The following is a 57,671-nucleotide window of genomic DNA, read 5'->3' as shown; positions in this document are numbered from 1 at the left end:
GCGCACGTTCAAGGCCAACTGATAGACACCCCAAACAGGACAAGGTAATGGAAGTTAAACGCATCCGCGCGCTGCGCGGCCCTAATCTTTGGAGCCACCACACGGCAATCGAAGCCATCGTTTCCTGCTCGCCGCAGGAAGAGAACATCGATTTGCTGCCGGGGTTCGAAGTCCGCCTGCGTGCGCGCTTCCCGGGCATCGCTGCGCTGCAGCCGATCGGCCATAACGATGCGGTGCCGATGGCGCATGTGCTGGAACTGACGATGCTGGCGCTGCAAGCCGAAGCAGGCTGCCCTGTGACCTTCAGCCGCACCAGCCCGACACTGGAGCCGGGCATCTACCAGATGGTGGTGGAATACACGGAAGAAGAAGTGGGCCGTCTGGCCGTGGAACTGGCCGAACAGTTGATCAAGTCTGCGCTGGACGACACGCCGTTCGACCTGGCCGACGCGCTGCACCGCTTGCGCGACCTGGATGAAGATGAGCGCCTGGGTCCAAGTACGGGCGCCATCGTGCACGCTGCCGTGGTGCGCAATATCCCGTTCAAGCGCATGACCAAAGGGTCGATGGTGATGTTTGGCTGGGGTTCGCGCCAGCGCCGCATCCAGGCTGCCGAGATGGATTCCACCGGCGCCATTGCCGAGACCATCGCGCAAGACAAGGAATTGACGAAAAAACTGCTGGACGCGGCCGGCGTGCCGGTGCCGCATGGCCGTTCCGTCGAGGATGCAGACGATGCGTGGAAAGCCGCCGTGGAAATCGGCGTGCCAGACGTGCCGGTCGTGGTCAAGCCGAAAGATGGCAACCAGGGCAAGGGTGTCACGGTCAACGTCACCACGCGCGAACAGATCGACAAGGCGTTTGCCGCCGCCCGCGAATTCCGCGATGACATTCTCGTCGAGCGCTTCCTGCCGGGCCATGATTTCCGCTTGCTCGTCATCGGCAACAAGCTGGTGGCCGCCGCACGCCGCGATCCGCCGCACGTGGTGGGCGATGGCGTGCACTCGGTGCGCCAGCTGGTGGAAACCGTCAATGCCGACCCGCGCCGCGGTTCCGGCCATGCCACGTCCCTCACCAAGATCCGTTTCGATGACATCGCGCTGGAACGCCTGGCGCTGCAAGGCTTGAATGCGGATTCGGTTCCGCCGCACGGCCAGCGCGTGATCCTGCGTAACAACGCCAACCTGTCGACCGGCGGTTCCGCCACCGACGTGACGGATGACGTGCATCCGGAAGTGGCGGCGCGCGCCGTCGAAGCGGCGCAAATGATCGGCCTCGATATTTGCGGCGTGGACGTCGTGTGCGACAGCGTGCTGCAGCCGATCGAAGCGCAAGGCGGCGGCGTGGTGGAAGTCAACGCGGCGCCTGGCCTGCGCATGCACTTGTCGCCATCGTACGGCAAAGGCCGGCCGGTGGGCGAAGCCATCATTTCCGCCATGTTCCCAGAGGGCGACGATGGCCGTATTCCTGTCGTGGCGGTCACTGGCACCAACGGCAAGACCACTACCGTGCGGCTGACGGCGCACCTGATGGCGGCGTCCGGCCTGCGCGTGGGCATGACCAATACCGACGGCGTCTACATCAATGGCCGCCGCACCGACAGCGGCGACTGTTCGGGCCCGCGCAGCGCGCGCAATGTGCTGCAGCATCCGGATGTCGATGCGGCTGTGTTTGAAACGGCGCGTGGCGGTATCTTGCGTGAAGGGTTGGCGTTCGACCGCTGCAAAGTGGCAGTCGTGACCAACATTGGCGCGGGCGACCACCTGGGCCTGAACTACATCACGACCGTGGAAGACCTGGCGGTATTGAAGCGCGTGATCGTACAAAACGTGGACAAGAACGGCGTCGCCGTATTGAACGCGATCGATCCGATCGTGGCAGGCATGGCGGCTTCGTGCCGTGGCAAGGTCACGTTCTTTGGCGCCGACCGCGAGCACCCGGTTATCGCGACGCACATTGCGCAGGGCCGCCGTACCGTGTACGTGGACGATGGCTGCGTCGTATGCGTGGAAGGCAAGGCGGAAGAACGCATCCCGCTGTCGGAAGTCCCGATCACGAAAAACGGCGCGATCGGCTTCCAGGTTGAAAACGTCATGGCGTCCGTGGCGGCTGCCTGGGGCGCCGGCATTGACTGGGCATCGATCCGCAAGGGCCTGGCCACGTTCGACAACGATTCGGCCAATGCGCCGGGCCGTTTCAACATGTTCGACTTCAAGGGCGCGACCGTGATTGCCGACTATGGCCATAACCCGGACGCGATGCTGGCGCTGGTGCAGGCAGTCGATGCGCTGCCGGCGAAACGCCGCGCGGTGGTGATTTCCGGCGCCGGCGACCGCCGCGACGAAGACATCCGCCAGCAAACGGAAATCCTGGGCCGCGCCTTTGACGACGTGGTGCTGTACCAGGACGCGTGCCAGCGCGGCCGTGAAGACGGCGAAGTGGTGCGCCTGCTGCGCGAAGGCTTGAACGGTGCGCCGCGCACCACGCACATCGATGAAATCAATGGCGAATTTATCGCGATTGACACGGCGCTGAACCGTTTGCAGCCGGGCGACCTGTGCCTGGTGCTGGTCGATCAGGTGGAAGAGTCGCTGGCGCATATTGCCAAGCGGGTAGCGGAAGGCTGACCGCTTTGGCGTTGCAATGAAAGGCACCCTGACCGGTGCCTTTTTTTATACCGCTATGAACATTGAAGAATTGAAGCAGTGGCTGCGGGGCTTTCCGGAAGCGCTTGAAACGCTGCACAGCGAGCCCACTAACATTCTCACCTACAAGGTCGGAGGCAAGACCTTTGCCTACTTTAAAACCAGCGAACCGGAACGCTGGCGCTTCAGTTTTCGGACCACGCCGGACCGGTTTCTTGAGCTGACGGGCATGCCCGGCGTGAAGCCTGCGCGATATATGGGCCGCTATCACTGGGTGACCATCGTGCGTGTCGCGCAGTTCCAGGAAGATTATTTGCGGGAACTGGTGCAGTGGTCTTATGACAAGGCGCTTTCGCAGCTCAGCAAGGCAAAGCAGCGTGCAATCGGCGCGGACAGCGAAGCGGGCCAGCAATGACGTCACATACCTGCAGATGGCCTACGGCTGATAGCCGCTGGCCTTCAAAATAGCGGCAGGACTTTCCAGTTCCAGCAATTTGCGTATGGCCGCGTGTTTATCCGGTGCGCGCGCCACGTAGCTTTCCGCAATGCGCATACCGACCCAATAACCCGCTTCGCATGGCCAGCCGTCCAGCGCGTCGCCGCAATTGTTAAACCAGCGTTTGAAGCGAGAACTCGCGGCAGGGTCGGCCAGGCTGGCGGGATCCGCGTTGAGGGCCTGGCGGTCACGGCTGAATTCCTGCCATAGCCACGCTTCGCGCTGGCGCGCCCACCTGTCACGCTCCGGTTTCGGCACTTCTGCCATGACGAGGCTAGCAAGATAATCAGCAACCCCTTCCAGCAGCGCCTGCGACAGCAAGGGGTCCGTTTTCCATTCGTCCGGATCCTGCTGCCACGTGTGGACGGTTTCATGCGCAAAGTACATGCGCATATTGGTCCGGAATTGTTCGAACGTCGCGCCCAGCGGGCAAGCCACTTCCAGGCCGATCACTTGCGCTTCCGTGCTGGCGGTGCCGCCGGAATTCATACGGCCAAATACGGTTTCAATCCGGGGCAGCGGCCGCTCAGGCAGCAGGCCCGTGTAGCCCAGGTAGATCTGCTTCAAATCTGCTTGCAGTTGCGGCAGCCGTGGCAGGCATTCTTTAATCGTGTACCGGTACGTTTCCGGATCCTTGGCGACCTGGCGCGCCAGTTGCTGCGCGCCGGCAATGCGCATCGGTGTGAAAATCTGTACGCCGAGACCCCCGCCATCCAGATAGCCGCTCTGTAAGGCTTCTGCCGTCGGCAGCGTCTTGCCCTTCATCAGTTCGGCAAAACGCTGTGCGTCGCGCATGCCGATTTCTGCTGTGAGCGGATCAACCCCGGCAGCAGCGAATACTGCGCTACTGCACAGCGCGATGACAGGCATCAGGATATTTCTAATTTTCATCGTTTTAGCTCACTTGATTTTGAAAATGACATCGACTGACTGCGCCATCTTCATTGCACCCACCATTAACAAGTCCGACCTGTCCTGCTGCGGCCGTTTATTGTTAGCGCTGTTGAAATAGATATCGCTTGGCGCCAGGCCGACTGAACGGCTGATGTTTTTCACTTCACCCGACGAAATCCCTGCGACAGCGCCCACTTTTTTGCCGAAACCGGACGCCATGGCCTGCGCCTTGTCCTGTGCCTCGTGGACCGCCTGTGCGATGAGTTCCTGTTCGATTTTTTTGCGCTCCGTGGTGCCGTGCGTGGTGGCAAACGCATCGAGGTCAGGCTTGGCGATCAATGGTTCCATGATGGCGCGCCATTTACCGAGGTCGCGCACGTTAATGTGAACCGTGCACTTGACGTCGTATTCGGGCGCGGCAGGATCGGCGCCTTTGCGGAGTTCACGGCGCACGTCGCTGAACGTGATGTCGCTATCGGCGACGCCGTTGTCCGACATCAGTTGCTGGATTTCCGCCACGTGCTGCTGAATCAGCGCAACCGCCGCGTCGGGCGAGGCGCGAGAGGCGGAAATTTCAAAATCTATTTCACCCACATTCGGCTGCACAAAAACAAAAGCCTGGCCGCTGGCGTGGATAAACGGGTAGTCGGGGAGGGCGGATGCAGCGGTGGCGGATGGTGCACCAGCCGCAAGCGCGGCAGCCAGCAGCGGCGCCGCCAAGACAGACTTCAGCAAGATGTTCTCCAGTTATCGTTGCTTTTTTCATAAAAGCAAACTTTAACTAAAGACAATATTTCTGTCAAACAATCAGGCAGCCAGCGACACGTCAGGCAGCGCCGTCAGCCGCGCCGTCGTCCCTTCAATGAATTGCGAAGCAAACATGCGCTTCTCGACTTCGCCTTCACCCAGTTCAATCAGGTTATGCAGCAATTCCGCCGCCGCCGCCGCCATTTTCTGGATCGGCTGGCGCAAGGTCGTCAGGTTATAGCTGAGCCAGTTCGATGGTTCGACCGCGTCGAAGCCGGCTACCGACAATTGCGCCGGCACCGATAAGCCCAGTTCATGGCGCGCGTAATCAAGACAGCCGATGGCCATCACGTCGCTGCCGCAAATGACGGCGTCCGGCACGTGGCCCAGGCGCGAAATAATGTCGCGCAAGCCGCGCGCGCCGCTGGCGTAATCAAAATGGCCGCGCACAATGACGGGCGCGGGCAAGCCCAGTTCCGCAAGTTTGTCCGATGCGCCACGGCGGCGTTCGCTGCCGACTATGTTGTCCTCGGGGCCATCGACAATGGCAATAATGCGGTGGCCGGCGGACGCCAGGCGCGCCACCAGCATGTGGCCCGCTTCGTAATGGTCGCAAGCAACCGTATTGACGGCCTGGCCGCGCAAGCCGCGGTTGAATACCACCAGCGGCACGCGGCGGCGTTCAAATTCTGCAATTTGTTCATCGGTCAGTGTGGCGGCGGCAATCACGCCATCGACCTGGTATTGCCACACATCGTTCAGCACGGCGCCAATATCGGTTTCGCGCTGCAACGTGAACAGCAGCACGCGCTTGCCGCGGCGGCCGATTTGCTGGCTCAGTTCAGACAGGGCTTCCGGATAAGCCAGGTTGGCCATATTGGAAATGATCACGGCCACCATGTTGGTACGGCGCGTAATCAGGCTGCGCGCAGCCGCGTTGGGGATATAGTCCAGCGCTGCGGCGGCTTTCATCACGCGGGCATAGGTGGCCTTCGACACACTGGCGCCCGGCTTGAAACAGCGCGATACGGCGGATTGCGACACGCCGGCCACCAGCGCCACATCGTAGGACGTGACACGGCGGTTTTCTTTCTGGATTGCTGCTTTGTGCTCGGCAAGGCTCAGCGCAGGCGTGGATTGCTTTGTTCTCATCGTCTCGGAAGGGCCATGCCAACAAGCATGATTATAGTTGTGCTAAGAATATCTTACGGTCTTACCCGAAGGCAATAGTTTGCACGTAAATGAAACAAAATTCCAGCAAATTGACGCGTGGAAACTACTAAGCAGCAACTAGCGTTAAATTGCGCCAATTCTGTTATAATTCCGCCCCTTTTTAACGGAGGTAGGCATGGCCACAGCTTGCGGCGTTGATTTCGGCACGTCCAATTCCACAGTCGGCTGGGTGCGTCCAGGCCAGCCCACGATGCTGCCGCTGGAAGACGGCAAGGTCACGCTGCCTTCCGTCGTCTTCTTCAACGCTGACGACGATACTACCAGCTACGGCCGGGCCGCGCTGACGGAGTACCTGGCCGGCTACGAAGGGCGCCTGATGCGCTCGATGAAAAGCTTGCTGGGGACGTCGCTGATCGATGGCCAGACCGAAGTGGCGGGGCGCGCACTGCCATTCCGCACATTGCTGCAGCAATTCATCGGCGAATTGAAACGCCGGGCCGAACGTGAGGCTGGCCGCCCGCTGGCTTCCGCCGTGTTTGGCCGCCCTGTGTACTTCATTGACGACAATGCGGAAAACGACAAGCTTGCGGAACAGACGCTGGCCGACGTGGCCCGCGCCGTCGGCTTCAAGGACATCGCGTTCCAGTATGAACCGATTGCCGCCGCATTTGACTATGAATCCCAGATCAGCCGGGAAGAACTGGTGCTGATTGCCGACATTGGCGGCGGTACGTCGGACTTTTCGCTGGTGCGCCTGGCGCCGGAGCGCATGGCCAAACCTGACCGCCGCGACGACATCCTTGCCACGGGCGGCGTGCACATAGGCGGCACCGACTTCGATAAATATCTGAGCCTGTCGGCCGTCATGCCGCTGCTGGGTCTCGGCACGCAATTGAACGGCGGCGCGGAAGTGCCGTCGAGCTATTACTTCAATCTGGCCACGTGGCACACCATTAACCAGGCATACACGAAGAAAATGCACGCGCAGCTGGTGGAATTGCTGCGCGATGCGCGCGAACCGGAAAAGCTGGGCCGCCTGCAAAACCTGATTGAAGAACGGGCCGGCCACTGGCTGGCCATGCAAGTGGAAGAAGGAAAGATCGCATTGTCCGGCGCCGCCGGCGTGCAATTGCACCTGGATCGCCTGATTCCGCCGGTGCACGTGGACCTGACGCGCGAGGGCTTCAACGGCGCCATCAGCCACCTGGTGGGTTCCGTTGAACAGACCGTGCAAGCCATGCTGCGCGATGCGGGCGTGGCCGCTGATGCGGTCGATACCGTATTCTTCACGGGCGGCTCGTCCGGCGTGCATGCACTGCGCGAGCGCATTGCCGCCGTGGTGCCGAATGCGCGCCGGGTGGAAGGCGATTTGTTCGGCAGCATTGGCGCCGGGCTGGCGCTGGACGCCGTGCGCAAGTTCGGGGGCGCATGATGGCGGTGTACAGCAAACCCATTGTTATGCTGGACTTCGAGACCACGGGTCTGTCGCCGGACCATGGCGACCGCATTACCGAAGTGGCAGCGCTGCGGATCGAAGCAGGACGCATCACAGACCGCTATGTTTCGCTGGTCAATTGCGGCGTGCGGATACCGCCGTTCATTACCGGCTTGACGGGCATTACGCAGAAAATGGTCGACAGCGCGCCGCCGGCCAGTGAAGTGGTGCCGCAACTGGTGGAATTCATCGGCGGCGATATGCTGTCCGCCCATAACGCCAGCTTCGATGAAAAATTCCTCAACGCGGAAAGCGCGCGCGCCGGACTGGCGCCGCGCCACCTGGGACCGGTCTGTTCGCTGAAACTGGCGCGCCGCGTGTTTCCTGAACTGGGCAGCTACAAGCTGGGCACGCTGTGCGGCAGCCTGGGCATCCGCTTTAAAGGCACGGCCCACCGGGCCGAGGCCGATGCGGAAGTGGCGGCCGAAGTGCTGCTGCACATTGCGCGCCACCTGGGCCAGCGTTACGGCTATGCGGAAGTGGCGCCGGAGCTGCTGATGTCCGTGAATAAACTGGCGGCGGCCAAAGTGCACGCGTTTCTCAGCAAAGCTGGCGCTTAGTTGGCAAGTACGATACAGCCCGATACAGTGCGTTACGCGTTCCGTTAAAAAATGCTTGGAAAAATTGACGGACTGATTACAATACGCCCATTCATCTATACAAGCCATTCAAGCGTCGTACCGTGATCGTCAAACGCCATATCGCTTATGCCTTGCTGTCGCTGCTGCTGGTGCTATCCCAGCAGCTGGGGATTACGCACGCGATATCGCACCTGTCGGATCTCAGCCAGCGGCCGCAAGTGGCCGAGCGGGACGCCGTTGAGCAAAATTTCAGTGCGTCGAAAAACCTGGCGCTGGACCAGAATTGCGACCAGTGCCTGGCCTTTGCGCACATCGCCAATGCGCTTGATACACCGTCTTATACCTTCCCGGTCGTCGAACATTCGGCGCCATTCGTCCTGGTCGCTGACACGCCGCTAGCGTGCAAGCGCACCGTCTGCGTTTTCCATTCCCGCGCTCCGCCTTTCTTCGCCTGATTTCGTATTGCTTTCCGGGCCGCTGCGCTGCATTGCCAATACGCGCGCCGGCTCGCCTATACCTATACCAGACAGGAATCAAGATGTTGAAGAAAAGTGTCATCGTTGCGGCGCTGGCCGCTGTATTTGCCATGCCTGCGGCTTCCGCGAAGGAAACCAGGGAACTGGCGGAAATCCGCGAACAAATCCGCCAGATGAAAGAGGCGTATGAAGCACGCCTGGCGGCGCTGGAATCGCGCCTGGCCCAGGCGCAGGCGCAGGCTGCCGCCGCCCAGACGGAGGCGAAAGCCGCCAGCGCCACGGCCCAGCAGGCTGATACCAATGCCGCCGCCGCGCAAAATGCGGCCACCCAGCCGGCGGCTCCTGCAGTTGCCGCGGCACCGGCGCAATCGAACAGCAATGCGTTCAATCCGGATATTTCCGCCATTCTCGGCGGCTCGTTCCAGCGCCTGAAACAAGACCCGGAACAATACAGGGTGCAGGGCATGCTGCCACCTGGCGGTGAAACCGGACCGGGCGCCAAAGGCTTTAATTTGGGCGAATCGGAAATCACGCTGCGCGCGAATATCGACCCGATGTTTTCCGGCCAGCTGACGTTTGCGCTGACGCCGGAAAATGAAGCGGAAGTGGAAGAAGCGTTTATCCAGACGCGCGATCTCGGTGGCGGTTTCAATGTGAAGGCGGGCCGCTTCCTGTCCGCCATTGGCTACCTGAACAGCCAGCATAGCCACACGTGGGATTTCGCCGATGCGCCGCTGGCGTACCAGGTCTTCCTCGGAGGCCAGTTCAAATCCGATGGCGTGCAAGCCAAGTGGCTGGCGCCGCTGGACCAGTTCGTGGAGCTGGGTGTGGAACTGGGCAATGGCGCCAATTTCCCCGGCACGCCGCGCAACCGCAACGGCGCCAACTCGGCCGCCGCCTTTGCCCGCATCGGCGACGATATCGGCGAGTCGGCCAGCTACCGCGTCGGCGTCTCGCTGCTGCGCACGCATGCGGAGCAGCGGGGCTGGGAAGAAGATGGCCTGGCCCATGCATTCAGCGGCAAGACCAATACGTTGATTGCCGACGCGATTTATAAATGGGCGCCCAACGGCAATCCGACAGCGACGAATTTCAAATTGCAGGGCGAGTACTTCCGCAGCAAGGACAGCGGCAATCTTGAATATGACACGGCGCGTCCGGGCGGTCCGCTGGGCCGTGCATACAGCAGCGCTTACACGGGCATACAGTCCGGCTGGTATGCGCAAGGCGTCTACCAGTTCATGCCGAACTGGCGTACCGGCTTGCGCTATGACCGCCTGACGGCCGGCGCGCGCCATATCGGGCTGGTGGACGATGGCACGCTGACGGCGGACAGCTTCGCGGTGTTGCAGCCTTATTCGCCGCGCAAGACCAGCATCATGTTTGATTACAGCCCGTCTGAATTCTCGCGCCTGCGCCTGCAATTCGCGCAAGAAAAGTCCCGTCCTGGCGTCACCGACAACCAGGTCATCCTGCAATACATCATGAGCCTCGGCACGCACGCGGCCCACGCCTTCTGAGGAGCACCATCATGAAACTGCCTGCACCGATTACCGCCGCACTGGTTTCCTCCGCCTTCTTGTGGGCGGCGCCGGCCAGCGCCGCATTGAATGTCCTTGCCTGCGAACCGGAATGGGAAGCGCTGGTCAAGGAACTGGGCGGCGATAAAGTCAAAGTGTCGTCCGCCACCACGGCGCTGCAAGATCCGCACCGCGTGGAAGCCCGCCCCAGCCTGATTGCCCGTACGCGCAACGCCAATCTGCTCGTATGCACAGGTCTGGAGCTGGAAGTGGGCTGGCTGCCCGTGTTGATCCAGCAATCCGGCAACAGTAAAATCGCCGATGGACAGCCGGGTCAATTCCTGGCCGGGCCGCTGGTGCCGCGTCTGGACGTGCCTTCGAAACTGGACCGTGCGGAGGGCGACGTGCATGCCGCCGGCAACCCGCATATCCAGCAAAATCCCCGCAATATCGCGCTGGTGGCGACGGCGCTGGCCAAGCGCATGGGCGAACTCGATGCCGCCAACGCTGCCTATTACGATGCCCGCTACAAGGATTTCGCCGCACGCTGGACGGCAGCCACCACGAAATGGGAACAGCAGGCGGCGCCGCTGAAAGGTGTGCCGCTGGTGGAGCACCATAAAAACATGGAATACCTGATGGGGTGGCTGGGCATGCGCCAGGTCGGCACGCTGGAGCCGAAACCCGGCGTCGAACCATCGGCAGCGCACTTGAACGGTTTGCTGGCGCAGCTGCAAAAACAGCCGGCCAAGATGGTGGTGCGGGCTGCGTATCAGGATGGCCGCGCGTCGCAGTGGCTGTCCGAGCACGCAAAGATTCCTGCCGTCGTGCTGCCATTTACTGTTGGCGGCGATGACAAGAGCCGCGACTTGTTCTCGTTCTTTGACAGCACCGTGCAAAAACTGTTGGAGGCAAATAAATAATGGAAGGCGGTCTCGACCTGACCATCATCGTACCGGCGCTGGCTGCCGGTCTGCTGGTGTTGCTGACCCACGTACCGCTAGGCTCGCAAGTGCTGAAGCGGGGGATCGTGTTCATCGACCTCGCCATCGCGCAGATTGCCGCGCTGGGTGTCATTATTGCCGGCGTCGGTGACCTTGATCCGCAAGGATGGGCAGTGCAGGGCGCGGCCGCCTGCGCCGCCGTGCTGGGCGCATTGCTGCTGACGTGGACGGAAAAACAGTGGCCCGACGTACAGGAAGCGCAAATCGGCGTCCTGTTTATCCTGGCTGCCACGGCAGGCTTGCTGCTGGTCGCGCACGACCCGCACGGCGGCGAACACTTGCAGGATTTATTGGCCGGTCAAATCCTGTGGGTGCGTTATAGCCAATTGGTATTGCCGGCCATCGTCACGGGCGTGATTGGCCTGGCGCTGTATTTGCTGCACGGGCAGCTGGGACGCTTGCCGTTTTATCTGCTGTTCGCGCTGGCAGTAACGGCGTCGGTACAGCTGGTCGGCGTCTATCTCGTGTTCACCAGCCTGATCGTTCCGGCGCTGGCCGTGCGGCATTATGCCAAGCATCAGTTGCTGCTGGCGTATGCAATTGGCGCCGCGGGGTATGCCGCGGGGCTGGTGTTGTCCACGCTGTATGACTTGCCTTCCGGGGCGCTGATTGTTTGGTGCCTGACGGTGATTGCCGTTGGCGTGTATGCGGTGGGCCCCAAGCCGCTGACGCCGGCGCGGTCGCCGCATTGATGCTGGGCCGCCGGCGGGTCTCAAGCTTGCCGGCGATCGACAAACAAGCTGTTGCCGTGGATTTTCTTGGCCTGCTTTTTCGCGTCCGACGCCAGCGCTGCGATCTGGTGATGCGAATAAAACTGCTGCGGCTCCACGCGGATCGCCCCCAGCGATAAGCTCATCAGCGAATAAAACACTTTCTTCCCTTGCCGGTCTTCGCTGATGTAGCCGCCCTGTTCGCGGTCTTCCAGGCTGTAAAAATCCAGCACGCAGTGCTGAAAATCGGCCAGGATGCCGCGGCAGCGGCTTTCCCAGTCTTCGCTCTGGAACAGGATCATAAAGTCGTCGCCGCCGATATGGCCGACGAAATCGCGGTGCGGGTCGCAGTGCGCTGACAGGATGCGTCCCGTCATCTGGATCACGTCGTCGCCCCGGCGGTAGCCATACACGTCGTTGAAGGGTTTGAAGTGGTCCAGGTCGCAATAGCACACCCAGAAGCGCGTGCTGCTTTCCAGCAGGCGGTCGATATGTTCATTGATCGGCACATTGCCCGGCAATTGCGTCAGCGGGTTGGCATAGCGCGCCGCGTTGATTTGCATTTGCGTGATTTCACGCATCAAGTCGTGGCCTGTGCCCATGCCAACGTAGCGCCCCTGGTCTGTAATGATGAAACCATTGAACAAGTGGTGCGCATCGGATTCAACCATGCGGTACGACAGTTCCTGCAAACTGGTGCCCTTGTCGGCCACCAGCGGTTTGCCATCCATGAACTGGCGGCACGATTTACGGCCATACAATTCCCGCTGATATGGCCGCGCAAAGTGGTCGATCATGGCAAAACGCGTAATCAAGCCCAGTGGCATGCCGTCATCGACGACAGGGATGATCATCAGCTTCGGGTCTTGCATGAAGATGTCATACACGTCGTTGTTGTTCATGCCGGGCGGTACCGCCGCCACTTCCGTCAGCAATTTTTCTATCGTCGCCGGCTCGGTGATGCGCTGTGGGTAGACTGCCACGCCGTTGCGCGACAAGGCTTTGGCGACTTCGGCCGGCAGTGCGCGGGCGGGATTGGCGTGCGGGCGGCCCAGGTGGTAGCCCTGGCCGTACACGACATTCAAATCGCGCAGCACCAGCAATTCCGCCTGGGCTTCTATGCCTTCGGCGATCACCAGCGTGTCTGACTTGTCGGCAATTTCCTGGATCGACCGGACAAATTGCAGCTTCACGGGATCCTGGTGGATGCCCTGGATGAAGTGCATGTCGATCTTCACATATTCGGGGCGCAATTCCGACCACAGCCGCAGGCTGGAAAAGCCTTCGCCCAGGTCATCGATGGCGATCTGGAAGCCGAGGTTGCGGTAGTGCAGTACCGCGTCGCGCATCAATTCATAGTTGTACGTTGGCTGGTTTTCCGTCAACTCGATAATCACGCGGTCCGGATTGATGCCGATTTGCTCGATGTATTGCAGCGTTTCGCCGCGCGCTTCATCGCGCTGCAGCAGCAGGCATTCCGGGCTGACATTGAGGAACAGTTTGCCCGGCAGCTTCAACTCCGCGAAGCGTTCCAGCACGACGCGGCGGCACAGGTGTTCCACTTCCAGCGCCAGGTTGCAGGCGCGGGCGGCTTTGAACAGGTTCAGCGGGGAGTGCAGCGGACTGTCGGACGGGCCCCGGATCAAGCCTTCGTAGGCCATGATGGCGCCGCCCTGCAAATGGGCGATCGGCTGGAACAGGGCGGTTAATTGGCGGCGTTCGATAATATCGAGCAACTGTGCGCGCAGCATGGAGTCGGCTTCCGGCGTGGCGTCGGGTTGAAGGGCCGGCGATGCCGGGCGGCGCAGGTAGGCCACGTTGTTCACGATATGAAACTTATTAATGAAAAGACCAAAACATATTAGTGCGTCAATATGACAGGATGATGAATCGAAGAAACAGTTGCGCGGCAAGAATGGCGCAAAGGACTAGGGCGAATTTTGCTCTAGGGCTACAATAGAATGTCTCAATGACTGCCATTACCTGCCTGCCCATGGTTTACATCCGCCGCGCTGCTGTTTTCTTGTTGCTGGCCGCTGCCAGTTGTGCCGCCAGTGCGTCCGGGGTGGCGGTGCAAGTATCGGACAGTGCCGGCAATCCGCTGCCGGACACGGTGGTGTATGTGGAAGCTGAAAGCGGTGCGGCGTTGCCGAAGCCGTTGAAGAGTGCGGAGATCGAGCAAAAAGGCTTGAAATTCATTCCGCTGGTAACCGTGGTGCAAGTGGGCAGCCGGATCGACTTTCCCAATAACGACCGGGTGCGCCACCATATTTATTCGTTTTCCCCGGCGCACAAATTCGACCAGAAACTGTACTCTGGCACCAGCGCGTCGCCGCAAATCTTCGACAAGGCGGGTGTCGTTGTCCTCGGCTGCAATATCCACGACAAAATGGTGGCGTATATCCGCGTGGTTGAAACGCCGTATTACGGCAAGACCGATGCTGCCGGCGTGGTGCGCATCGACGTGCCCGCCAGCGGCAAATATGTGCTGAAAGTGTGGCACTACAACATGGCGGGCGGCCAGCCGCAAGAACAGCCGCTGGCGCTGAAAGCCGGCGATGCGCTAGCCACCGCCACGTTCAGGCTGGCCTTGAAGCCGCCGGCGGCGGAAGCGGCGCTGTAGGAACCGCCATGCGTGCACGCCTGCATTTCCGCAGCCTGGAAAGCCGCATCCTGACCCTGTTCATGCTGCTGATCGTGGCGGTTCAAGTGATCGGCTTGCTGGTGATCCAGCGCGGGATTGAATCCAACGCGCGCGCCGCGATTGCACAGGAACTCACGAACGGCAGCAAGGTGTTCCGCCGCCTGCTGGACCAGAATGCGCAAAGCCTGCGTTTTGGCGCGCGGCTGCTGGCGCGCGACACGGCATTCGTGGCCGCCATCGGCAATAACGATGAGACGGACCGGGCCACCATTGAATCCGCACTGGCCAACCACGGCCGCCGCATCAAGGCGTCGGCGTCGATGCTGGTCAGCGCCGAGCGCACCATCAGCGCCACCACCAGCGAAGTGCAGGCGGCGGGGTTGAAAAAACTCGTGCTGGGCATGCTGGACCAGGCGGAAGCGTCCGACGGCGCCAATGGCATCGGCATCGTTGACCGCTATCCCTACCAGGTGGTCGTCATGCCGGTCAAAGCGCCGATCGTGATTGGCTGGATTGTCATGACATTCCCCATCGACCGGCAGATTGCTGATGAAATGCGCAACATCAGCGCCTTGCATACGTCGATAGTGACGCGCGACAGCAAGGGCCAGTGGCTGCCGGTCGGCTCGACTTTCCCTGTGCCGGTGGCGACCGAGCTGGTGCAGCACATGGAATCGGCCAAACCCGGGCCGGATGGTGCATTTGAAGTGGAGCTGGCCGATGGCCTGTATAGCGCGCGGCGGCTGGCCATCGGCGAAGACGCGGGGCAGGGCGTGTCAGTCGTGCTGGCCCGCTCATTTGATGAAGCCATTGCAGAATATTCGCGGCTCGAGCGTTGGCTGCTGGGACTGACGGTGGCGGGCATCGTGATTTCAGCCAGCGTCAGTGTGGTGACGGCCAAACGCATTGCGCAGCCGATCCGTGAACTGGTCAGCGTGGCCAAACGCCTGGAAAAGGGCGACTACAAGGGCCAGATCGAGTTCGTAAGGGAAGATGAAATCGGCACACTGGCGCACGCTTTCGACAGCATGCGGGAGGGCATCGCCCGCCGCGAACAGGAAATCCGCCGCCTGGCATATTGGGATACGCTGACCAACTTGCCGAATCGCGCACAATTCGTGGTGCATTTGGAAACCTCCATTGCCGACGCCCGCAAGCGCGAATCATCCGTGTTTGTGCTGATGATGGACCTGGACCGCTTCAAGCATGTCAATGACGTCATGGGCCATACGTTTGGCGACGCGCTGTTGCGGCAAGTGGCCGAACGCTTGCAGCTGACATTGACCAGCCGCCGCAACACGTCGGCGCAGGTGGCCCGCCTCGGCGGCGATGAATTTGCCGTGCTGTTGCCGAACTGCGATTTACAGCTGGCGCAACTGGTGGCGCGTGAACTGCTGGCATCGCTGGAAACGCCGCTGTCGCTGGACGACCAGATGGTAGACATTGGGGCCGGTGTCGGCATCGCCGGGTATCCGCTGCATGGCGATGGCGCGGAACAGTTAATGAGCCTGGCCGAAGTGGCCATGTACACAGCCAAGCAGCGCACCGAAGGCGCGGTCGTGTATGACGCAGTGTTTGACCAGTCCAGTGCGCAAAGCCTGTCGCTGTTGACGGAATTGCGCAATGCGATCGAGCGCAATGAATTCCGGCTGTTTGTGCAGCCCAAGATTTCACTGGCCACGGGCAAGGCGGTGGGGGCGGAAGCGCTGGTGCGCTGGGTGCATCCGGAACGGGGCAATGTATTCCCGGACCAGTTCATTCCCTTTGCAGAGCAGACTGGCTTTATCCGCGTGCTGACGCGGTGGATGATGGAGCAGTCGGCCATCCTGTCGCACGAACTGGCCAGCCAGGGTATCCATCTAAAGCTGTCCGTGAATTTGTCCACACGGGATTTGATGGACCAGGATTTGCCGGCCAAGTTTGCCGATGTGCTGGCGCGGCATCAACTGGGGCCATCCGCGTTTTGCCTGGAAATCACGGAAAGCGCCATCATGGATGACCCGGTGCGCGCGCAGCAGACGCTGGAACGCCTGCACTTGATGGGCATGGATTTGTCGATTGACGATTTTGGCACGGGCTATTCATCGCTGGCGTATCTGAAGCGCTTGCCCGTCAATGAATTAAAAATTGATAAATCGTTTGTGCTGAACATGGAGCACGATACGGGTGACGCCAAGATCGTCCGCTCCACCATCGACCTGGGCCACAACATGGGCTTGCGGGTCGTGGCCGAGGGCATCGAAAGCGAAGCCGTGTGGCGCCTGCTGGTGCTGATGGGTTGCGACCAGGCGCAGGGCTACTTCATGAGCCGGCCGATTCCTGCCAGCGGGCTGGCCCAATGGATCCGCCAATGGCAGCCGCCGGACGGACTGGCGGAAGATCCTGTGGCTTCTGCCGCCAAATAATCCTTGTTCCAAACCCGTTGAGAGCGTAACTTATTTGTCACAGTTACGGATATCATCATACGCAGTGCGGTGATCCCGCCACAATTCCAAAACATTGACGAGAACGAGACTATTCCCCATGCGACTGAAACGCGCTTCCTTGATTTTCGCCCTGGCTGCTGCCTTTGGCGGTTCCGCCATCGCGCAAACCTGCCCGGCAACCGGCCCTGCCGTCAGCTATCCGGTGACGAAAAAAGTTGACCAGCAAGACAATTACCACGGCACGACGGTCGCCGACCCTTACCGCTGGCTGGAAGACGCCAACAGCGCGGAAACCAAGGAGTGGGTCGATGCGCAAAACAAGGTGACGCAGGCGTACCTGGCGCAAATCCCGAACCGCGAAGCCATCAAGCAGCGCCTGACCAAGCTGTGGAATTACGAGCGTTTCAGCGTCACGTACAAGGAAGGCGGCCGCTATTTCTATAGCCGCAATGATGGCCTGCAAAACCAGTCCGTGCTGTACACGATGAAGTCGCTGAACGACAAGCCGCGCGTGCTGCTGGACCCGAATACGCTGGCTGCCGATGGCACCGTGGCGCTGGCCGGCACGGCCGTCAGCCCGAATGGCAAATACCTCGCATACAGCACGGCCGCATCCGGCTCGGACTGGAATGAAATCCGCGTGCGCCACATCGATAGCGGCAAGGATACGGAAGACCACATCAAGTGGGTGAAATTCTCCAGCACGGCGTGGGCCCATGACGGTTCCGGCTTCTATTACAGCCGCTACGACGAACCGACGGAAGCGACCAAACTGGCCGGCGTCAACTACTTCCAAAAGCTGTATTTCCACAAGCTGGGCACACCGCAAAGCGCCGATACGCTGGTCTACGACCGTCCAGACCAGAAAGAGTGGGGTTTTGGCGGCGCCGTCACCGATGATGGCCGCTACCTGATCATTACGTCGTCGCAAGGCACGGAACGCAAGGCCCGTATCTTTTACAAGGACTTGAAACAGAAAGATGCGAAAGTCACGGGCTTGATGGAAGCGTTCGACGCGGCCTATGACTTCATCGATAACGATGGCCCGGTGTTCTACTTCCGCACGGATAAAAATGCACCGCGTTCGCGCATCATTGCAGTCGACGTGCGCAATCCGGATCCGGCCAACTGGAAAGAAATCGTGGCGGAAGCGCCGCAAACGCTGGTGTCGGCCACCATCGTCAATCACCAGCTGGTGGCCGATTACCTGGCCGATGCGCACAGCGCCGTCAAAGTGTTTGATTTGAATGGCAAGTTCGTGCGCGACGTGGAATTGCCAGGCATCGGTTCCGTATCCGGTTTCGGCGGCAAGCGCAGCGACAAGGAAACCTTTTACTCATACACCAGCTTCACCACCCCGGCGACGATTTACCGCTATGACATGAAGACGGGCAAGAGCACCGTGTACCGCCAGCCAAAAGTCGACTTCGACCCGTCGCAATTTGAAACGCGCCAGGTGTTCTACACCAGTAAAGATGGCACCAAAGTGCCGATGTTCATCGTGTCGAAAAAGGGCATCAAGCTCGATGGTTCGAACCCGACTTACCTGTACGGCTATGGCGGCTTCAATATCCCGCTGACGCCATCGTTCTCGGTGGCGAACCTGGCGTGGGTGGAAATGGGCGGCGTGTATGCGATGGCCAACCTGCGCGGCGGCGGTGAATACGGCGAAGCGTGGCACAAGGCCGGCACCAAGCTGCAAAAGCAAAACGTGTTCGATGACTTCATCGGCGCGGCGGAATGGCTGGTGGCCAACAAGGTGTCGTCGCCAGCGAAACTGTCGATTGGCGGCGGCAGCAATGGCGGCTTGCTGGTGGGCGCTACCATGACGCAGCGTCCGGATTTGTTCGCCGCGGCGATTCCTGCCGTGGGCGTGCTCGATATGCTGCGCTTCCAGAAATTCACCATCGGCTGGGCGTGGACGTCGGACTACGGTTCGTCGGACAATGCGGAAGAATTCCAGGCCCTGTATAAATACTCGCCGCTGCACAACCTGAAGCAGGGTTCGTGCTACCCGGCGACGATGGTGGTCACGGCGGACCACGACGACCGCGTGGTGCCGGCGCACAGTTTCAAGTTTGCAGCGGCGGCACAGGCGGCGCAAGGCGGCGCCAATCCCATCCTGATCCGCATTGACACCAAGGCTGGCCACGGCGCAGGCAAGCCGACCAGCAAACAAATTGAAGAAGTCACGGACCGCTGGGGCTTCCTGTCGAAAGCGCTGCATATGCCTGTGCAGGACGCTGCCGCCGCCAGCGGCGCGCAGTAAGCTTTTGCCTATCCCCGCCCAGCGCGGGGATCCATGCTGTGCGGGCCAACCGGTCTTGCACAGCGCAGGTCCCCGCGCCGGCCATGGTCCGAATTGACTTCATCCACTATGCTCCCGACCCGACCTGTTTCGTATTTACTGGCCACACTGCTGTTGACGGCCGTTCCCGCTTTCGCTGCCACCCCGGCGGCGCCCACCAAAACCCTGCAAGAACAGACGCAAGGGCTGGCAGCACAAGCCGGCTTTATTGACCTGTGGCGCGATACGGCGCAAGGCCGCGTGCTGCTGGGCGTCTCTGCGCTGGACCAGCCATTCCTGCTGATGAGCTCATTGCCCTATGCACTGGGTTCGAACGACGTGGGCCTGGACCGCCGCCAGTCCGGCGACGTCAAAATGGTGCGCTTCCAAAAGCACGGCGCCCGCCTGTTCCTGGTACAAGACAACACCCGCTTCATGGCGAATTCGACGGATGCGGACGAGCGGGCGGCCGTGCAAGAATCGTTTGCCGGCGCCGTGCTGTGGGCCGGCGATATCCTTGCCAGTGAAGGCAACCGCCATCTGGTGGACTTCTCGTCATTCCTGCTGGCGGACCAGCATGGCGTGTCGGCCCGGCTGGCGGAAACCAAGCAGGGCGCCTATGCCGTCGATGCCAGGCGCAGCGCCGTGCTGGCTGCCGACGCCAAAGCCTATCCGGACAACATTGAGCTGGAAGCGTTGCTGACATTCCAGGGCCCGGGCCAGGGCGAATGGGTCAGGCAGGTAGCGGCGGATCCGAACAGCCTGACCATGCGCCAGCACATCAGCATGGTGCGCTTGCCGGACAGCGGCTACCATCCGCGCGCCTACCACCCGCAATCGGGTGGCTTCGATACCGGCTACTATGATTACGCGACGCCGCTGGCGTCCAGCCTGGACGTGCGCTGGCAGGTGCGGCACCGGCTGGAAAAGACGGACCCGAACGCCGCCGTCAGCACGGTGAAAAAGCCGATCGTGTATTACGTGGACCGCGGCGCGCCGGAACCTGTGCGGTCGGCGCTGCTGGAAGGCGCGCGCTGGTGGGCTACGGCCTTTGAAAAGGCAGGCTTCAAGGATGCGTACAAGGTTGAACTGCTGCCGGAAGGCGCCGACCCGATGGACGTGCGCTACAACATCATCACGTGGACGCACCGCGCCACCCGTGGCTGGTCATACGGCAATGCGCTGTCCAACCCGCTGACGGGGGAAATCATCCGCGGCGCCGTCACGCTGGGCTCGCAGCGCGTGCGGCAGGATATCCTGATTGCGGAAAGCTTGCTGGCGCCCTATGGTAAGGAGGGTAGCAAGGAAAAGCTGGCCGAACAGATGGCGCTGGCCCGCCTGCGCCAGCTTTCCGCCCATGAAGTGGGGCACACGCTGGGCTTCGCACACAACTTCGCCGCCAGCCGCCATGGCAATGGTTCGGTCATGGATTACCCGCATCCGGTATTAAAGCTGACGGCGCAGGGGGACGTGGACCTGGCTGACGCGTATGGCGCGGGCGTGGGTCCGTGGGACGATTACATTGTCAAGCACGTGTATGGCCAGTTTGCCGGCGATGAACAGGCGGCGCTGGCGCAATTACGGCGCGAAGCGCAGGCGGCCGGCATGACTTACGTCAGCGACGCTGACGCGCGTTCGCCCAGTGCGTCGCATCCGCATGGCTTGCTGTGGGACTTCGGCCCCGACATCGTGAAAACGTGGGACAGCCTGGCCGCCGTGCGCAAGCGCGCGCTGGAAAACTTCAGCTTCAACGTCTTGCCCGATGCGCGCCAGGCCGGCGAAATCGAAGCGCGGCTGGTGCCGGTCTACCTGCTGCAGCGCTATCAGGCCGAAGGGCTGGCGCGCCTGCTGGCCGGCGGTGAATTCGACTATGCGTCGGTATCGGATATCCGTACCGGTATCGCTCATGGCGGCGTGCGCCCCGTGCCTGCCGCCACGCAGCGCGCCGCGCTGAACAAACTGGCATCGACGTTGCAGGCCGAATACCTGGCGCTGCCGCCCAAGGTGCTGGACGTGCTGACGCCGCCGTCGCAAGGGTATGAACGCAACAAGGAATACTTCGATACCCGCATGGGCGGCGTGTTTGATGCCTTGTCGGCAGCGGAGGCGGCTGCGGCGCACAGCGCGTCATTCCTGCTCGATGCGGGCCGCTTGAACCGCATTGCGTGGCAGCATGCGCGCGACGCCGCGCAACCGGGCGTGGCCGAAGTGCTGGACGTGCTGGTGCAGCGCACGTGGCGGCGCGACGCCGTGCCTGCGTCGCTGGCCGGCGGCGAAGCCGTGCAACTGGCCGCCAACTGGGTGGTGCTCGATACCATGCTGCAAACGCTGCAGGGAGGCAAGCTGCACGCGGGTGTCGACGCGGAAGTGCGCACGGCATTGGCCGGCTTGTCAGGCTGGCTGGTGAAAAACGGCGGCAAAGGCGTGACCGCATCCAGCCGCAAGGAAGCGTCGGCGCTGATCAACGCTTACTTGCAAGATCCGCGCAGCGTGAAATTGCGCAATCTGCCGACCGTGCCGCCGGGCGCTCCGATTTGATGCGCCAGCCTGGTGCGCCTCGCATGCCGTGCTGATGCGGTGCGCACCAATATGGCGCTGAATAAATGCCCGTTATTGGTGCAAGGTGCTTGACGCACCAACAATGTGTGAAACATAAAATTCAGTCGAATCATGCACTTAAGCATGCGCACCAAATTGGTACGAATATTGCTTGATTGCACACTCCTAGATCAACTTTGCATTATTTTGGGGAGTGGTTTGAATGGCTGGTAATAATTTTGGTGCGGATGCGTTGTTTATCCTGCTGGGCGCCATCATGATTTTGGCAATGCACGCGGGATTTGCATTCCTGGAACTGGGCACCGTGCGCAAAAAGAACCAGGTCAATGCGCTGGTGAAAATCCTCGTGGACTTTTGCGTGTCAGCCATCGCGTACTTCTTTGTCGGCTACAGCATTGCCTATGGCGTCAACTTCTTTTCCGGCGCGGACGTGCTGTCGGCAAAGAATGGCGTTGAACTGGTGAAATTCTTTTTCCTGCTGACCTTTGCTGCCGCCATCCCGGCCATTATTTCCGGCGGCATTGCCGAGCGGGCCCGCTTCCATCCGCAGACTGCCGCCACGTTCGTGCTGGTCGGTGTCGTATACCCGCTGTTTGAAGGCATGGTGTGGAACCAGCGCTTCGGTTTCCAGGCTTGGCTGCTGTCGGCCTTTGGCGCGGAATTCCACGATTTCGCCGGTTCCGTCGTTGTGCATGCGATGGGCGGCTGGATCGCCTTGCCTGCCGTGCTGCTGCTGGGCGCGCGCCGTGGCCGTTATACGAAAAACGGCGGCATTTCTGCGCACCCGCCTTCGTCGATTCCCTTCCTGGCGCTGGGCGCGTGGATTCTGATCGTCGGCTGGTTTGGCTTTAACGTCATGAGCGCGCAGTCGCTGGACAAGATGAGCGGCCTGGTGGCGGTGAATTCGCTGATGGCGATGGTGGGCGGCACCCTGGTGGCCGTGCTGATGGGCCGCAATGACCCGGGCTTCGTGCACAATGGGCCGCTGGCCGGCCTGGTGGCCGTGTGCGCGGGTTCCGATTTGATGCATCCGCTGGGCGCGCTGGTCACGGGCGGTATCGCCGGCGCCATCTTTGTGTGGATGTTCACGCTGGCGCAAAACAAGTGGAAAATTGATGACGTGCTGGGCGTGTGGCCGCTGCACGGCCTGTGCGGCGCGTGGGGCGGCATTGCTGCCGGCATCTTTGGCGCCAAGGCGCTCGGCGGCGTTGGCGGCGTGGCGCTGGCGCCGCAACTGATCGGCACGGCAGCCGGCGTGGCGATTGCCAGCGCGGGCGGCTACATCGTGTATGGTGCGCTGAAGGCTACGGTGGGATTGCGCCTGGACCCGGAACAGGAATTCCAGGGCGCCGACTTGTCTATCCACAAAATTTCGTCGACGCCCGAACGCGAAGCGAACTGGTGATCCGCTCAGGCGGCAGCGCGGATGATGGCGCTGAAGCTGTCTGCCTGCAGCGATGCGCCGCCTATCAGGCCGCCATCGATATCCGGCATGGCCATCAATGCTGGCGCGTTGTCCGGTTTCATGCTGCCGCCATACAAGATGCGGACTGTGGCGGCAGCGTCCGGGCTGAATGCGTGCAATTGCCGGCGCAGCGTGGCGTGCACTTCCTGCGCCATGTCCGGTGTGGCGGTACGGCCGGTGCCGATGGCCCATACGGGTTCATATGCCACCACCAGTTGCGCGGCTTGGCGCGGCGTCAGCATTTCCAGTACAGCCCCCAGCTGCCGCATCACAACGGCATTGGTCAGGCCCGCGTCGCGCTCCGCCAGCGTTTCACCCACGCAGAGGATGGGCGCCAGGCTTGATTCCAGCGCGCGCAGGCACTTTTGCGCAATCAGCGCATCACTGTGGCCGTGGTAGCTGCGCGGTTCCGAGTGGCCCACAATCACGTGGCTGCAGCCCACGTCGGCCAGCATTGCCGCGGCCACTTCGCCCGTGTAGGCGCCCGCCGTGTGCGCCGATACATCCTGTGCACCCCAGCCGATCCCCGTGCCCGCCAGCTCGGCGCGGCATTGCGCCAGGTAGACAGCCGGCGCGCAGACCAGCACGTCGCACGGCAGCGTGGGCCACTGCTCCTTTAGCGCCCGCAGCAGCGCGCCGTTGGACTCGAAGCTGCCGTTCATTTTCCAGTTACCTGCAATCAGTTTGGTGCGCACTATGGTCTCCTGTTGGCCGGGCGCCTTATGGCGACGCGATAATCACTTCCACGCCGGCCTTCTCGAAGGCGTCCGCCGCTTCCGGCGGCAGCGGCAAATCGGTAAAGAATTTATTGACCTGCGCGATGCTGCCCAGCCGCACCATCGCATGGCGGCCGAATTTCGTGTGGTCCGCCACCAGCCATACTTCGCGCGACTGTTCCATGATGGCTTGCGTGACCCGCACTTCGCGGTAGTCATAGTCCAGCAGGGTGCCATCGCTTTCAATGCCTGACACGCCGATGATGCCGATGTCGACCTTAAACTGGCGCATGAAGTCGATCGTGGCTTCGCCGATCACACCGCGGTCGCGGTTGCGTACCAGGCCGCCGGCAATGATGACTTCCGTGTCCTCGTTATTGGACAGGATGGACGCCACGTTGAGGTTGTTGGTAATGACACGCAAGCCCTTGTGCCGCAGCAACGCCTTCGACACTTCTTCGTTGGTGGTGCCGATGTTGATGATCAGCGAGCGGCCATTTTCCACCTGGGAGGCGGCCAGCTGCGCAATGCGGCATTTGGCTTCCATGTCCATTTCGCGGCGCTGGTCGTAATCAATGTTTTCCACGGTGGACGGGATGCCGACGCCGCCATGGTAGCGGGCCAGCAGCCGCGCATCTTCCAGTTCGCGGATATCGCGCCGGATGGTTTGCGTGGTCACACCCAGGATACGGGCCAGTTCATCTACGGAAGTGTCGCCATGCTGGCGGATATGGTCGAGCAGGCGGCGGTGGCGTGGAGTCATGTGTCTGTCAAATGAACAAAAACGAACATTCTGCAGTGGGCGGATTGCAAAGCCATCCGGGTTCAAAGCTGGTCATTATAGTTCACATCCTAAGCGAACACTCGTGCTATTTGTGTACGTTATGGCAGCTGCGCCACATCTTCCCGGTAGACCGCTCTGCCGTGCAAGCGAACATAAAACGAACATAAACGAACACAAACGCAAAAAATGTTGTTGTCTCAAATTAAAAAATGCGTACAATGGCTGCAGACAGTGCGACATGACCGGTCAACAAGCTTGTCGAAAACGAAAATGAAACGCCAAGCGGTGCAGCGTTTGGCCGCAAGCTGCCGCCGTGTGCGGTGAAAAGAACCGATGAGAGACTGGATATGAACACAAACAAACATTTTGCCGAACGGAAGGGGCAGTGATGGCGGTACCATCCACTCCTTCCCGCCGTATTGAATGCGATGTGCTGGTGGTCGGCGGCGGCATTAACGGCGTTGGCATTGCACGTGACGCTGTGGGGCGCGGCCTGCGTGTCGTGCTGTGCGAACAGCACGACCTGGCGCAGCACACATCGTCCGCCAGTACCAAGCTGATCCACGGCGGCCTGCGCTATCTCGAATATTACGAATTCAAGCTGGTGCGCAAAGCACTGCAGGAACGCGAAGTGCTGTTGCGCGCCGCGCCGCACATCATGTGGCCGCTGCGCTTCGTGATGCCGCATGATGCCGCGCAGCGTCCCGCGTGGATGATCCGCGCCGGCCTGTTCCTGTATGACCATTTAGCCAAACGCGAATTCCTGCCCGGTTCCGAAGGGGTGGCGCTGGACCGCCATCCGGCCGGCGCGCCATTGCAGGGCAGCTACCGCAAGGGCTTCGTGTATTCGGATGGCTGGGTCGACGACGCGCGGCTGGTGGTGTTGAATGCGCTCGACGCCCATGAGCGCGGCGCCACCATCCTGACGCGCACGCCGTGCACCAGCGTGGTACAGGACGGCCGCGGATGGCGAGCGACGCTCGACAGCACGGAGCAGGGCCGCATCGACGTGCAGGCGCGCGCCATCGTCAACGCCGCCGGACCGTGGACGGGCCAGTTCGCAGCCGGTGCGCTGGGCGGCAACAACAGCTATGGCCTGCGCCTGATTAAAGGCAGCCACATTATCGTGCCGCGCCTGTTCGAGCATGACTATGCGTACATTTTCCAGAATCCGGACAAGCGCATCATCTTTGCCATCCCGTACCAGGAAGACTTTACGCTGATCGGCACCACCGACCTGGAATACACGGGCGAACCGGGCCGCGTCGCCATCAGCAGCGAAGAAGTCGGTTACCTGTGCGACATGGCCAACCGTTATTTCAGCACGCGCATTGCCCCGGCTGACGTGGTCAGCACGTATTCCGGCGTGCGCCCGCTGCTGGACGACAGCGCCAGCCAGGCGTCCGCCATCACCCGCGATTATGTGCTGGAGTGCAGTGACGACCGTCCGCCATTTTTGAATATCTGGGGCGGCAAGATCACCACGTACCGCAAGCTGGCCGAAGAAGCGCTGGACATCTTGCAGCAGCGGCTGGGCGGGAATGCTCCGGGCTGGACCGACCGCGTACCGCTGCCGGGCGGTGATTTGCAAAAGACGGGCGAGCTGGTGGACGGCTACGACTTCGCCGCCTTCCTGTACCGCTTCCGTAACAGCTATCCGTGGCTGCCGCAAAAGCTGGCGCTGCGCTATGCGCGCCAGTACGGCAGCCGCGCCGCGCGCATGCTGGGCAACGCGGCGGCATTGAACGATTTAGGCCAGGAATTGGCGCCGGGATTGTATGAGCGCGAAGCGCGCTACCTGATGCAGGTGGAATGGGCGCGCAGCGCGGAAGACATCCTGTGGCGGCGCACCAAATGCGGCTTGCACAGCCGCCAGCAGGATACCGACCGGCTGCAGTCGTGGATGCGGCAGGACGGTTTGCAGCAGCGGGCCTAGGCGGGGACGCCGGGTCCGACAATAAGCCGGTAGGAGAGCCGGTGGCAGTACCCAAAAGGAGGAGAAAGCAGTGAACCTGGAGCTGAAGGATATAAGTATGCGGGTCGGGGCGGAAACGCACCTGTACCCGCTGGACGTGAAGCTGGTCCCCGGGACCATCAACGTCTTGCTGGGCCCGACACAGGCAGGGAAGACCACGCTGATGCGCGTGATGGCGGGCCTGGACCGGCCGACGGCGGGACGCATCTTCGCCGATGGCAAGGATGTCACCGGCGTCAGTGTGCGCGAGCGCAACCTGGCCATGGTGTACCAGCAATTCGTCAATTACCCGGCCATGACCGTGTACGACAACATTGCCGCGCCGCTGCGCCTGCAGCGCCGCCCGGACGCGGAAGTCAAACAGCGCGTCACGCAAATGGCGGAAAAGCTGCACATCAGCCACTTGCTGCAACGCTTGCCGGGCGCCCTGTCGGGCGGCCAGCAACAGCGCTGCGCCTTGGCGCGCGCGCTGGTAAAAAAAGCGCCGCTGGTGCTGCTCGATGAACCGCTGGTCAACCTCGATTACAAATTGCGCGAAGAATTGCGCGCCGAACTGGCGTCGCTGTTCGCCGACGGCAATACCACCGTGGTCTATGCCACCACGGAACCGCAGGAAGCGCTGCTGCTGGGCGGCCACACTGTCGTGATGGATGCCGGCCGCATCCTGCAAACGGGCCCGACGCTGGAAACTTACGGCAAGCCGGCGTCGGTCCGCGCCGCCGCCATTTTCAATGATCCGCCGATGAACGTGCTCGACGCCCGTGTCGAAGACAGCCACAGTATCCGCCTCGACGGCGGCCCGGCGCTGACGGTGGCCGGCAACCCGCTGGGGCTGGCCAAAGGCAAGCCGTGCAAGGTCGGCATCCGCTGCCACCATGTGGCGCTGGCAGGCATAGACGGCTGGCCGAACCGCATGGATTGCACGGTGGATTTGTCGGAACTGAGCGGCTCGGAAACCTATGTGCACCTGCACCTGGGGGCGCCCGGCGCGCATGGCGGCACGGGGCCCGGGCTGGTGGCGCAAGTGCCGGGCGTGCATGCGGCGGCAATTGATTCCGTCGTGCAGGCGGCGGTGGATCCCGCCCATATTTTCATCTTTGACGCGGAAGGCGCATTGCTGCGCGCGCCGCAGGAGAACGGCCATGGCGCGTATTGAATTCCGTAACCTGGGCCATGCATACGGCCCGCATCCTTCGGCGCCCTCCGACTTTGCGCTGCAGCCGATGAACATGGTGTGGGAAGATGGCGGCGCCTACGCGTTGCTGGGGCCGTCGGGCTGCGGCAAGTCGACGCTGCTGAACATTATTTCCGGGTTGCTGACGCCGTCGCACGGCCAGGTGCTGTTTGACGGCAAGGACGTGACCACCACGCCCACCCGCGGCCGCAATATCGCGCAGGTATTCCAGTTCCCTGTGCTGTACGACACGATGACGGTGTACGACAACCTGGCTTTCCCGCTGCGCAACCGCAAAGTGCCGGAAAAGGAAGTGCACCAGCGCGTGCATGAAGTGGCGGAAATCCTCGGCATGTCGCACACGCTGAAACAGCGCGCCTCCGGCATGTCGGCCGACGCCAAGCAAAAAATCTCGCTGGGCCGTGGCCTGGTGCGCAAGGATGTGTCGGCGATCCTGTTCGATGAACCATTGACGGTGATCGACCCCCACTTGAAGTGGCAATTGCGGCGCCAGTTGAAGCAGATTCACCAGCAATTGAAGCTGACGCTGATTTACGTGACGCACGACCAGGTGGAAGCGCTGACGTTTGCTGACGAAGTGGTGGTGATGACCAACGGGAAAATCGTGCAAAAGGGTGCGCCCGACGCGCTGTTTGAACGTCCGGACCACACGTTTGTCGGCTACTTCATTGGCAGTCCCGGCATGAATTTCTATCCGGTCAGCGTCGATGCCGCGGACGAGCGCGGCATCCATATCGGCAGCCACCGCATTGAACTCGATCCGGCCCAGGTGTCGGTGCTGAAGCGCGCGCAAGGCACGCTGCAAATGGGCATCCGCCCGGAATTCATTGAACTGGCGCCGGCAGGAAGCCACGGTGCGCTGGAGGCGGACATCTGGAATGTGCAGCACCTGGGTACGTGCCAGCTGGTGTCGGGCACGGTGGCGGGCCATCCGCTGAAGGGCAAGCTGGCCGCCAATGCCGCGGTGCAGCCGGGGCGCCACTGGCTGCGGCTGGCGCGTCCGGAAACCATCTTTTTCTGCAATGACGAAAGGATTGCGCGATGAACAAGCCGTATAACAATAAAGCGTGGTTCTTCATCCTGCCCGTGTTCCTGTGCGTGGCGTTTTCCGCGATCCTGCCGTTGATGACGGTGGTGAATTATTCGGTGCAGGATATCCTCAGCCCGACGCAAGCCGTGTTTGTCGGACTGGAATGGTTCCGCTCCATCATGCGCGACCCGGAATTGCACGGCGCGCTGGGGCGTCAGCTGGTGTATTCGGTATGCGTGCTGCTGGTGGAAATTCCGCTCGGCGTGGCGCTGGCGCTGGCCATGCCGTCGAAAGGGTGGAAATCGTCGGCGTCGCTGGTGGTGCTGTCGATGCCGCTGCTGATTCCCTGGAACGTGGTGGGCACGATCTGGCAGATTTTCGGCCGCGCCGACATCGGCCTGGGCGGCTTCGTGCTCAATGCGCTGGGCATCGACTATAACTATGCATCGCACAGCCTCGACGCATGGCTGACCGTGCTGATGATGGACGTGTGGCACTGGACGCCGCTGGTGGCGCTGCTGGGTTTCGCCGGCCTGCGTTCGATCCCCGACGCGTATTACCAGGCCGCGCAAATCGATGGCGCCAGCCGCTGGGCCGTGTTCCGCCATATCCAGCTGCCGAAGATGCGCGGCGTATTGATGATTGCCGTGCTGCTGCGCTTCATGGACAGCTTCATGATTTATACGGAACCGTTCGTGCTGACCGGCGGTGGTCCGGGCAACTCGACCACGTTCCTCAGCCAGTACCTGACGCAAAAAGCCGTGGGCCAGTTCGACCTGGGACCTGCCGCGGCGTTCTCGCTGATTTACTTCCTGATCATCCTGCTGTTCAGTTTCGTGCTGTACAACTGGATGCAAAGCGCGGGCAACACGACTTCGACGACGGAGGGCGACCATGCCTAAAGATTTGCCGCACAGCGCCGCCGGCGTGGTGGCGCCCATAACAACCAGCATCACCAGCCAGCGGAGCCAACCCATGGCCAAAGCCTTTGTGAAAAACAACCGCATCCCGCGCGGCGTGACCTTGTTCCTGTACGTGGCATTCACGCTGGTGCCGCTGTACTGGATGCTCAATACGTCGCTGAAAACCAATGAAGAAACGCTGTCGGTGCTGTCGCTATGGCCCCGGCATGTGACGTGGGATAACTATAAAACCATCTTCACCGACCCGTCGTGGTACAGCGGCTACATCAACTCCATCATTTACGTGGGGCTGAACACGGTGTTTTCGCTGCTGGTGGCGCTGCCGGCCGCCTATGGCTTTTCGCGCTACCGCTTCCTGGGCGACAAGCACATGTTCTTCTGGCTGCTGACCAACCGCATGACGCCGCCGGCCGTGTTCCTGCTGCCGTTTTTCCAGCTGTATTCGACGGTGGGCCTGATGGATACGCACATTGCCGTGGCGCTGGCGCACATGCTGTTCAACGTGCCGCTGGCCGTGTGGATCCTGGAAGGCTTTATGTCCGGCATTTCGCGTGAAATCGATGAAACCGCGTATATCGACGGCTACTCGTTCCCGCGCTTTTTCCTGCAGATCTTCCTGCCGCTGATTAAAGCCGGCGTCGGCGTGACGGCATTCTTTTGCTTCATGTTCAGCTGGGTGGAATTGCTGCTGGCCCGCACCTTGACGTCGGTGAATGCGAAGCCGATCAGCGCCATCATGACACGCACCGTGTCGGCGGCCGGCATGGATTGGGGCGTGCTGGCGGCGGCCGGGGTATTGACGCTGGTGCCGGGCATGCTGGTGATCTGGTTTGTCCGCAATCATATTGCCAAAGGCTTTGCGATGGGGAGGGTGTAAGCATGGAATGGTCATTTGCATGGATGGCGTGGACCACGCCGGTGGCGGTCTTTTTCACTTGCATCATCTTGATGCTGATCGGAATGACGCTGTGGGAAATCCGCTCGCCCACCACGGAACGCAAAGGCTTCCTGCCGATGCGCACCACGCGCGGCGACCGCCTGTTCATCGGTTTGCTGAGCGCGGCCTACGTGAACCTGGCCTGGGTCGGATTGACGGACCTGGACCAGTGGATTGGCGCCGGTATCGGCTTTGCAGTATTGGGATTGGTCATGGCTAAAGCATGACGAAGAAATGTGCGGACAACTTCCTTCCGTTATCCGCACGGGATCAACAGGAAGGCTACAACAACACACGGAGAAGACATGAATCGAAGCAAGCAAGCGGTGTTCAAGCTGGGTGTCATGGCAGCTGCCATCATGGCGCTGTCCGGTAACGCGATGGCGGACAGCAAGTCTGCGGAAAAATGGATCGATACCGAATTCAAGCCCAGCACCCTGAGCCGCGCGCAACAGCTGGAGGAAATGAACTGGTTCATCGCGGCGGCCGCCAAGCTGAAGGCCAAAGGCGTCCATGAAATCCATGTGGTATCGGAAACGCTGGACACGCACGTGTATGAATCCAAAACGCTGGCCAAGGCATTCGAAGAAATCACCGGCATCAAAGTCATCCACGATGTGATCCAGGAAGGCGACCTGGTGGAAAAAATGCAAACGTCGATGCAGTCCGGTAAATCGATTTACGATGGCTGGGTCAATGACTCCGACTTGATCGGCACCCACTACCGTTACGGGCAGACGGTCGTGCTGTCCGACTACATGGCCGGCCCGGGCAAGGAATACACGAACCCCGGCCTGGATTTGAAAGACTTCATCGGCACCAGCTTCACCACGGCGCCGGATGGCAAGCTGTACCAGCTGCCTGACCAGCAGTTCGCCAACCTGTACTGGTTCCGCGCCGACTGGTTTGCGCGCAAGGACTTGCAGCAAAAATTCAAGGCCAAGTACGGCTATGAACTGGGCGTGCCGCAAAACTGGTCCGCGTATGAAGATATTGCGAACTTCTTCACCAACGATGTCAAGGAACTGGACGGTAAAAAAGTCTACGGCCACATGGACTACGGCAAGAAAGATCCGTCGCTGGGCTGGCGCTTCACCGATGCGTGGCTGTCGATGGCTGGTACCGCCGACAAGGGCTTGCCCAATGGCTTGCCGGTCGATGAGTGGGGTATCCGTGTCGCGGCCGACAAGTGCACGCCGGTCGGCGCGTCCGTGTCGCGCGGCGGCGCCACCAATTCGCCGGCAGCCGTGTATGCGCTGACCAAGTACCTGGACTGGATGAAAAAATATGCACCGCCGGAAGCGCTGGGCATGACGTTCTCGGAAGCGGGTCCGGTACCGGCGCAAGGCCAGGTGGCGCAGCAAATCTTTTGGTACACGGCCTTCACGGCCGGCATGACCAAGCAAGGCTTGCCGGTAGTGAACAGCGACGGCACGCCGAAATGGCGCATGGCGCCAGGGCCGCATGGCCCGTACTGGAAAGACGGCATGCAAAACGGCTACCAGGACGTGGGTTCGTGGACGTACCTGAAAAGCACGCCGCCTGACCGCATGGCGGCAGCGTGGCTGTATGGCCAGTTCGTCACGTCGAAAACCGTGTCGCTGAAAAAATCCATGGTGGGCCTGACCTTCATCCGTGATTCGGACATCCGCGCCAAGGCCATGACGGATATGGCGCCGAAACTGGGCGGCCTGGTGGAGTTTTACCGCAGCCCGGCGCGCGTCGCGTGGACGCCGACCGGTAACAACGTGCCGGATTATCCAAAGCTGGCGCAGTTGTGGTGGAAAAACGTGTCCACGGCGATTTCCGGCGAAAAAACGCCGCAGGGCGCAATGGATAACCTGGCCGAGGAAATGGACGGCATCATGGCCCGCCTGCAGCGCGCCGGCATGAAGAATTGCGCGCCGAAGCTGAACGACAAGAAAGACCCGGCCAGCTACCTGTCCAACAATGCCGCGCCGTGGGCCAAGCTGCCGAATGAAAAACCAAAAGGTGAAACCATTCCTTACGAGCAGCTGCTGAAGGCATGGCAGGACGGCAAAGTCCGCTGACCTGAGGCGGCCTGGCGGCGCCATACCGTGCGCCGCCAGCGCGCTACCTGTCGTCATCCCGATCCCGCATGGCTTGCGCGTGACGCGCGCCGCCATGTGCGGGGAGGGTATTGCTGATCTTTTTTTAAGCAGGATTTGACATGGCTTATCTTCTGGCAATGGACCAGGGTACTTCCAGTTCGCGCAGCATTGTTTTCCGCGATGGCGAAGTGGTGGCGTCCGTTCAGCAGGAATTCCGGCAAATTTTCCCGCAGCCGGGCTGGGTCGAGCATGATGCCCAGGAATTGTGGGACAGCCAGCTGGCCACCAGCCGCGCCGTACTGGCCAAGGCAGGCTTGCACGCTGCCGACATCGCCGCGCTGGGCATCACCAACCAGCGTGAAACCACGGTCGTGTGGGACCGCGCGACGGGCCGCCCCATCTTCAATGCCATTGTGTGGCAAGACCGCCGCACGGAAGCGCTGTGCCAGCAATTGCGCAACGATGGCCTGGCGGACACGATCCGGCGCAAGACGGGGCTGGTGCTGGACCCGTACTTTTCCGCCACCAAACTGAAGTGGATCCTTGACAACGTGGACGGCGCGCGCCGCCGCGCGGACAACGGCGAGCTGGCGTTTGGCACCGTCGATAGCTGGCTGGTGTGGAATTTGACGGGAGGGAAGCTGCATGTCACCGATGCCAGCAACGCGGCCCGCACCATGCTGTGGAATATCCATGAGGGCTGCTGGGATCAGGAATTGCTGGACTGCCTCGGCATCCCGGCCGCGCTGCTGCCGCAAGTGCATCCATCGAGCCATATGTTCGGCCATACCGATGCAGCATGGCTGGGCGGCGCCGTGCCGATCGGCGGCATCGCTGGCGACCAGCAGGCCGCGCTGTTCGGGCAAGCGTGTTTCAAGGCCGGCATGGCGAAAAACACGTATGGCACCGGCTGTTTCATGCTGCTCAATACCGGCAGCGCCAGTGCCGAATCGCACAATGGCTTGATCAGTACCGCGGCGTGCCAGGTGGGCCAGGCGCGCCAGTATGCGCTGGAAGGCAGCGTGTTTATCGGCGGCGCCGTGGTGCAGTGGCTGCGCGACGGGCTGCAAGCCATCGAACAGGCTGCGGACATTGAAGCGCTGGCCGCTTCGGTACCCGATGCGGGCGGCGTGGTGTTCGTCCCATCGTTTACCGGGCTGGGGGCGCCTTACTGGGTGCCGTCCGCCAAGGGGGCGATTTTCGGGCTGTCGCGCGGCACGACGGTAGCGCACATTGCCCGCGCGGCGCTGGAATCGATTGCCTTCCAGAGCGCCGCGCTGTTGCAAGCCATGCAGCGCGACGCGGCGGCGCCGATCACGGAATTGCGGGTCGATGGCGGCGCCTGCGCCAATTCACTGCTGCTGCAATTCCAGGCCGATTTGCTGGGCATCCCCGTGGTCCGTCCTAAAGTCACGGAAACCACGGCGCTGGGCGCGGCCAGCCTGGCGGGCCTGGCCGCCGGCATCTACAGCGGTACCAGCGACTTGTCAGCCCAATGGCGGGTTGACCGCGTCTTCGAACCGGTCATCAGCCGCGACGAAGCGCAGCGCCGCATGCAGGCTTGGGAACAAGCCATCGCCCGCATCGGTACCGGCTAACTTAGCCTCCGCCCGCACGACTCAACACGCTTTTTACGCGCGGCGCCGCCGCGCGGGGGCGCGCTCGCGCCTGCAGTTCACCTCATACCAACAACGAAAATACACACAGGAGAAACGCAATGAAGCAGAACAAGCAACGTCCGACCATCAAAACCCTGCCGGCCATCCTGGCGCTGGCTGCCTGCTCGGCATTGCCGGCCCATGCCAGCGACGCCGAAGGTGAATTCCACGGCTATTTCCGCGCCGGCGCCGGCAGCAGCGCCGGCCACGGCCCGCAAGCATGCTACGGCCTGGGGGGCAATTCCATGAAATACCGCCTCGGCAACGAATGCGATTCGTACTTTGAAGGCGGCTATACGAAGGAATTGGCGAAGGCGGACAATGGCGTCAGCTTTGTCGGCACCATCTGGGGCGTCGCCTATACGCCCAATTCCGACTTCGCGGGCGGTAAAGTGGAATTGGCCAAAGCGTATATCGAGGCCAAGGGGCTGGACTTCCTGCATGGCGGCATCGCATGGATCGGCAAGCGCTATTACTTCCGTCCCGACATCCACATGCTGGACCTGCAATACATTAACTTGAACGGTACCGGTGGCGGCTTTGACGGCATTCCGGCCGGTCCCGGCAAGGTGTCGTATGCGATTTTCAAGGACAACGACTTGAACACCGTGGATCCGCGCACGGGGCTGCGCACGAAATCCACGTCGGCCCTGCGGCAAAACCTCACGTATGAAGGCTTGCCGGTCAATCCGGGCGGCACCATCGATGCAGCGCTGTCCGTGATCCGCGCGGAAGACAAGGCGGGGCACGATGGCTGGCAATTGTCCGTGTTCCACCGGCAGGCCATTACCGGAGAGGGCGCGTCCAACACCGTTGGCATCCAGTATGGCGCGGGCCCCGGCACCGGCATAGGCGGTCCGTGCTGCGACCGCATGGGGGCGTCCGGCAGCACGGCGCTGGGCGCCGACGTGAAGCGCCTGCGGATCTTCGACAGCCTGGTGATCCAGCCGACGCAGCAATTTTCCGCGGAATTTATCGCACTGGCGCAGCGTGACAAGTCCGATGCGGGCGGCTCGACCACGTGGAGCACGCTGGGTGCGCGCCCTGTCTATGCCGTCACGCGCAACTTCAAGCTGCAGGGCGAAGTAGGGACCAGCCGCATCACGTCGCCAACCGGCGGCGACGCCATGCGCCTGACCAAATATACGTTCGCGCCCACCATTACGGTGGGGCAGTCGTACTGGTCGCGTCCTGAGTTGCGCGCGTTTATCACCCATGCGCGCTGGAACAAGGCGGCCATTGCCGCAGTGAATGCGGACAACAATTCCGGCCCTGTCTTTGGCAGCCATACCAGCGGCACGTCGGCCGGGGTGCAACTGGAGGCGTGGTTCTAAGGCGGCAATCGCGATCCGATGTAAAGTATGCTTGACATGTCAGTTTGCCAAGTCTAATATGTAAAGCATACTTTACATCACAGGAGGCTACACCATGCAACAAGATCGTCAGGTTTCGCAACACGAACGCCGTATTGCCCGCCGCTACATGCTGGAACTGGGAGGCAGCATTGCGCTCTACATCGCGCTGATGGCGGTATCGGCGCTGTCGGCAGAAGGGATGCAGGCCGGCGCGCTGAAAACCGCGCTGGCGGTGCTGCCGATGGCCGGGTTTCTGCTGATGATCTGGGCCATCGCACGCCAGGTGCAGCGCATGGATGAATATGTGCGGCGGCAGGTGCTGGAAACCATCGCCATTTCGGCGGCCGTCACGGCTGGCGCGACGTTTACGTATGGCTTCCTGGAATCGGCCGGCTATCCCCGGCTCAGCATGTTCACTGTGTGGGGCGTGATGGGCGGCTCGGCGGCGCTGGCCAGCCTGATACGCTGCAAGATGTGCCGCCAATGAAGAACACGATACGCGAATTGCGGGCGGAGCGGGGCTGGAGCCAGGCTTACCTGGCCGACCAGCTGTCCGTATCGCGCCAGACCGTCAACGCCATTGAAACGGGGCGCTACGATCCCAGCCTGCCGCTGGCGTTCGCCATCGCGCGGCTGTTTGGCGCGTCTATTGAAGCCATCTTTTCAGAAAATTAACGGTGGATCACCACCAGTAACCCCTTTGCCTCACTCTTGCCAGGATTGCGGATCGCGTGATCCTGGTCGCCTGCATAGCGCGCGGTGCCGCCCAGCTTGACCTTGCGTTTGGAACCCGCCACTTCCAGTTCCACCGACCCGTGTAATACCGTCAAGTGCTCGGTCGTGCCCGGGTCATGCGCCTGCGACACCAGCTCGCCGCCCGGCGCCAGTGTCAATTCATACCATTCATATTTCCCCGCCAGCTCCATCGGCCCCAGGATGCGCAGCAAATAGCCCGCGTGCGCGCCGGGCAGCGTAGGGGTTTCGTGTGCATCGAGCACGCGGATGGTTTCCACGGCTTTTTCCGCGTCCGACAGCAATTCCCCGATTTGCACGCCCAGCGCATTGGCCAGCCGCCACGTGATGGCGATGGTGGGATTGGCTTTTTCGCGCTCGATCTGCGACAGCATGGATTTTGACACTCCGGCAATGCGGGACAAGTCTTCCAGGGTCAGGCCGCGCGCCAGGCGCAGGCGCTGCAGGGCGGCGCCGACTTCCGGCGGGGCGTTATTCGATACGGCTTTCATTGGTTTTGTAATTTCTTTATGTTCAATGACATTGCAAAGTTCAATAGCCTTCTGTAAGATTCAATATATTGAACTTAAGTTCGATATCGAGAATCTTGCGAAGGCGTTGGACAAATAAGAGTAAACTCTGGCACAGGTTCACTGAGATTCACGGTACAGCATAGGTCGATACAAGGTCAAGCGCAGGCGCCCGCCGCCTGGCGCACGTCACCCACCACGGAGAAGAAACCATGAGCAAGCAAGCCGCGTTTTACAGCCAACTGCAGCAAACCCTGTCCACCCTGCAACAAGAGGGTCTGTTCAAGCCGGAGCGCGTCATCGCGTCCCGCCAGGGTTCTGAAGTGACGGGCTCGGACGGGCGAATGCTGATCAATATGTGCGCCAATAATTACCTGGGCCTGTCGGGCCAGGAATGGGTGGCGCAGGCGGCCATTGCCGCGACGGAAAAATATGGCTACGGCCTGTCGTCCGTGCGTTTCATCTGCGGCACGCAAACCGTGCACAAGGAACTGGAACAAGCCATCTCCGCTTTCCTGGGGACCGAAGACACGATCCTGTATGCGGCAGCGTTTGACGCCAATGGCGGCGTGTTCGAACCGCTGTTCGATGAAAACGACGCGATTATTTCCGATGCGCTGAACCACGCGTCGATTATTGACGGCATCCGCCTGTGCAAGGCTGCCCGTTTCCGCTATGCGCACAATGACATGGCCGACCTGGAAAAGCAGCTGCAGGCCGCCGAGGGCAAGCGCCACAAAATCATCGTGACCGATGGCGTGTTTTCGATGGACGGCACCATTGCGCAGCTGGACAAGATCGTGGAACTGGCCGAGAAATATGGCGCGCTGACGATGATCGATGAATGCCATGCGTCCGGCTTTATGGGCAAGACGGGCCGCGGCACGCACGAACACCACAATGTCGTGGGCAAGATCGACATCATTACCGGCACGCTGGGCAAGGCGCTGGGCGGCGCCATGGGCGGGTTCACGTCCGGCCGCAAGGAAGTCATTGAAATGCTGCGCCAGAAATCGCGTCCATACCTGTTCTCCAACACCCTGGCGCCATCGATTGCCGGCGCATCGCTGGAAGTGCTGAAGCGCTTGTCGTCGTCGACTGAATTGCGCGACCGCCTGCATGAAAACACGGCGTACTTCCGCAAGGAGATCGAGCGCATCGGCTTCACCATCAAGCCGGGTACGCACCCGGTCGTGCCGGTCATGCTGTTCGATGCACAAGTGGCGCAAAAGTTTGCCGCCCGCATGTATGAGCTGGGCGTATTGCTGTCCGGCTTTTTCTACCCGGTGGTGCCGATGGGCCAGGCGCGTGTGCGCGTGCAATTGTCGGCGGCGCATACCCGCGAACAGCTGGACACGGTATTGAAAGCATTTGAACAGGCCGGCCACGAACTGGGCTTGTTGAAAAAATAATCGACGCGTACAACGCTGAACAGGTAAAAAAAAATGGAAAAAATCTTAGTGATCGGCGCCAACGGCCAGATTGGCAGCGAACTGGTGGAAGCGCTGGCGAAGCAGCACGGCGCGCAAAATGTCATCGCCACCGATATCGGGGAAAAGAATGTCTACGGCGCGGCGCGCTATCAAACGCTGAACGTGCTGGACAAAACCGCGCTGGACAAGCTGGTGGCCGACGAAGACATCACGCAAGTCTACCAGCTGGCCGCCATGCTGTCGGCCACGGGCGAAGCGGCGCCGCTGCGCGCGTGGACCCTGAACATGGATGGCTTGCTGAACATCCTGGAAACCGCCCGTGTGCGCGGCGAGCAGGGCAAACCATTGCGCATCTTCTGGCCCTCGTCGATTGCCGCGTTTGGCCCGAATACGCCGCAAAATGAAACGCCGCAGTTGACCGTCATGGACCCGACGACGATCTATGGCATCAGCAAGCTGGCCGGCGAGCGCCTGTGCGAATACTACTTCCTCAAATATGGCGTCGATGTGCGCAGCATCCGCTATCCGGGCATCATCAGTTTCAAGTCGCCTCCGGGCGGCGGCACCACGGATTATGCGATCGCGATTTTCCACGCGGCGCTGAAGGGGGAAACGTACCAATGCTTCCTCGGGCCGCAAACCACCTTGCCGATGATCTATATGCCGGACGCCATCCGCGCCACGATTGAATTGATGGATGCACCGGCCTCGCAAATTAAAGTCCGTTCCTCCTATAATGTGGCCGGCGTATCGTTCAATCCTGCGCAACTGGCCGAGGCGATCACTCGCGCCGTGCCGGGATTCAAGATCGAATACAAGCCGGACAGCCGTCAGGCCATTGCGGACACATGGCCGCATAGCCTGGATGACTGTCACGCGACGGCTGACTGGGGCTGGCGTGCCCGCATCGGCGTCGAGGAAATGGTCAAGGACATGCTGGCAAACATCGATGTCAGCCTGGGCCAGGCGGCCTGACGTGGCCAACAAGCTACATAAGCTGTAGCGTAACTTTACAAAAGAAAAGAGACATCCGATGGACATGAGCGTTTTCGACCTGTTTAAGATAGGTATTGGCCCTTCCAGTTCCCATACGGTGGGGCCGATGGTCGCGGCGCGCCGCTTTCTGCTTGACGCGGGTCCATTGGATGACGTAGTACGCGTCGACGTGGCGCTGTATGGTTCGCTCGCGCTGACCGGCGTGGGCCACGGCACCGACAAGGCCGTGATTCTCGGTTTGATGGGGGAAACGCCGCAAGACGTGGATCCGGACCAGGTTGATACGATGCTGGCGGCAGCGGAAGCACAGAAAGAATTGAAGCTGCTGGGTACGCACGCCGTGCCATTTTCAGCCTCCGTGAACCTGCAGTACCACAAGACCGAAAATTTGCCGGAACACCCGAACGGCATGCGCTGCACGCTGCAACGGGCCAATGGGTCGGTATTGTCGAAAGTGTATTACTCGATCGGCGGCGGCTTTATCCGCGAAGAAGGGGAGGCGGCCGTGGGCGACGCCAAGCCTGCCGTCAAGCTGCCGTACCCGTTCGACACCATGTCCCAGCTGCTGGGCCACGGCGTGACGCGCGGCTTGTCGATTCCGCAAATGCTGCGCGCCAATGAACTGGCGCGCATGGGCGCCGCGCAGCTCGACGCGGGCCTGGACCGTATCTGGCACGTAATGCGCGACTGTATTGCACACGGCCTGCAAACGGAAGGCAAATTGCCGGGCGGGCTGGATGTCAAGCGCCGCGCGGCTGGGCTGTGGCGCCAGGCCCAGGGCAAGGAACACGCCAATGAATTGCCGCATGACGCGCTGCACCAGGTCAGCCTGTATGCGATGGCAGTCAATGAAGAAAACGCGGCCGGCGGCCGTGTCGTCACGGCGCCAACCAATGGCGCGGCCGGTATTATTCCTGCGGTCTTGCGGTATTACGCGGAAGATTGCCGCCCCAGCGATCCGGTGGCCGGCGTGCGCAACTTCCTGCTGACGGCCGCCGCGATCGGCATGCTGTGCAAGCGCAATGCATCGATATCCGGTGCGGAAATTGGCTGCCAGGGCGAAGTCGGCGTCGCGTGCGCGATGGCGGCGGCGGGGCTGGTGGCGGCGCTGGGCGGCACCAATGCGCAAATTGAAAATGCGGCGGAAATCGGCATCGAACACCACCTGGGCATGACGTGCGACCCGATTGGCGGCCTGGTGCAGATTCCATGCATCGAGCGCAACGGCATGGGGGCGGTGAAAGCCATTACGGCGGCATCGCTGGCGCTGAAGGGCGATGGCACGCACTTTGTGTCGCTCGATGAAGTCATCGAGACCATGCGCCAGACGGGCGCCGATATGCAGGCCAAGTACAAGGAAACGTCGCTGGGCGGGCTGGCGATCCACGTGGTGACGGTGAACCACGCGGCTTGCTGACAGGGCCGGTTCTGCGAACCCGCCGTGCGTGACCGCCGCTGTTACCAAAGAATATACAAAACAGCAGAATATTCCAAATACTGGCGAATTGCACATATAAAGTCTGGTCGGACTATAATACCCGTTCGAATACGCATGCCAACCGGACTTTCATACCTATGCAATACGTGTCTACCCGCGCCAACGGTGCAACCGCTTCCCAATCTCCACAACAATTCTCGGATATCCTGCTGGGCGGCCTGGCCCCGGACGGCGGCCTGTACCTGCCGACTGAATACCCGCAAGTGACGGGCGCCGAGCTCGATGCGTGGCGCAAGCTGCCCTATGCCGATCTGGCATTCGAGATTTTGAAGAAGTTTGCCACCGATATTCCGGAAGCAGACTTGAAAGCGCTGGCGCACAAGACATACACCGCCGACGTGTACCGCAACGCCCGCGCCGGCGAATCGGCTGCCGACATCACGCCGCTGCGCGTGCTGGAAGAGGGCAATGGCAAGAAGCTGGTCTTGCAGGCGCTGTCGAACGGTCCGACGCTGGCGTTCAAGGACATGGCCATGCAATTGCTGGGCAATCTGTTTGAATACGCGCTGGCCAAGAAGGACGCGCAACTGAACATTTTCGGCGCCACGTCCGGCGATACCGGCAGCGCGGCGGAATATGCCATGCGCGGCAAAAAAGGCATCAAGGTGTTCATGCTGTCGCCGCACAAGAAAATGAGCGCATTCCAGACTGCGCAGATGTTCAGTCTGCAAGACCCGAACATTTTCAATATCGCGGTTGAAGGCGTGTTCGACGATTGCCAGGACATGGTGAAAGCCGTATCGAACGACTTGCCGTTCAAGGCCAAACAAAAGATCGGCACTGTCAATTCCATCAACTGGGCGCGCGTCGTGGCGCAGGTGGTCTATTACTTCCGTGGCTACCTGGCGGCGACCACGTCGAACGACGAGAAAGTGTCGTTCACGGTCCCATCGGGTAACTTTGGCAATATCTGCGCCGGTCACATTGCCCGCATGATGGGCCTGCCGATCGACAAACTGGTAGTGGCCACCAATGAAAACGACGTGCTGGACGAATTCTTCCGCACCGGCGTGTACCGCACGCGCAAATCGGCGGAAACATACCATACCAGCAGCCCGTCGATGGACATTTCCAAGGCGTCGAACTTCGAGCGTTTCATTTTCGACCTGGTGGGCCGTGATTCGGAACGCACGCGCGCCCTGTTCACGAAAGTCGATACCCACGGCGGCTTCGACTTGTCCGGCTATCCGGGCGGCGACGGCGACGAATTCCACAAAGTGAAGGAATACGGCTTCAAGTCCGGCAAGTCCACGCACGAAGACCGCCTGGCGACGATCCGCGACGTGGCGGACGATTACGGCATCGTCATCGACACGCACACGGCGGACGGCATCAAGGTCGCCAAGGAAAACCTGGAACCTGGCGTGACGATGATTGTGCTGGAAACCGCGCTGGCAGCCAAGTTCAATGAAACCATCCTGGAAGCATTGGGCCACGACGCGGAACGCCCGGCCGGCTTTGAAAACATTGAAGCGCTGCCACAGCGTTTCGTCGTGATGCCGGCCGACGTGGACAAGATGAAAGACTACATTGCTTCCAACACGGGGCTGTAAATGGCGGGACCAGGCGAAAACAAGCCCAGGCAGCCGATGCTGACGGTGCGCGAAGCGCTGGATTTCCTGCTGGGCGCGGCGCGTCCCGTGCAGGAAGTTGAAACGCTGCCGACACTGGAAGCGAATGGCCGCGTGCTGGCGCAGGCGCAAGTGTCCGGCATGAATGTGCCGTCCGCCGACAATACGCAGATGGATGGCTACGCCGTGCGCGCTGCCGATTGCGCCAGCGGTGCGGCGACGTTGACGGTGTCGCAGCGCATCCCGGCCGGCCATGTCGGCCAGCCACTGTTGCCGGGTACCGCGGCGCGCATCTTCACGGGCGCCATGATCCCGGAAGGGGCGGACGCCGTCGTCATGCAAGAACAGTGCGAACTGGCCGGCAACCTGGTGACGGTCAATCATGCGCCTAAGGCGGGCGAATGGATACGCCGCGCCGGCGAAGACATCACGCACGGCAGCGTGATCCTGGCCGAAGGGACGCGCTTGCGCAGCCCGGAACTGGGCCTGGCCGCGTCGGTCGGCCTGGCGCAATTGCCGGTGCGCCGCCGTTTGCGCGTGGCCGTGTTCTTCACGGGCGATGAATTGACGATGCCGGGCGAACCACTGGCGCCGGGCGCCATCTACAACTCCAACCGCTTTACGCTGCGCGCGCTGCTGGAAAAGCTGGGCTGCGACATCACGGATTTCGGCATCGTGCCCGATTCGCTGGACGCGACCCGCGCCGTGCTGCGCCAGGCGGCGTCGGGCAATGATTTGATCATTACGTCAGGCGGCGTGTCGGTTGGCGAGGAAGACCACGTGAAGCCTGCCGTGGAAGCGGAAGGCAAGCTGAATATGTGGCAAATCGCCATGAAGCCGGGTAAGCCGCTGGCCTTTGGCGAAGTGCAGGACGCCTTCTTCGTGGGCTTGCCAGGCAATCCGGTATCGAGCTTTGTCACCTTCCTGATGTTCGTACGGCCATTTATCCTGAAGCTGCAGGGCGTGCGCGATGCGGCAGCCCTGGCGCCGAAAACATACCCGCTGCGGGCAGACTTTGACTGGCTGAAGGCGGACCGCCGCAATGAATTCCTGCGTGCGCGCTTGAATGAGCACGGCGGCCTGGAGTTGTTTGCCAACCAGGGTTCCGGCGTGCTGACGTCGACCGTATGGGCCGATGGCTTGATCGACAATCCTCCGGGCCAGGTGATCAAGCGCGGCGACACCGTGCGCTTTATTCCATTTTCCGAGGTGATGTCGTGAAGCTGACGTTGCGATTTTTTGCCAGCGTGCGCGAAGCGCTGGGTACGCCGTCCGATACGGTTGAACTGCCGGATTCCATTGCCACCGTGGCCGACGTGCGCGCAGCGCTGGTGGCGCGCGGCGGCGCGTGGGCTGCGGCGCTGGGCGAAGGCCGCACGCTGCGCATGGCGTGCAACCAGACCATGTGCAAGCCGGATGCGGCCGTCAAGGAAGGCGACGAAGTCGCGTTCTTCCCGCCGGTGACGGGCGGCTGATTGACAGGCTCACTGTTCGACCAGTAATCCCAGCAGCACCAGCGATTGCTGCCAGCCCAGGTAGCACTGCTGCGCCGGAATCACATCCGGCACACCTTCCTGCACAATGTTGACTTCCGTCCCGCAGTCATGTGCTGTCAGCGTGACGGTGGTCTGCATTTCGCCCGGCAGGTTCGGGTCGTCAAACGTGCCCGTATAGCGCAATACGGCGCCCGGTTTCAATTCACGGTACACGCCGCCAAATGAATGGCCGTGGCCCGTGCCGATGTCCGTGAACGACATGCGGTAGCTGCCGCCTTCCTTGGCATCCATCTGGTGCACCGTGCACGTATAGCCATTGGGCGGCAGCCACTTGGCCATCGATGCCGGGGTCAGGAAGGCGTGGTAAATGCGCTCCGGCGTGGCGCGCAGGATGCGGTGCAGGCGGATGGTGCTCATGGTGTTCTCCTCAAGGTGAATTGTCGGGGCTTACATGGCGACGACGGACGACGGCCGCAGTAATCGACACCGGTACGACATCGTACGCAAAATAATTTTGTTGTGGATCACACAACTGTGAATTAATGCGTCAAATAAGTTTCCGCATGGAATAATTGTTTCCATGAGGGGAATGTCGTATATACTGTGTTCATCCATTCTCCGGCCACCTCATCCCGCGGCCAGAGCGCAATACAGCGTCGCCTCCTCCCTGCGGCCAGCATTCCAGGAGGACTTATGCGCGCGTTTTTCGACCGGCTGCCTTTCCGCACCCAGCTCATCGCCGGTTTCGGCTTTCTTGCCGGACTGATGTTTTTCAGCGACATGCTGAACATGGCGGACAGCGCCCGCAACTTGGCTGCCGTCGAGCATTATTTCCGCACCGAAGGCCGCATTGCCAACCTGGCAGGCGACAGCGTCGCGGCGCTGGAAAAAGCGCGCCGGCTGGAACAGGAATTCCTGCAGCGCATGCGCGCAACCAGCGGTGAAGCGGCTGCCCCGGATGCCGCGCGTCCAGTATTCGACCAGTTGGCCGTCGTGCGCGGCATGATGGCGGAAGTGCGCGCGCTGAAGGGCGATGTATCGACAGCGCGCCGTACACGTGCAGTGGAAACCTACACGCTGCTGTACGAGCACCACTTCCTGCGCGTCGTGCATTTATATGGGCAGACTGCGCACTTTTCCGCCGTGTCCCGCGCGCTGGATGGCGCAATGTCCGGCGTGCCGCAATGGCAGGCGGACGTCCGTGCGCTGCATGGGGCCGAGCAGCAATACTTGCGCGGCGGCGCGGCGCGCGATGCAGTGGGCACGGAAAGCGCCATCGTGCGGTTGCAGCAGCACATTGCGCAAACGGCGATACCGGACGACAGGCGCCGCGCCGCACATAACGCCGTGCTGCGCTTCAGCGACGCGTTTTCCGCTTATGTACAAACGCAGCAGGAAATCGACAGCGCCAGCAATGAGTACCTGGCGGCTGCGCGTGAAATCGAGCCCGCGCTGGCGCAATTGCGCGAACAGGCTGCGGCAGCACAAGACAGCGTGCGGGGCAAGCTGGCCGGCGGCGCCAACTGGATGGCCGTGCTGGGCGGGCTGGCATGGCTGGCGTATCTGGTGGCGGCCATCGCGCTGGCGGGCTGGATGGTGAAGGGCTTGCAACAGTGGGCCGCGGCAGCGCTGGCGTTTTGCCGGCAGTTGGCGGCGCGCGACTGGACAGCGCGCATGCCTGAACCACCGGGCAACAATGAATTGGCGCGTTTGGCGCGGGCCATGAATGGCATGGCGGACAGTTTGCAGCAAGGCAGTGCGCAGCAGGCGCTGCACGCGGCCGGGCTGGAAAAAGCCAACCGCGCGCTGCGTATGCTGTTCGGCTGCAATGAAAGCATGATGCGCGCCGTCAGCGAACCGCAATTACTGGACGCGGCGTGCCAGCAGCTGGCCACGGAAGGGGGCTATCCGCTGGTGTGGATCGGCGTGCCTTGCCATGATGATTTGTCCAGCATCCGTGCCGCCGCTGTGGCGGGAGAACAGGCCGCCAGCGTCACGCAAAGCTGTCCGCTGCACTTTTACTGGGGCGGCGCGCCGGAAGAGCGCGGCCTGGCCGGGGAAGCCATCGTGCGCGAACAAACCGTGGTGGTGCGCGCGCAAGACGGCTGCCCGGGTGAGCGGGGTTTTGGCAGCGCCGCCGGATTGCCGCTGATGTGGCGTGGCGAAATGCTGGGCGTACTGGTGCTGTATGCCGACAGCGTGCACGGTTTTGAACGCGACGAACTGCAATTGCTGCAAGACCTGGCAGGCGACCTGGCCGCCAGGCTGGCCGGGCTGCGCGACACGTTGCGCCGCCGCCTGGCTGAACAAGCGATGGATTACCAGCACCGCCACGATCCGCTGACCGGCTTGCCGAACCGTTCGCTGCTGGGAGAACGGCTGCAGCAAGCCACCATCCGCGCCATGCGCGACTCGCAGCGGGTGGCCGTACTGGTGCTGGGGCTGGACCGCTTCCGCACCATCAGTGCGCAATGCGGCAATGACGCCGCCAATGAATTGCTGAAACACGCGGCGCATATGCTGACTGCCGGTTTGCGCGATGGCGATACGGTGGCGCGCTTGCTGGGCGATGAATTTGCTGTTGTCGTGGGGGGGCTGGCGGCGCAGGAAGACGCCATGACGGTGGCAGCCAAATTGATGGCGGCCGTGCAGCAGCCTGTGATCGTCAATGGCATTCCCTTATCTACCACGGCCAGCGTCGGCATCAGTTTGCATTTGCGCGATGGCGCGGACACGGCCACGTTGCTGTGCTGCGCCAACGCAGCCATGATCAGCGCGCAAGCGATGGGCGGCAACCGCATGCGCTACTACGCGCCGGATTTGAATGAACGGGCCGTGCGCCTGGCAGCGCTGGAAACGGATTTGCTGCGGGCTTTGGCGCAGGGCGAGCTGGCCATACACTACCAGCCGCGCGCCACCTTGGCGACCGGTGGCATCGTGGCGGCCGAAGCGTCGCTGCGGTGGCGCCACCCGCAATGGGGGATGGTGCCGCCGTGCGAATTCATCGCGGCGGCCGAACGGTCAGGCTTGAGCATCGAGCTGGGACGGTGGGTGTTGCGCGGCGTCTGCCGGCAGTTGCGCACGTGGCAAGACCAGGGGCGCCAGCCGCCGGTAGTGGCGCTCCAGTTGACGGCGCGCCAGTTCCGCCACGACAGGCTGGAAGCCGAGATCCGTTCAACGCTCGCGGAATTCGGCGTGGCGCCGGACCGGCTGGAATTCGAGATCGCGGAAGCGACGGTCATGCACCGTCTCGATGAAGCCATCATCCGTTTGCATGCGCTGCGCGCCATCGGGGTGCGCCTGTCGCTGGAAGATTTTGGCGTCGGCCATTCGGCGATCGGCCGCTTGCGCGACATGCCGGTGCAATCGCTGAAGATTGCCTCGTCGTATGTGCGGCATATGGCGGACAATGCCGCCCACGCGGCCGTTTGTGGTTCCATCATCGCTCTGGCGCATACCCTGGATTTGACCGTGGTGGCGGAGGGCGTGGAGTCCGAAGACTCCGCGCGCTACCTGCGCGAACAGCACTGCGATGAAATCCAGGGGCACTACGTGGCGCAACCGCTGGTTGCCGAGGAATTTGCCGGCTTGATGGGGCGGCAGGTGGCGATGGCGTGACGGCGTGTACAATGCTGTCCCTTATGGAACAGACCACCCCCACGCCTAACAATGATGTAGCCCGCGTCGCCATTATCGGCGGCGGCCCGGCCGGCCTGATGGCGGCCCAGACGCTGGCGCAAGCCGGTATTGCCGCCGACGTGTATGACGCCATGCCGTCCGTCGGCCGCAAATTCCTGCTGGCGGGACGGGGCGGCATGAACATCACGCACTCGGAAGATTACGCCACCTTCATAACGCGCTATGGTGCGCGCGCCGAAGTGCTGCGGCCCATGCTTGACGCTTTTACACCGGAACAGGTGCGCAGCTGGATCCACAGCCTGGGGATCGAGACGTTTGTCGGCACATCGGGCCGTGTTTTTCCCACTGATATGAAGGCGGCGCCGCTGCTGCGCGCATGGCTGCACCGGTTGAAAGAGCAGGGCGTGCGTTTCCATCAGCGCCACCGCTGGGTGGGATGGACGGACGACGGCGCGTTGCGGATCGAGGCGCCGGAAGGCGAACTGCTGGTACGGGCGCAGGCCGTTGTGCTGGCGCTGGGCGGCGGCAGCTGGGCGCGGCTGGGTTCCGATGGCGCATGGGTGCCGGTGCTGGCGCAGGCGGGTGTCGATACCGCGCCGCTGGTACCATCAAATTGCGGTTTTGATGTGGGCTGGAGCGAACACTTCAGTTCCCGCCATGCGGGCGAACCGCTGACCACGGTGGCCATCGGCTATGACGGCGGCGAAGGCGTCACCGTATGGAAAAAAGGCCAGTTCGTCGTGACGGCGACGGGGATCGAAGGCAGTCTCGTGTACGCAGTCTCCGCGCCGCTGCGCGACCGCGTGCTGCGCGATGGCAGTGCCACGCTGTATCTGGATTTGCTGCCGGACTTTTCTGAAGCGCGCGTGCTGGAGGAAGCGGCCAAGCCGCGCGGTTCGCGCTCGATGTCCAGCCATTTGCAAAGCCGTCTGGGGATCAAAGGCGTCAAGGCCGGCTTGTTGCGGGAATGCGCGAGCAAGGAAGAGTGCGCCGATCCCGTATCGCTGGCCCGCGTGCTGAAACGCTTGCCCGTGGTGCTGCGGGCGCCGCGTCCCATTGACGAAGCCATCAGCAGCGCCGGCGGCGTGCGCTTTGAAGCGCTGGACGGTACGATGATACGGGCGCTGCCGGGTGTGTTCGTGGCCGGTGAAATGATGGATTGGGAAGCGCCGACGGGCGGATATTTGCTGACGGCGTGCTTTGCGACCGGGATCCAGGCGGCGAACGATGTGGCTGCGTGGCTGGACACTAACCGTTAAAGCAATTCAATCCCGAAGCGCCGCAATAGTGCGGCAAACAAGCCGAAGCAGGCGGCCGTGATGGCGACACAGGCCAGCAAGGTGGGCCAGAAGCCGATGCGCGGCAGCAGGACTGGAAATGCCAGGAACATGGGCAAGGTCGGCACGACGTACCAGAACGTGTACCATGCGTGGCTGGCGATTTTCTCCTGGGGCTGGTGCTCGGCATACAGCCAGATCAGCGCAAGGATGGTCACGAGCGGCAATGCAGCCACGAAGCCGCCCAGTTTGTCGCTGCGTTTGGCGAATTCGGAAACCAGCACCACGACAGCAGCGGTGATCAGGTATTTGGTGAGGAGCCAGGCCAAGAGGTGATTTCCAGAGCAACAGTGGAGAGGGGAGCCGCAATTGTTGCACAGGCAACGAGCTGCGGCAATTTGCCAATGCTAAAACAACTCGCCCTGCGGCGAGGCCACTGTTTCACGCGGCGCCGCCTCGGCAGTCATCCATTCAGCCGGATACGCTTTTAGGAAATCCCACGCCTGTTGCGGGTCCTTGCAACTGAGCCACGCATCATAATCTTCGCGCCGGATCACCACGAGCGAGCGCTTTTCATCGCCGGGTTTGTGAAAGCGCCGCATCAGCGCGTGATCGTCGGCATTGATGGTCAATTGCGTAAACGAGCGGGCGCGTGTGCCGTCCGGTTCTATCCACGTGCGGTACAGGCCGGCCACGGCAAATGGCGCATGGTCCGCCATGGAAATTGCCCACCGTTCCGCGCGGCCGCTTTCATAATTCGGTTCAAAGAACGCTTGCATCGGCACCAGGCACAGGCGGCAGTTGTGCCACGCGCCCCGGTAGGTGCGCAGGTCGGCCACGGTTTCCGACCGGGCATTCATGGTGGTCATGCGCTGGCCGGGTTCCAGCTGCGACTGGGGAATGAAGCCGTAGGACGCCACCACCAGACGGCGGCGGCCATGAGTGTCGTGTACGATGATGGGGCCGCGGTAATCCTGGTACAGCTCGTCGCGCCAGTCTTCATGGACTTCCAGCGGCGTACGGAAGAATTCAAGGCACAGTTGGCGGGAAACGGTGACGTAGTTGACACACATCCCCGTATTATAAGTAAGTATTGAGCGTCATTGGTTCCAGCTGACTTCGCCCGAACCCGTGCGGCTCACGTTGCGGGTATCGGGATTGCCGTACACGCGGATATCGCCGCTGCCGCGCAGGGTCAGTTCGGCAGAGCGGCGGGCAAATACGTTGGTGGTGCCGGAACCTTTGAGGTTGACCGTGACCTGGTCGGATGCCATGTGCTGCGCATCCAGGTCGCCCGAACCATTCAAGTCCGCGTTCAGCGTTTTGCAGCTGCCGCTGGTCTTGATCTGGCCGGAACCAACCATTTCCAGCGCGACTTTGTCGCTGTTACCCGTGTTCAGGTTCAAGTCGCCGCTGCCATGCACGCCGGCTTCCACTTGCTTGAAGCGGCCATTGAATTTCACATTGCCGGAGCCAAACAGCTGCACTTTCAAGCGTTCGCCGGAAAAGCCATCGACATTGCTGTCACCCGTGCCGTGCACTTCCAGTGCCGCCAGCGATGGCAGTACGAGTTCCACTTGCAGCGGACGGCGGTGGTGGAACAGCATACCCTTGGTGCCGATGTGCAGTACGTTGCCATCCTGTTCGGTGGCGACATTGGCCAGCAAGCGCTGTTCGCCGCGTACTTTCAGCGATGGCTTGTCGCCCTGGATCAATGTCAGGTCGATCGGGCCGGACAATTCCACCGACGTAATGCCGGGGGCGATGGTGCGGGTTTCGCTGCCGACCGCGCGGCCAGCCGCACTGGTGGGGTTGGTCTGGCCATGGGTGCGCAGCATGCCGTAGGCAAATGCAATCAGCACGAAGGACAACAGCAGCAGGCTGACGCCGATTTTAATCAATGCTCGCATGGTGTTTCTCCTGTCCGCTTTAGCGGCCCCTCAGCAGGGAAAAATTCATCTGGATATAGCGCTTGATGCCGGCGATCGTGTATTTCGTCACGACCAGGCTGAGCAGGCACAGCATGATGCCAAGGATGACCATACCCATGCCGAACGCCGTCTGCGTCACGCGCGATTCGTTATCCAGTTCGGTGGAAATCTTGACGGTGCCGTTGGCAACCCGTTCCGCCTTTTCCATGATGCGGCCGGACGCCGTCTCATGTTCGTCATCGTCGTCCGAATCGGCCTCGTCGTGGCGGTCCTTGTCCTGGAATACTTCAATGCCTGTCTGGCCGATCGACACGCGGGTTTGCGCGCCACGCTCTTCATCGCCAAAGTGGACGAATTCGCGGAACGGGCCGTCGAGTACCAGCTCGTTGGTGCCGGCCAGCCCGCTGGCGGTAATGGCGACACCGGACAAATAAAATGCGAAAGCGCACGCATAAACTGCGGTCAGCAGCGACGCAAACACGATGGCCGGCACCACCATGAACAGGTTGAACACGGCCAGGCCGACGAATGATACAGCCATGCGGGCCCAGTTGGCGGGGCTCCTGGCTTGCTGGTAGGCAGCCATGTGGACGCTGGCGCGCAGGCCCATGGCGATTTTGCGCGGCTCGCCCAGTTCTTCGGCGATGTCCTGCTCGCTGCGCCCGGCCACCATGCCGTCGATGAAGCGCTGTTCGTATTCCGCCATCGTGCGGGCCACCGTTTCCGGGGGCAGTCCCGCCAGGGCTTTTTGCAGCGCTTCCAGGTATGCCTGCTTATTCATTACATAATCCTCTTGCCTGATGCGCTTAGTTCAGCACAGTCTGGTGTTGCAGCGGTATCACCGCCGCACCGCGTTCGACGTCCACGATCACCGCCGTGGCGGCTGTGACCAGTGCCAAAATTGCCAGGGTTTTCAATGTCAGTCCGAAATTCATCGCTATGCTCCAATGCATTGTTCGATGATGTGACTGTACGCAAACCCACCTGTATAGGCCACTGATGTGCGACAAGATGCATATTTGACGGAGCAGACGGCTAAATTCAGCGATAGTCGGTTGCAATGTGGTGCGTCATTTCTTGCGCTTAAGCAACTCCAAGGCAGCCGCCATGCCGCTGCGGACGGCTCCCTCCAGTGTGGCCGGGTACTCGCCGGCCGTATAGTCGCCGGCCAGCACGAGGCCGGGCAGGCCGGTCGCGTTGGCGGGACGGTCGAGCGCTGGTGCGCAGGCAAAGGTCGCGCGTTTTTCCGTGATGACGCGGGCCCATTGCGGTTGCGCCAATTCAGGGCGGCGCAGGACCTCGGCCAGTTGCCTGGCGCAGGCTGCGGTCAATTCAGCCTGGCCCAGCGCGGCAGCCTCGCCGGATGCGCTGATGATGACGGCCAGCAAGCCGGCTTGTTTTTCATCGAGCTGGCCGCGGTCGAAGACGAACTGGCCCCAGTGGCCGGCCGGTGGCGTATCGATCAGCGCGATAAATGGCAAGTCGAGCCGGACGCCGGGCGCGTACTGCAGGTAGACGGTCGTGATGGCTTCATACGTGAAGGCGCGCAGGCGGGTAGCCAGGGCGGCAGGCGTTGCCGGCTCGGGCTGCCACGTGACGGCATCCAGCAGTGATGCGGCATGGGGCGCGCCGCAGGCCAGCACGACCGCATCGTAGCCATGTTCCCACTGGTCGCCCAGTGCGGCGCCGGAAGCTTGCACGCGCCAGCCGCCATCGGGTTGCGCCAGCAGTGCGGTGGCTTTGGCGCCCGTGTAGACTGTGCCGCCGTGTTCGGTGACGTAGCGCGCTGCCAGGTCCGGCAGCAGGGCGGACAAGTCCACCTTGGGCACCAGCATGTCGGAAGCGGCGCGGCTGGCGCCCAGGCTGTCACGCAGTACGGCCAGGAAGACGTTGGCAGAAGCGCGTTCCGGCGGCGTGTTCAGCGCGGCCAGGCACAGTGGACGCCACATCAGCGTGGTCAGGCGCGGTGTCTGGTCGAAACGGTGCAGCAATTCCGTGACCGTGCAATCCGTGTCGAATTGCCAGCCCATCCAGCGGGCCGTGGTGGAAAATCGCGCCAGGCTGAGTTTGTCTTCGCGCTGCAACCCGGTGGCGCGCAGCAGCGCGCCCAGCAGGTGGAACGGGGCGGGCAGGCGTGGGGCAATGAAATCCATGCCGCCTGCGCCGGGGGCATAGCGCATTTGCAGCGGCACGTTGAGCACGGCGGACGGGATATCGGCGCCGACCTTGCGCAGCAGCTTCAGGGTGTCGCGGTAGGCGCCCAGCATGATGTGCTGGCCGTTATCCACATTCCGCCCGTCAATCTCCACGCGGCGCGCGCGGCCGCCAAGTGTGCGGGCCGACTCCAGCAAGGTCACATGCATACCGCGCGAAGCCAGTTCCACTGCGGCTGCGCAGCCAGCCCAGCCGGCGCCAATGACGGCAACACGCCGCACGCTCATGGGCAGCTCCTTTGCCGGCTAGCAAAAAAGTCCCTGGCGCCTTTTTTCCAAGCGGAATTTAAGTCCCTGGGACTTTTTTGCATATAAGTAACGCCGCGCAGATCAGCCACGGATATAGGTTTTCCATGCCAGCCACAGTTTGCGGATCGGCGTCAGCGAAATGCGCTGGTTCAGCACGTGGAAACCGTCGTCCTGGATTTCCGTCAGCAACGTGCGGTAAATCGCCGCCATGATCAGGCCGGGACGCTGGGCGCGGCGGTCCTCAGCCGGCAACAAGGCAAACGCTTCGTCATACATTTGCTGCGCGCGCTCTGCCTGGAAGCGCATCAGCTTTTCAAAGTTTTCACTGTGGCGGGCATTCAGCAAATCCGCTGCCGTCACATTAAATTGCTGTAATTCGTTGACGGGCAAATAAATGCGGCCTTTACGGGCATCTTCACCCACGTCGCGGATGATATTCGTCAGCTGGAATGCCAAGCCTAACTTTTCAGCATATTGCAGCGTTTCCGGCCTGGTCGCGCCAAAAATACTGGCCGATAAAATGCCGACCACGCTGGCCACGTGCCAGCAATATTTTTTCAAGCCGGGATAATCCAGATAACGGGTCTGGTTTAAATCCATTTCCATGCCATCGATAATGGCCTGCAAATGCTCCTGTTTCAGCTGGTACGTCTGCAAATGCGGCGCCAGTGCCTGCGTGACCGGGTGATTCATACTGCCCTGGTACATGCCGGCGATTTCCTTGCGCCACCAATCCAGTTTCACGCGCGCCACTCCTTCATCCGTGCATTCATCCACGGTGTCATCCACTTCGCGGCAAAAAGCATACAGCGCCATAATGGCGCGGCGCCGTTCCACGGGCAGGAACAGGAAGCTGTAATAGAAACTGGACCCGCTGGCGGCGGCTTTCTGCTGGCAGTATTCGTCAGGAGACATTTCGAGAGGCAAAAGTGTTGATGATTTGTGGATGCCCGGCCTGAAGGCCCGGCACCCAGTGATCTCAAAAAAGCCGCTATTCTAAGCGATGCGCCGCTATTGCGAGCTTTTTCAACTGCCTGCGCATGGTCAATGCACGCCACATCACTTTCAGCCAGTCCATTTTGCCCAGCTTCGGACGGTGGCGGAACACGTCATAATCGACTTCTTCTATGGCTTCCAGGATGCGCAAGCCGCCTTGCACCACCATGCGCAATTCGAAACCGATGCGTCCCGGCAGGCGCAGCGCCAGCGGGGCGCCGGTTAACATCAATTCCCGCACCCGCGCCACTTCGAATTTCATTAAATTGCGCCATTTGGCCTGGCCGTCCGTGTGCCCCAGTTGCGCGGGCGATACAGCAAAGCGCGTCAAATCTTCCAGCGGCAAATAAATCCGCTCCTTGTGCAAGTCTATGGCGACGTCTTGCAGGAAATTAATGATTTGCAGGGCGGAACAAATCGCGTCCGAGTCCCGTACATTGTCGTCACTGGCTTCTTTATACAGCGACAGCATCAGCAAGCCGACAGGATTGGCGGAGCGGGCGCAGTAATCCAGCAAGTCGCCGTAAGTGCGGTAGCGCTGCACGACGACGTCTTGCTGGAAGGCCGACAGCAAGTCGTGGAAAGGCGCCATCGGCAGCTGGTGATCGCGGATGACGCCGGCCAGCCGCTCGAACATCGGCGGCAATCCCGCGTCATTGCGGGCAATGCGCTGCAATTGCTGTTCATACAGCGCCAGTGCGGCCAGCCTTTCGTCAGGCGTCGCGTCGCCTTCATCGGCCAAGTCATCGGCGCTGCGGGCAAAGGCATAAATGGCTTCCACTGCCGGCACGAGGCGGCGGGGCAGCAGGATGGAAGCAACGGGAAAATTCTCGTAATGGTCGACTGGCATAGAGGCTAACAACTAAATGACGCGAAAGTCATTTGCATTCGGAACGACTAGGCATATAATTTTTGATTGACGGAAAGTCATTCTCTTGACCGGCATCATAGTGCCTGGACGACAATGCTGCAATGAAGGCATCGGCGGCCCCGGCAATACAATAAAGGACAACACCGTGTCTCCACTGCATTCCCTCCGCCCCGCATCCCGTTTGACCATGCTCGCAGCCAGCGTTGCCGCCGCGCTGGCGCTGGCCGGCTGCCATCAAACGGAAGAAAAATCCGAAGACATCCGCCCGGTGCGCGCGCAGCAAGTGCGCGCCAGCGATATTGATTTGCTGTCGGAATTTGCCGGCGACGTGCGGGCCCGCGTGGAATCGCGCCTGGGGTTCCGAGTGGGCGGCAAAATCGTCGCGCGGCTGGTTGATGCCGGGGCCGTGGTCAAGAAGGGCCAGCCGCTGATGCGCCTGGATCCGCAGGATTTGCAGCTGGCGGAAGCCCAGGCGCAAGCGGCGCTGCGGGCGGCGGAGACGCAGCGTGATTTCGCCAAGGCGGAACTGAAGCGCTATCAAGAGCTGATGGCGCAAAACTATGTCAGCCAGACCTTGCGCGACAGCAAGGATGTGGCGTTCAAGGCAGCGCAAGCCAACGTGGATGCGGCGCGCGCAGCGCTGAAGGGGCAGGCCAACCAGGCGGCGTATACAACATTGGTGGCCGACGTCGACGGTGTCGTGACAGCCGTGAATGCGGACGTCGGCACGGTCGTCGCGCCCGGCACGCCCGTCGTGCAACTGGCGAAATCGGGCGAAAAAGAAATCGTCATCGGCGTGCCGGAAGACAAGGTCGATGCATTGCGCGGCGTGTCCGACGTGCGCGTGCGCCTGTGGGCCCATCCTGACCAGGTCGCGCAAGGCAAGGTGCGCGAAGTGTCGCCTGCGGCCGACCCCGTCACGCGCACGTATCCGTTCAAGGTGACGATTCCTGACAGCTTGCCGGACGCGAAACTGGGCATGACGGCGTACGTGGCGTTTGCGTCGAAAACGCCGGAAGCGCTGATCCACGTGCCGCTGTCGGCCCTGTTCTATGAGCGCGGCGCCACGTCCGTGTGGGTGGTGGAAAACGGTACGGTGCGCCTGGTGCCGGTCCAGCCCGGCGGCGTGTCCGGCAATGAAATGGTACTGAAAGGCGGCTTGAAACCGGGGCAGGTGGTGGTCACGGCCGGAGTCAACCAGCTCAAGCCAGGGCAGAAAGTCACGATACTGGGCGGTGAAAAAGCGCCGCCCGCCGCGCCGGCTAAAGCCGCCGCCAGCGCCTCCGCCAGCGGAGCCGCCAAATGAAAGGCGGCTTTAACCTTTCCCGGTGGGCGCTGGAGCATATTCCGCTGACCCGCTACCTGATGGCCGTGCTGCTGATCGGCGGCATGCTCAGTTATACCAACCTGGGCCAGGACGAAGACCCGCCATTCACGTTCCGCGGCATGGTGGTGCGCGCCATCTGGCCAGGGGCGACGGCGCTGCAAATGGCCGAGCAAGTCACCGACAAGCTGGAAAAAAAGCTGCAGGAAACGCCATACATCGATGAAATCAGCAGCTATTCGAAGCCGGGCGAAACCACGATCATCTTGCGCCTGCGCGAATCAGCGCCCGCCAAGGATACGCCGGCCGCCTGGTACCAGGTGCGCAAGAAGCTGGGCGATATCCGGTATACGTTGCCGCAAGGCGTGCTGGGCCCGTTCTTCAACGATGAGTTCGGTGATACGTTCGGTTCCATCTTTGCGCTGTCGGCCGATGGTTTTACGTATGCGGAGCTGAAGGATTACGCAGACTTTGTGCGCCAGCGCCTGCTGGCCGTGCCGCAAGTGGCGAAAGTCGACTTGCTGGGCGTGCAGGATGAAAAGATCAACATTATCTTTTCCCACAAAAAGTTCGCCACCTTGGGCCTGCCGTTTGAAGCCATTGTCGGCCAGATTGCCGCGCAAAACACGGTGGAATCAGCCGGCGTGCTGGTGACGCCGCTGGAAAACCTGCAAGTGCGCGTGTCCGGCGCGCTGAAAACTGTCAAAGACCTGGAAAGGATGGAATTGCATGCCAATGGCACGACATTCCGCCTGGGCGATTTCGCCACCATCGAGCGCGCTTACCAGGATCCGCCGCAAGACAAGATGCGCTACAACGGCAAGGAAGTCATCGGCTTGGCCGTGTCGATGGAAAAGGGCGGCAACATCATCAAGATGGGCAAGGCGATGGAAATTGCCGCGGAGGAAATGCGCGGCAAGCTGCCGGTCGGCATTAACCTGGAGCGCGTGGCCAACCAGCCTGCCGCCGTGTCGGCGTCCGTCGGTGAATTCGTCCACACGCTGGTGGAAGCCATCCTGATCGTGCTGGCCGTCAGCTTCCTGTCGCTGGGCCTGCACAGCAAACCCAAGCTGCGGCTCGATGCGCGCCCCGGCCTGGTGGTGGCGCTGACCATCCCGCTGGTGCTGGCCGTGACGTTCCTGTTCATG

The 57,671-nt window shown here is 61.5% G+C and carries 51 protein-coding genes (2 of these 51 cut by a window edge); 35 read left to right on the top strand and 16 right to left on the bottom strand.

Features of this window, described 5'->3' with window-relative positions; genetic code table 11:
* The 3 genes in view from GM668_RS19750 to GM668_RS19740 are tightly spaced (at most 25 nt apart) and all read left to right on the top strand, a layout consistent with a single transcriptional unit that may run on beyond the window.
* A protein-coding gene (locus GM668_RS19750; RefSeq protein ID WP_155440662.1) for a cyanophycin synthetase crosses the window boundary here: on the top strand, nt 1-22 show its 3' portion. It extends 2,144 nt beyond the left edge of the window; the window shows 22 of its 2,166 coding nt (coding positions 2,145-2,166); the start codon falls outside the window, past its left edge; the stop codon is at nt 20-22.
* 25 nt (nt 23-47) lie between these two features.
* Nucleotides 48-2,627, top strand: a complete 2,580-nt coding sequence (cphA, locus tag GM668_RS19745) for a cyanophycin synthetase (RefSeq protein WP_155440661.1) — start codon at nt 48-50, stop codon at nt 2,625-2,627.
* 16 nt (nt 2,628-2,643) lie between these two features.
* Entirely contained in the window at nt 2,644-3,060 is a 417-nt protein-coding gene (locus tag GM668_RS19740; RefSeq protein WP_229499568.1) for an MmcQ/YjbR family DNA-binding protein, read from the top strand.
* 21 nt (nt 3,061-3,081) lie between these two features.
* Here GM668_RS19740 and GM668_RS19735 read toward each other — a convergent pair whose 3' ends face one another.
* From GM668_RS19735 to GM668_RS19725, 3 genes are all read right to left on the bottom strand, one after another.
* Complete coding sequence (locus GM668_RS19735; protein ID WP_155440660.1) at nt 3,082-4,032, bottom strand: gliding motility protein GldB-related protein; 951 nt, start codon at nt 4,030-4,032, stop codon at nt 3,082-3,084.
* 9 nt (nt 4,033-4,041) lie between these two features.
* Nucleotides 4,042-4,770 (bottom strand): SIMPL domain-containing protein, encoded by a 729-nt coding sequence (locus GM668_RS19730; RefSeq protein ID WP_170305720.1) that lies wholly within the window; start codon nt 4,768-4,770, stop codon nt 4,042-4,044.
* A gap of 72 nt (nt 4,771-4,842) precedes the next feature.
* On the bottom strand, nt 4,843-5,934 hold the full coding sequence (locus GM668_RS19725) for a LacI family DNA-binding transcriptional regulator (protein WP_155440658.1): 1,092 nt from the start codon (nt 5,932-5,934) through the stop codon (nt 4,843-4,845).
* A gap of 196 nt (nt 5,935-6,130) precedes the next feature.
* Here GM668_RS19725 and GM668_RS19720 point away from each other — a divergent pair, with 196 nt between their 5' ends.
* The 6 genes from GM668_RS19720 (at nt 6,131) to GM668_RS19695 (ending at nt 11,723) form a co-directional block, all read left to right on the top strand.
* Nucleotides 6,131-7,387 carry an Hsp70 family protein gene (locus tag GM668_RS19720; protein WP_155440657.1) on the top strand — a complete coding sequence of 419 codons (1,257 nt, stop codon included), beginning with the start codon at nt 6,131-6,133 and terminating at the stop codon, nt 7,385-7,387.
* Nucleotides 7,387-8,010, top strand: a complete 624-nt coding sequence (locus tag GM668_RS19715; protein WP_155440692.1) for a 3'-5' exonuclease — start codon at nt 7,387-7,389, stop codon at nt 8,008-8,010. Before GM668_RS19720 ends, GM668_RS19715 begins: the two co-directional genes overlap by 1 nt.
* 122 nt (nt 8,011-8,132) lie before the next feature.
* Nucleotides 8,133-8,486, top strand: a complete 354-nt coding sequence (locus GM668_RS19710) for a hypothetical protein (protein WP_155440656.1) — start codon at nt 8,133-8,135, stop codon at nt 8,484-8,486.
* A gap of 83 nt (nt 8,487-8,569) precedes the next feature.
* Nucleotides 8,570-10,027, top strand: coding sequence for a TonB-dependent receptor (locus tag GM668_RS19705; RefSeq protein ID WP_155440655.1), 1,458 nt, complete (start codon nt 8,570-8,572; stop codon nt 10,025-10,027).
* A gap of 11 nt (nt 10,028-10,038) precedes the next feature.
* Nucleotides 10,039-10,950 (top strand): metal ABC transporter substrate-binding protein, encoded by a 912-nt coding sequence (locus GM668_RS19700; protein ID WP_155440654.1) that lies wholly within the window; start codon nt 10,039-10,041, stop codon nt 10,948-10,950.
* A complete protein-coding gene (locus GM668_RS19695) occupies nt 10,950-11,723 on the top strand; it encodes a metal ABC transporter permease (RefSeq protein ID WP_155440653.1) in 774 nt (257 codons plus the stop codon). The genes GM668_RS19700 and GM668_RS19695 overlap by 1 nt, the downstream gene beginning before the upstream one ends.
* A gap of 20 nt (nt 11,724-11,743) precedes the next feature.
* Here GM668_RS19695 and GM668_RS19690 read toward each other — a convergent pair whose 3' ends face one another.
* Nucleotides 11,744-13,492: a GGDEF domain-containing protein gene (locus GM668_RS19690; RefSeq protein WP_155440691.1), complete on the bottom strand. Its 1,749-nt coding sequence runs from the start codon at nt 13,490-13,492 to the stop codon at nt 11,744-11,746.
* Between the two features lie 218 nt (nt 13,493-13,710).
* Between GM668_RS19690 and GM668_RS19685 the strand changes: the two genes are divergently transcribed.
* The 5 genes from GM668_RS19685 (at nt 13,711) to GM668_RS19665 (ending at nt 23,062) form a co-directional block, all read left to right on the top strand.
* Complete coding sequence (locus GM668_RS19685; protein ID WP_229499566.1) at nt 13,711-14,364, top strand: methylamine utilization protein; 654 nt, start codon at nt 13,711-13,713, stop codon at nt 14,362-14,364.
* An 8-nt stretch (nt 14,365-14,372) separates the two neighbouring features.
* Nucleotides 14,373-16,790: a bifunctional diguanylate cyclase/phosphodiesterase gene (locus tag GM668_RS19680; protein WP_155440652.1), complete on the top strand. Its 2,418-nt coding sequence runs from the start codon at nt 14,373-14,375 to the stop codon at nt 16,788-16,790.
* A gap of 118 nt (nt 16,791-16,908) precedes the next feature.
* Nucleotides 16,909-19,080, top strand: a complete 2,172-nt coding sequence (locus GM668_RS19675) for a prolyl oligopeptidase family serine peptidase (protein ID WP_155440651.1) — start codon at nt 16,909-16,911, stop codon at nt 19,078-19,080.
* A 108-nt stretch (nt 19,081-19,188) separates the two neighbouring features.
* Nucleotides 19,189-21,636, top strand: a complete 2,448-nt coding sequence (locus GM668_RS19670) for a zinc-dependent metalloprotease (RefSeq protein ID WP_155440650.1) — start codon at nt 19,189-19,191, stop codon at nt 21,634-21,636.
* 223 nt (nt 21,637-21,859) lie between these two features.
* The gene (locus tag GM668_RS19665; RefSeq protein WP_155440649.1) at nt 21,860-23,062 is read left to right on the top strand and encodes an ammonium transporter; all 1,203 of its coding nucleotides are present in this window, start codon (nt 21,860-21,862) and stop codon (nt 23,060-23,062) included.
* A gap of 5 nt (nt 23,063-23,067) precedes the next feature.
* Here GM668_RS19665 and tpiA read toward each other — a convergent pair whose 3' ends face one another.
* Both tpiA and GM668_RS19655 read right to left on the bottom strand, forming a co-directional pair.
* Nucleotides 23,068-23,817 carry a triose-phosphate isomerase gene (gene tpiA, locus GM668_RS19660; RefSeq protein ID WP_170305719.1) on the bottom strand — a complete coding sequence of 250 codons (750 nt, stop codon included), beginning with the start codon at nt 23,815-23,817 and terminating at the stop codon, nt 23,068-23,070.
* 25 nt (nt 23,818-23,842) lie between these two features.
* Nucleotides 23,843-24,601, bottom strand: a complete 759-nt coding sequence (locus GM668_RS19655) for a DeoR/GlpR family DNA-binding transcription regulator (RefSeq protein WP_155440648.1) — start codon at nt 24,599-24,601, stop codon at nt 23,843-23,845.
* A gap of 409 nt (nt 24,602-25,010) precedes the next feature.
* Between GM668_RS19655 and glpD the strand changes: the two genes are divergently transcribed.
* The 11 genes from glpD (at nt 25,011) to GM668_RS19600 (ending at nt 36,442) form a co-directional block, all read left to right on the top strand.
* On the top strand, nt 25,011-26,558 hold the full coding sequence (gene glpD / locus GM668_RS19650) for a glycerol-3-phosphate dehydrogenase (RefSeq protein WP_155440647.1): 1,548 nt from the start codon (nt 25,011-25,013) through the stop codon (nt 26,556-26,558).
* A gap of 70 nt (nt 26,559-26,628) precedes the next feature.
* The gene (locus GM668_RS19645; protein ID WP_170305718.1) at nt 26,629-27,753 is read left to right on the top strand and encodes an ABC transporter ATP-binding protein; all 1,125 of its coding nucleotides are present in this window, start codon (nt 26,629-26,631) and stop codon (nt 27,751-27,753) included.
* Entirely contained in the window at nt 27,740-28,837 is a 1,098-nt protein-coding gene (locus GM668_RS19640; RefSeq protein ID WP_155440646.1) for an ABC transporter ATP-binding protein, read from the top strand. Before GM668_RS19645 ends, GM668_RS19640 begins: the two co-directional genes overlap by 14 nt.
* Nucleotides 28,834-29,724 (top strand): carbohydrate ABC transporter permease, encoded by an 891-nt coding sequence (locus GM668_RS19635; protein ID WP_155440645.1) that lies wholly within the window; start codon nt 28,834-28,836, stop codon nt 29,722-29,724. The genes GM668_RS19640 and GM668_RS19635 overlap by 4 nt, the downstream gene beginning before the upstream one ends.
* 73 nt (nt 29,725-29,797) lie before the next feature.
* Nucleotides 29,798-30,622 carry a carbohydrate ABC transporter permease gene (locus tag GM668_RS19630; RefSeq protein WP_155440687.1) on the top strand — a complete coding sequence of 275 codons (825 nt, stop codon included), beginning with the start codon at nt 29,798-29,800 and terminating at the stop codon, nt 30,620-30,622.
* A gap of 2 nt (nt 30,623-30,624) precedes the next feature.
* Entirely contained in the window at nt 30,625-30,909 is a 285-nt protein-coding gene (locus tag GM668_RS19625; protein WP_155440644.1) for a DUF2160 domain-containing protein, read from the top strand.
* 117 nt (nt 30,910-31,026) lie between these two features.
* Complete coding sequence (locus GM668_RS19620) at nt 31,027-32,733, top strand: ABC transporter substrate-binding protein (RefSeq protein WP_371868738.1); 1,707 nt, start codon at nt 31,027-31,029, stop codon at nt 32,731-32,733.
* A 140-nt stretch (nt 32,734-32,873) separates the two neighbouring features.
* The gene (glpK, locus tag GM668_RS19615; RefSeq protein WP_155440642.1) at nt 32,874-34,352 is read left to right on the top strand and encodes a glycerol kinase GlpK; all 1,479 of its coding nucleotides are present in this window, start codon (nt 32,874-32,876) and stop codon (nt 34,350-34,352) included.
* Between the two features lie 119 nt (nt 34,353-34,471).
* Nucleotides 34,472-35,746: a maltoporin gene (locus GM668_RS19610; protein WP_155440641.1), complete on the top strand. Its 1,275-nt coding sequence runs from the start codon at nt 34,472-34,474 to the stop codon at nt 35,744-35,746.
* 94 nt (nt 35,747-35,840) lie between these two features.
* Nucleotides 35,841-36,254 carry a hypothetical protein gene (locus tag GM668_RS19605; RefSeq protein ID WP_155440640.1) on the top strand — a complete coding sequence of 138 codons (414 nt, stop codon included), beginning with the start codon at nt 35,841-35,843 and terminating at the stop codon, nt 36,252-36,254.
* The gene (locus GM668_RS19600) at nt 36,251-36,442 is read left to right on the top strand and encodes a helix-turn-helix transcriptional regulator (RefSeq protein ID WP_155440639.1); all 192 of its coding nucleotides are present in this window, start codon (nt 36,251-36,253) and stop codon (nt 36,440-36,442) included. The genes GM668_RS19605 and GM668_RS19600 overlap by 4 nt, the downstream gene beginning before the upstream one ends.
* Here GM668_RS19600 and GM668_RS19595 read toward each other — a convergent pair.
* Nucleotides 36,439-37,011, bottom strand: a complete 573-nt coding sequence (locus GM668_RS19595) for a helix-turn-helix domain-containing protein (RefSeq protein WP_155440638.1) — start codon at nt 37,009-37,011, stop codon at nt 36,439-36,441. The genes GM668_RS19600 and GM668_RS19595 overlap by 4 nt on opposite strands.
* A 230-nt stretch (nt 37,012-37,241) precedes the next feature.
* Between GM668_RS19595 and kbl the strand changes: the two genes are divergently transcribed.
* From kbl to moaD, 6 genes are all read left to right on the top strand, one after another.
* Nucleotides 37,242-38,441 (top strand): glycine C-acetyltransferase, encoded by a 1,200-nt coding sequence (gene kbl, locus GM668_RS19590; protein ID WP_155440637.1) that lies wholly within the window; start codon nt 37,242-37,244, stop codon nt 38,439-38,441.
* Between the two features lie 33 nt (nt 38,442-38,474).
* Nucleotides 38,475-39,437, top strand: coding sequence for an NAD-dependent epimerase/dehydratase family protein (locus GM668_RS19585; protein ID WP_155440636.1), 963 nt, complete (start codon nt 38,475-38,477; stop codon nt 39,435-39,437).
* Between the two features lie 58 nt (nt 39,438-39,495).
* Complete coding sequence (locus GM668_RS19580; RefSeq protein ID WP_155440635.1) at nt 39,496-40,875, top strand: L-serine ammonia-lyase; 1,380 nt, start codon at nt 39,496-39,498, stop codon at nt 40,873-40,875.
* Nucleotides 40,876-41,033: 158 nt separating this feature from the next.
* Nucleotides 41,034-42,509 (top strand): threonine synthase, encoded by a 1,476-nt coding sequence (thrC, locus tag GM668_RS19575; RefSeq protein ID WP_155440634.1) that lies wholly within the window; start codon nt 41,034-41,036, stop codon nt 42,507-42,509.
* Nucleotides 42,510-43,748, top strand: coding sequence for a molybdopterin molybdotransferase MoeA (locus tag GM668_RS19570; RefSeq protein WP_229499564.1), 1,239 nt, complete (start codon nt 42,510-42,512; stop codon nt 43,746-43,748).
* Nucleotides 43,745-44,002: a molybdopterin converting factor subunit 1 gene (moaD, locus tag GM668_RS19565; protein WP_170305717.1), complete on the top strand. Its 258-nt coding sequence runs from the start codon at nt 43,745-43,747 to the stop codon at nt 44,000-44,002. Before GM668_RS19570 ends, moaD begins: the two co-directional genes overlap by 4 nt.
* Nucleotides 44,003-44,011: 9 nt before the next feature.
* Here the strand turns inward: moaD and GM668_RS19560 are convergent, their stop codons facing one another.
* A complete protein-coding gene (locus GM668_RS19560; protein ID WP_155440632.1) occupies nt 44,012-44,440 on the bottom strand; it encodes an SRPBCC family protein in 429 nt (142 codons plus the stop codon).
* A 276-nt stretch (nt 44,441-44,716) separates the two neighbouring features.
* On the opposite strand from GM668_RS19560, the gene GM668_RS19555 reads away from it, so the two are divergent.
* The gene (locus GM668_RS19555) at nt 44,717-47,641 is read left to right on the top strand and encodes an EAL domain-containing protein (RefSeq protein WP_155440631.1); all 2,925 of its coding nucleotides are present in this window, start codon (nt 44,717-44,719) and stop codon (nt 47,639-47,641) included.
* 23 nt (nt 47,642-47,664) lie between these two features.
* A complete protein-coding gene (locus tag GM668_RS19550; protein ID WP_155440630.1) occupies nt 47,665-48,921 on the top strand; it encodes a TIGR03862 family flavoprotein in 1,257 nt (418 codons plus the stop codon).
* On the opposite strand, the gene GM668_RS19545 is transcribed toward GM668_RS19550, so the two are convergent.
* The 8 genes from GM668_RS19545 to hpnC form a co-directional block, all read right to left on the bottom strand.
* Entirely contained in the window at nt 48,918-49,268 is a 351-nt protein-coding gene (locus GM668_RS19545; protein ID WP_155440629.1) for a DUF3147 family protein, read from the bottom strand. The two genes, GM668_RS19550 and GM668_RS19545, sit on opposite strands and share 4 nt — an antisense overlap.
* Nucleotides 49,269-49,346: 78 nt before the next feature.
* Entirely contained in the window at nt 49,347-50,012 is a 666-nt protein-coding gene (locus GM668_RS19540) for an SOS response-associated peptidase (protein WP_155440628.1), read from the bottom strand.
* A 27-nt stretch (nt 50,013-50,039) separates the two neighbouring features.
* Nucleotides 50,040-50,849 (bottom strand): head GIN domain-containing protein, encoded by an 810-nt coding sequence (locus GM668_RS19535; protein WP_155440627.1) that lies wholly within the window; start codon nt 50,847-50,849, stop codon nt 50,040-50,042.
* Nucleotides 50,850-50,868: 19 nt separating this feature from the next.
* The gene (locus GM668_RS19530) at nt 50,869-51,651 is read right to left on the bottom strand and encodes a DUF1700 domain-containing protein (RefSeq protein ID WP_155440626.1); all 783 of its coding nucleotides are present in this window, start codon (nt 51,649-51,651) and stop codon (nt 50,869-50,871) included.
* A 25-nt stretch (nt 51,652-51,676) separates the two neighbouring features.
* Nucleotides 51,677-51,805: a hypothetical protein gene (locus GM668_RS31465; protein ID WP_260115522.1), complete on the bottom strand. Its 129-nt coding sequence runs from the start codon at nt 51,803-51,805 to the stop codon at nt 51,677-51,679.
* Nucleotides 51,806-51,940: 135 nt separating this feature from the next.
* Nucleotides 51,941-53,311: a hydroxysqualene dehydroxylase HpnE gene (gene hpnE / locus GM668_RS19525; RefSeq protein ID WP_155440625.1), complete on the bottom strand. Its 1,371-nt coding sequence runs from the start codon at nt 53,309-53,311 to the stop codon at nt 51,941-51,943.
* A gap of 102 nt (nt 53,312-53,413) precedes the next feature.
* Nucleotides 53,414-54,247 (bottom strand): presqualene diphosphate synthase HpnD, encoded by an 834-nt coding sequence (gene hpnD, locus GM668_RS19520; protein WP_155440624.1) that lies wholly within the window; start codon nt 54,245-54,247, stop codon nt 53,414-53,416.
* A 76-nt stretch (nt 54,248-54,323) separates the two neighbouring features.
* Entirely contained in the window at nt 54,324-55,178 is an 855-nt protein-coding gene (gene hpnC / locus GM668_RS19515) for a squalene synthase HpnC (protein ID WP_155440623.1), read from the bottom strand.
* A 208-nt stretch (nt 55,179-55,386) separates the two neighbouring features.
* Between hpnC and GM668_RS19510 the strand changes: the two genes are divergently transcribed.
* Nucleotides 55,387-56,505: an efflux RND transporter periplasmic adaptor subunit gene (locus tag GM668_RS19510; RefSeq protein ID WP_155440685.1), complete on the top strand. Its 1,119-nt coding sequence runs from the start codon at nt 55,387-55,389 to the stop codon at nt 56,503-56,505.
* Nucleotides 56,502-57,671, top strand: the start of a protein-coding gene (locus GM668_RS19505) for an efflux RND transporter permease subunit (protein WP_155440622.1). It continues 1,920 nt past the right edge of the window; 1,170 of the gene's 3,090 nt are visible here — the first part of the coding sequence; its start codon is at nt 56,502-56,504; its stop codon lies beyond the right edge, outside the window. Before GM668_RS19510 ends, GM668_RS19505 begins: the two co-directional genes overlap by 4 nt.

The sequence above is a fragment of the Pseudoduganella ginsengisoli genome (genome assembly GCF_009720865.1).
GTDB lineage: Bacteria > Pseudomonadota > Gammaproteobacteria > Burkholderiales > Burkholderiaceae_D > Rugamonas > Rugamonas ginsengisoli.
This window is presented reverse-complemented; position numbering and strand designations above follow the sequence as displayed.

Coding starts and splice junctions, on each gene's coding strand:
- cphA (WP_155440661.1), top strand. CDS start 48: ATGGAAGTTAAACGCATCCGCGCGCTGCGCGGCCCTAATCTTTGGAGC.
- GM668_RS19740 (WP_229499568.1), top strand. CDS start 2,644: ATGAAAGGCACCCTGACCGGTGCCTTTTTTTATACCGCTATGAACATT.
- GM668_RS19735 (WP_155440660.1), bottom strand. CDS start 4,032: ATGAAAATTAGAAATATCCTGATGCCTGTCATCGCGCTGTGCAGTAGC.
- GM668_RS19725 (WP_155440658.1), bottom strand. CDS start 5,934: ATGAGAACAAAGCAATCCACGCCTGCGCTGAGCCTTGCCGAGCACAAA.
- GM668_RS19720 (WP_155440657.1), top strand. CDS start 6,131: ATGGCCACAGCTTGCGGCGTTGATTTCGGCACGTCCAATTCCACAGTC.
- GM668_RS19715 (WP_155440692.1), top strand. CDS start 7,387: ATGGCGGTGTACAGCAAACCCATTGTTATGCTGGACTTCGAGACCACG.
- GM668_RS19705 (WP_155440655.1), top strand. CDS start 8,570: ATGTTGAAGAAAAGTGTCATCGTTGCGGCGCTGGCCGCTGTATTTGCC.
- GM668_RS19700 (WP_155440654.1), top strand. CDS start 10,039: ATGAAACTGCCTGCACCGATTACCGCCGCACTGGTTTCCTCCGCCTTC.
- GM668_RS19695 (WP_155440653.1), top strand. CDS start 10,950: ATGGAAGGCGGTCTCGACCTGACCATCATCGTACCGGCGCTGGCTGCC.
- GM668_RS19690 (WP_155440691.1), bottom strand. CDS start 13,492: ATGCTGCGCGCACAGTTGCTCGATATTATCGAACGCCGCCAATTAACC.
- GM668_RS19685 (WP_229499566.1), top strand. CDS start 13,711: ATGACTGCCATTACCTGCCTGCCCATGGTTTACATCCGCCGCGCTGCT.
- GM668_RS19680 (WP_155440652.1), top strand. CDS start 14,373: ATGCGTGCACGCCTGCATTTCCGCAGCCTGGAAAGCCGCATCCTGACC.
- GM668_RS19675 (WP_155440651.1), top strand. CDS start 16,909: ATGCGACTGAAACGCGCTTCCTTGATTTTCGCCCTGGCTGCTGCCTTT.
- GM668_RS19670 (WP_155440650.1), top strand. CDS start 19,189: ATGCTCCCGACCCGACCTGTTTCGTATTTACTGGCCACACTGCTGTTG.
- GM668_RS19665 (WP_155440649.1), top strand. CDS start 21,860: ATGGCTGGTAATAATTTTGGTGCGGATGCGTTGTTTATCCTGCTGGGC.
- GM668_RS19655 (WP_155440648.1), bottom strand. CDS start 24,601: ATGACTCCACGCCACCGCCGCCTGCTCGACCATATCCGCCAGCATGGC.
- glpD (WP_155440647.1), top strand. CDS start 25,011: ATGGCGGTACCATCCACTCCTTCCCGCCGTATTGAATGCGATGTGCTG.
- GM668_RS19640 (WP_155440646.1), top strand. CDS start 27,740: ATGGCGCGTATTGAATTCCGTAACCTGGGCCATGCATACGGCCCGCAT.
- GM668_RS19635 (WP_155440645.1), top strand. CDS start 28,834: ATGAACAAGCCGTATAACAATAAAGCGTGGTTCTTCATCCTGCCCGTG.
- GM668_RS19630 (WP_155440687.1), top strand. CDS start 29,798: ATGGCCAAAGCCTTTGTGAAAAACAACCGCATCCCGCGCGGCGTGACC.
- GM668_RS19625 (WP_155440644.1), top strand. CDS start 30,625: ATGGAATGGTCATTTGCATGGATGGCGTGGACCACGCCGGTGGCGGTC.
- GM668_RS19620 (WP_371868738.1), top strand. CDS start 31,027: ATGGCAGCTGCCATCATGGCGCTGTCCGGTAACGCGATGGCGGACAGC.
- glpK (WP_155440642.1), top strand. CDS start 32,874: ATGGCTTATCTTCTGGCAATGGACCAGGGTACTTCCAGTTCGCGCAGC.
- GM668_RS19610 (WP_155440641.1), top strand. CDS start 34,472: ATGAAGCAGAACAAGCAACGTCCGACCATCAAAACCCTGCCGGCCATC.
- GM668_RS19605 (WP_155440640.1), top strand. CDS start 35,841: ATGCAACAAGATCGTCAGGTTTCGCAACACGAACGCCGTATTGCCCGC.
- GM668_RS19600 (WP_155440639.1), top strand. CDS start 36,251: ATGAAGAACACGATACGCGAATTGCGGGCGGAGCGGGGCTGGAGCCAG.
- GM668_RS19595 (WP_155440638.1), bottom strand. CDS start 37,011: ATGAAAGCCGTATCGAATAACGCCCCGCCGGAAGTCGGCGCCGCCCTG.
- kbl (WP_155440637.1), top strand. CDS start 37,242: ATGAGCAAGCAAGCCGCGTTTTACAGCCAACTGCAGCAAACCCTGTCC.
- GM668_RS19585 (WP_155440636.1), top strand. CDS start 38,475: ATGGAAAAAATCTTAGTGATCGGCGCCAACGGCCAGATTGGCAGCGAA.
- GM668_RS19580 (WP_155440635.1), top strand. CDS start 39,496: ATGGACATGAGCGTTTTCGACCTGTTTAAGATAGGTATTGGCCCTTCC.
- thrC (WP_155440634.1), top strand. CDS start 41,034: ATGCAATACGTGTCTACCCGCGCCAACGGTGCAACCGCTTCCCAATCT.
- GM668_RS19570 (WP_229499564.1), top strand. CDS start 42,510: ATGGCGGGACCAGGCGAAAACAAGCCCAGGCAGCCGATGCTGACGGTG.
- GM668_RS19560 (WP_155440632.1), bottom strand. CDS start 44,440: ATGAGCACCATCCGCCTGCACCGCATCCTGCGCGCCACGCCGGAGCGC.
- GM668_RS19555 (WP_155440631.1), top strand. CDS start 44,717: ATGCGCGCGTTTTTCGACCGGCTGCCTTTCCGCACCCAGCTCATCGCC.
- GM668_RS19550 (WP_155440630.1), top strand. CDS start 47,665: ATGGAACAGACCACCCCCACGCCTAACAATGATGTAGCCCGCGTCGCC.
- GM668_RS19540 (WP_155440628.1), bottom strand. CDS start 50,012: ATGTGTGTCAACTACGTCACCGTTTCCCGCCAACTGTGCCTTGAATTC.
- GM668_RS19535 (WP_155440627.1), bottom strand. CDS start 50,849: ATGCGAGCATTGATTAAAATCGGCGTCAGCCTGCTGCTGTTGTCCTTC.
- GM668_RS19530 (WP_155440626.1), bottom strand. CDS start 51,651: ATGAATAAGCAGGCATACCTGGAAGCGCTGCAAAAAGCCCTGGCGGGA.
- GM668_RS31465 (WP_260115522.1), bottom strand. CDS start 51,805: ATGAATTTCGGACTGACATTGAAAACCCTGGCAATTTTGGCACTGGTC.
- hpnE (WP_155440625.1), bottom strand. CDS start 53,311: ATGAGCGTGCGGCGTGTTGCCGTCATTGGCGCCGGCTGGGCTGGCTGC.
- hpnD (WP_155440624.1), bottom strand. CDS start 54,247: ATGTCTCCTGACGAATACTGCCAGCAGAAAGCCGCCGCCAGCGGGTCC.
- hpnC (WP_155440623.1), bottom strand. CDS start 55,178: ATGCCAGTCGACCATTACGAGAATTTTCCCGTTGCTTCCATCCTGCTG.
- GM668_RS19510 (WP_155440685.1), top strand. CDS start 55,387: ATGCTCGCAGCCAGCGTTGCCGCCGCGCTGGCGCTGGCCGGCTGCCAT.